This is a genomic window from Reyranella sp. CPCC 100927 (genome assembly GCF_007859315.1).
Taxonomy (GTDB): Bacteria; Pseudomonadota; Alphaproteobacteria; order Reyranellales; family Reyranellaceae; genus Vineibacter.
Window position 1 is genome coordinate 1 of sequence record NZ_VOHA01000003.1, and the last position, 57671, is coordinate 57671.

The following is a 57671-nucleotide window of genomic DNA, read 5'->3' on the forward strand; positions in this document are numbered from 1 at the left end:
TGGTTCTGCCGGCCTTGCCGGTGCAGGTGAACGGGAAGGTGGACCGGCGAGCGCTGCCGGAACCGGAGGCAGGAACGGGAGCGGAGCGTGTCGGTCCGCGCGGCGAGGTCGAGGCGCGGCTGGTGTCGATCTGGCGCACGGTGCTGAAGCGCGACGACGTCGGCGTCACGGACGACTTCTTCGACATCGGCGGCGATTCACTGAGGGCGCTCCGCGTGGCTGCGGCCGCCCGGCAGCAGGGCCTCGCGTCCTTTACGCTCGAGGCGCTGTTCACCCAGCGTACGATCGCTGCGCTCGCGACATATCTCGAGGTCGACGCCGGCCGTCTGCCATCGAACATCCTGCCGCTCAATCGGACGGGACTGCCGAAAACATTGTTCTGCATCCATCCGGGATACGGCTTCGCCGTCGAATATCAGCGGCTCGCCGGCAGTCTCGACGGTGCCGTGACGCTCTATGGCATCCAGTCGCCACTCTATCAGGAGCCGGACTGGCGGGTGCCGACCTTCCGGGCCATGGCGCTCGACTACACGCGCCGCATCCGCCAGGTCCAGCCGGAAGGGCCGTACCATCTCCTCGGATGGTCGTCGGGCGGCTGGGTCGCGGTCGAAATCGCGCATATCCTGGAAGGTGAAGGCCAGGCGGTCGCCTTTATCGGCCTTGTCGACACGCCGGCCGACACAGCTCGAAACGACGGGCCGGTGGATGGCACCAGTGCGTCGAGCACCACCGAACGGGTGGATGCCATCGCCCATCTCCTGCCTCCCGGCATCAATGGGCAAGGCGCCGACCAGCTCGACGCGCGCGACAAGACCGAGGTGGCGGCCATCCTGGACGTCATCGATTACTATGATCGCCTCTCGCATGCGCATTCGCTGCCGCACGTGCACACGGACCTGACCGTGTGGTGGGCAACCCGCACGTCGCAACGATCCAACCAGGATCTCGATTGGGGCCGTTTCACGTCAGGCGTTGCCCGCGTGGTGCGGCGCATCGATGCAACGCATGAAGACATCATCCGCCATCCGGCTCTCGCCGACGACCTGCGCCGCCTGCTGTTCGCGGCGGCAACGCCGCGCGCGGCATCGTCCGACCTCACTTACGCGGAAACGACATGACCCAGCGCCCCGCCAGCCCATTCATTGAGTTCCTCAAGATCCTGCGTCCGTTCTGGTCCCTGATGTCGTTCGCGGCTCTCATGGGTACGCTCAGCGGTTTCGCGACCGCAGCCCTGCTCGCGACGACGAACGATGCCCTGCATGCCGAGCATGGCGCGGCGCGCGGATTGTTGCTGGGCTTCGCCGGTCTGTGCGTCCTGGTGTTGATCGGCGAAATCATCTCGGACACCGGCATCAATATCTCCGGCCAGCGAGTCGTCGCGGCGCTGCGCAAGGATCTCTGCGCCCGCGTGCTGTCGGCGCCGCTGGCACAGCTGGAACAGCTCAAGGCGCACAAGCTGTTGGCGACGCTGAACCAGGACGTCGACGCCATCAGCACGTTCGCGTTCATCGTCTCGAGTCTGTCGATCGCGACTGCCGTCCTGCTGGGCTGCATTGGCTACATGTTTTTTCTGTCGCCGCTGATGTGCGCCGTGACGCTGATCGCGATCGTTGTGGGGGTCGCCGTCTTCAATCTGGCGCGACGCAAAGGCGTGGCGTTCTTCGGCGTGGCCCGCGAGGCGGGTGATGATCTCCAGAGGCACTATCGTGCGCTCACGGAAGGAGCCAAGGAACTGCGCATCAGCCGGCCCCGGCGCGAACGCCTCTTCGGCCATCACCTGACGAGCACCATCGATCGCATCCGCGATTTCCGGATCCGCGGCGCCAACATCTTCGTCAGCGCCAACGCCTTCGGTTCGCTGCTCTACTTCCTGGTGATCGGCCTGCTCCTGCTGATGCACAGCTTCCAGCCGACACAGGATGCCTCGGTCGTCAGTGGCTTCGTGCTGGTGCTGTTGTACATGCGCGGGCCGATCCAGGAGATTGTCGGTGCGTTGCCCATCATCGGCCGGGCCCAGGTTGCGTTCCGCAAGGTATCGGTGCTGTCGAGCGAACTGGCGTGGCGCGATCCGGCCTTGGCAGCGGCCCAGGCTCGGACGGCGCCCGACCAGGCCATCGAGACGATCGAATTGCGCGGTGCGGGCTACCGCTTTCCTGTCGCCGATGGCCAGGCGCCCTTTACGCTGGGTCCCGTCAACCTGACCATCCACCGCGGCGAGATCCTGTTCATCGTCGGCGAGAACGGTTGCGGCAAGACCACGTTGATCAAACTGCTCATGGGCCTCTATAGCCCCAGCGAAGGGCAGGTTGTCCTCGACGGCCGGCCCGTCGACGACACGGGGATGGACGCGTACCGGCAGCTTTTTTCAGCCGTCTTCTTCGATTACTACCTGTTCGACGATCTGGTCCTGCCGGACGGCGTTCTGCCGGAGGAAGCCGGTCGCTATCTCAGGCGTCTTGATTTGGAACACAAGGTTACGATCCGTGACGGTGCATTCTCGACGACCGACCTATCGGCCGGTCAGCGCAAGCGGCTCGCCCTGGTGCAGGTATATCTCGAGGGCCGACCGGTACTGGTCTTCGACGAATGGGCCGCCGAGCAGGATCCGACTTTCCGCCGCATCTTCTATACCGAACTGCTCCCCGAACTGAAACGGCAAGGCAAGACGCTGGTCGTCATCTCCCATGACGATCGCTACTTCCATGTTGCCGACCGGTGTCTCAGGCTTCAGGCTGGGCGGGTTGTCAGCGAGACCAGGAATGACAGGCCGGCGACGGCGCGGCCGGCGGTCGAACCCGTCAGCTGACCGGCGACGGGATACGACGGGCAACCGCCGTGAGGTGCGGACAGTTGCCGCAATAGGGCACGCCGGGCAGAAGGTAGCGGATGCAGCACACGCGCGGCTGGCGCACGACATCGGCGGTGCCATCGGCTTTCAGCACGCGTTCATATCGGATCGGCTGGTACATGGGGTTGCTGCGTCCGTCGGTCCGTCGCGGCTCGGTCAGAATCGACTGGCCGGCGGCCGTCAGTGCCTGCGGAACCAGCCCCGATTGCCGCAGCGCAACCATCAACCGGTCGAAGTAGTCGCCGCCATTGCACCAGAGCACGCGCGGCGAGATCCGGACATGCGCTGCGAGTGCGTCGATGAGAACGGCCATGTTCTTTTCCAGCAGTGCATCAAAGCGCGCGAAGGGATCGACGCACGTTGATGCCATCGCCGTGCCTCCATCGGGCAGCTTGAACGCCTGCGGCAGGCCATCGGGACCGATGATGACGGAGAATTCATCAAGTCCGATCGGCAGGTGCCAGCTGAGCAGGAGATTGGCGGCGGCCACGGGCGGCACCAGGCGCAGGAAATACTCCTTGGACCATAGCGATGCGACGGCCCGGCGGTCGTTGTTCGCGTCCTTCGGTCGAAACCGGCGCATCAGCGTGTCGAGGGTTTCCGGTCGGATAAGCTCGCGTCCCGGCAAGGCGGGCCGAGGATCATCCGCCAGCGTCAGGACGTCACGGTAGAAGGCATAGGGGCCGGCAAGGAGGAACGACAGCCGGGATAAGGCGGGGATCACGGATCTCTAGCTCCGCCGATGGTCATTCGGCGGCGCTCACGAGAACGCCTGCGGTCGGCGCGGTGGCGCGCGATGTGGTCATGCGGCCTGGGGATGGGAGCGAGCGCATCACGGCCCGGGCGATTTCCTCGGCGCGCGGCACCAGTACCGAGAGCAGGGTGTCGCTGAGACCATGTGTCGTCTCGCAGAAGCCCTGAAGGAAGATCGACGGCTGGAAGTTCGCCGGCGTCTGTATGCCGTAGTGCCGGTCGACGACCAGGGTGGAAAATTGATCCCGCAACCCCGCGACGAGGCGGTCGTCGATGTCACGGCTGTATCCGGTCGCGAGAATGACCGCGTCGTAGGTGCGATGGTCCACCAGGCCCGACACGGTGTCCTGGAGCACGAGCGTGACACCAGAGGCGTTCGCCTCCGTGCCGAGAACCTCGCGCGTGGGCAGCAGCGCGTGCCGTGCCGCGCCGAGGATTTTCTGCTGGTAGAGGATGGCGGCGATCCGGCGGATGAGATCGGGATCGGCAACGGAGTAGTTGGTGTTGCTGAACTCGCGCAGCATGTCACGGCGCTGCGCCTCGGATCGATGGAACACCAGATCCGTGAACTGTGGATCGAATATCTGGTTGGCCAGCGGGCTGTCGTCGGCCGGACGCAGGGCGTGCTTGCGGATGATCATGTCGACCGACGTCGTCGAAAAGCGCTCGTGAAGATCGAGGAAGATCTCGGCCGCGCTCTGTCCGCCACCCACGACCGCGATGCGGGACGGAGCGCGTGCACCCAGGTCCAGTCGTCCCAGCGCGTGCAGGTAGGCTGCCGAATGAAAGACGCGGGCATCGCCGCGCCGGGGCTGAAACACGTCGGGCACATGCGGTGAGCCACCGGTCGCGACCACGAGATGGCGCGCCTGGCGCTGCCGTTCGGCACCATCGACGGTGCGCGAGACCACACACAGGTGCGTGACGCTGCCATTGGCCTCGACAGGACGTACGGCGAGGACCTCTTCTCCATAACAGCAGCGATGGTCGAACGCGGCCGCAGCCCATCGAAGGTAGGCATTGAACTCGAGGCGGCTGGGAAAAAAGGTCTTCTGGTTGATGAAGTCGATCAACCGTCCCTGTTTGTGGAGATAGTTGACGAAACTGAAGGGACTGGTCGGGTCGCGTAGCGACACCAGATCCTTGAGGAAGGACACCTGCATGCGGCTGTCCGGCAACAGCATGCCGCCATGCCAACTGAAGGCATTCTGTTTCTCGATAAAGCGAAAGTCGCACGGGCTGCCGGAGCGAACGACGATCTCTTCGAGCGCGATCGCAAGGGCGAGATTGGATGGCCCGAAGCCGACACCGATGACGTCGTGAATCGTGTCGGAGGCAGGCACGGCGCTGTCGACCGGTGATGCGTCCACCGCTAGAGAACCGGGCTGGCGGCTGTCGCGACGGGAATTTGACCATTGGCCAAAGGTTCGACGCGATCGACCGGGCGCGCTGTCGGCGTCTCGAGCGAGGGAACCCAGAGACGGTCGCCGAAGAAGCGTTCCCGCAGCAGCATGACCAGCAGGGCGCGCTTGTGCGGGAAGTCGAAGTTCTTGATCTTCGCAAACCCTGCTTTCTCCAGGTTGCGAATTTGCTGGTGGTGATCCGATTGCGGCTCGCCAACGATGCGCTGCGTGCGGCAGTCGTCGAGAAACAGGTAGTGCATCAACGACGGCAGCCAGGCGGTGATCCAGTCGCGGCCGCGATAGGCGTCCTCGCCGATCACGACGTGCCAGCCTCGGTCATAGTCGTCGGCGTCATAGAAGGGGGCCAGGCGATTTTCCTTGGCCCAGTAGATCTCGAAGTAGCCGAAGGGGACATCGTCGAAGCTGGCGATCAGGGGCAGCATGTGCGGGTCGGCCAGAAGGTCGCCGAGGTAGCGGCGATGCTTCTCCAGATCGCCGTCTTCCTTCCAGAAGGCAGCGACACGCGGATCGTTCATCCAGCGATGGACGAGGGGCAGGTCACGTTCCACGGTTGCCGCACGGAAGGATATGGTCTGCTTCAGCCACGGGATGAAACGTGCGTAGACCTCGCCTTCCGGTTTTGGCCTGCGGCGGGGATGGCGCTTGCCGGCGGTCAGCGTGTAGACCAATGGATAGGGTACGGAAGGAGCGTCGGGAAGCCACAGCGTTCTTGATTGCCACAGGAGATCCGGCAGGACGACCAGCCCCGGCTGCTGGTCGGCGATGGCGATGCCCTGGTCGATCAGGTCGGCCACGTAAGGCGACCACCGAGGGCCGACCAACCGCACGGCGTGAGCGTCGGGATGTGCGGCGGTGATCGCCTCGAGCCCGGCGAGGATCGCGCGCAGCGCCGGGGGCTTCGGGCCATCGACGATGTCGGCCGTCAGCGCGGCGGTTGTCGGTTCCGGCCGGACGCTGATCCGCAGCAACGGGTCGCCGCCCTGGCGCACGACAAACGTATGACCGTCACGGCGAATTTCGATTCGAGGGCCGCCCGCGATGCAGTAGGAGAAGAAAGTCGAGTCGACCGCCGAAGTCGGCTGATCTGGCATGGCCATTCTCCTCCACCGTGATGCGGGTGCTTGATGCGCGACACTGCGCCATGCATGGGTCGCCACCCGACGACGGCCGCTGGCATGACCGCTCTGCCCTTGGCAGAAGACGAATCCCGGTACCTTATTTTCAGGCCGCGATGCCTTTCGCTGATCGATCGGGGCGTTGAGAGGAAATCTCGCTTCGCTCTGAAAAAACTCCCGCCGGTTTCGTCTTATAGCGAAATGCCAATGTTGTGCCGTGCCGCCGAGGGACACGGTCGACGGACCATGTCGTGGGAGTACAGGGATGAAGACGGGGGTGCGGCGTCGGCGGGCAAATCGGGGCAAATTGGATATCAGGGGATGCCGCGGTCTCGCAGTTTCAAGTTGGTCGACGGCCTTGTTGTTGCTGGCCGCCGGTACGGCGATGGCGCAGCAGAAGCCGGATTCGCAAGAGCAGGCCGCGGGGGATGGCCGCGTCCTGGTCGCGCAGGCGGACATGCGGACCTTCAACCTGCCGTCGTTGCCTCTGGCCGAGGCCCTGACGCTGTTCGGCCAGCAGGCGGGGCTTCAGGTCACGTTCAGCGCGGCCATGGACAGGGGACTCCAGTCCCGGGCCGTGTCCGGCACGATGACGCCCGAAAATGCCCTTCGGAGCCTCCTGTCCGGGACCGGCGTCGTCTATCGCTTCACCGACAATCGCACGGTTGCCCTGAGCCGGCCGGGGGTCGGCCTGCCGGGCGACAACCTCCTCGATCCGGTCAGGGTGAGCGACCAGCGCGAAACCGGCAAAGGGCCGGTGCGGGGCTACGTGGCGTCGCGCAGCACGGCGGGTACGAAAACGGACACGCCCATCATCGAAACGCCGCAGGCGATCTCGGTCGTCACGCGCGACCAGATGGATGCACGGGGCGTCCAGACGGTCACCGAAGCCCTGCGCTATACGCCTGGTGTCTTCACGCAGCCCTTCGGCACCGACCGGCGGTACGATCAGGTCTATATTCGGGGCTTCGTTGCCAATGCCACCGGTGACTATCGGGACGGCCTGCGGCAGCCGACAATCACTTTCGCCGGTTTCGGTACTGAGCCCTATGGCCTGGAGCGCATCGAGATTCTGAAAGGGCCGTCGTCGGTACTATATGGGCAAACCCAACCCGGCGGCATCGTCAACCGTGTCAGCAAGCGTCCGACGACCGAGTGGTTCAATGAAGTGCAGGCCGGCGTCGGCACTTTCGGCCGCTCCCAGGCCGCATTCGATTTCGGCGGTCCGATCGACAAGGAAGGCCAGTTCCTGGTCCGGATGACGGGGTTGGCGCGCCAGGGCGATCACCCGTTGTTTCCACGCCTGCCGGACGATCGCATTTATCTTGCCCCGGCCCTGACGTGGCGCCCCAGCAGCGACACCAGCCTGACGTTGCTGGCCACCTTCCAGAAGGACAACACGTTCACATTCAACAACTATACCCAGACCCTGACGGGCGTTCCGGCCAACATCGCATCGATTCTTCAGTCCACATATCTGGGCGAGCCAAAGTGGGACCGCTTCCAGCGGGATCAGGTCACGGTTGGCTACGAGTTCGAGCATCGCTTCAACGACGTTTTCACGTTCAGGCAGAACGCGCGCTACGGCCATATCGATATCGACTTCCGGCAGACCGAAGGTTCGATCACCACCAGTCTCGCGCGGGGACTCCTGCAGCGCAACGCGCGGAACTGGCGGGAGGAACTCACGTTGTGGGTCGTCGACAGCCAGGTGCAGGCGAAGTTTGCCACGGGAGGGTTGACCCACACCCTCCTGGCCGGATTTGACCTGCAGAACATCCAGTGGGAGCAGGTGAACCGGCTGGGTCCTGCGACGCCGATCAGCATCATTACGCCGGCATTCGGTCAATCGTTCAGCCAAGGGCGTATCGTCGCCAGCTCCAAGCAGTCCATTCGCCAGTACGGTCTGTACGCTCAGGATCAGATCAAGCTCGGGGAGCAGTGGGTGCTGACCCTCGGTGGCCGCTTCGATTGGGCGAACTCCGATACGACGAACCGTCTGACACGATCGAGGACGCCAAAGTCGGATAGCGCGTTCAGCTGGCGTGCCGGCCTGACGTACCTGTCCGACATCGGACTCGCGCCATATGTAAGCTACTCGGAGTCGTTCAACCCAACCGCCGGCACAACGGCAGCGGGTGCGCCCTTCGAGCCCACCCGTGGCCGGCAGTACGAGGTCGGTGTCAAGTACCAGCCCAAGGGGTTCAAGAGCTTCTTTACGGCGTCGCTGTTTCACCTGACGCAGCGCAATGCGCTGACGCCGGATCCGGCAAACGTCAGCTTCAACGTTCAGACGGGCGAGATCCGGTCGCGCGGCATCGAACTGGAGGGCGTGGCGAGCCTCGGTCTGGGCCTGAACCTCATCGCATCCTACACGTATGCCGACGTCGAGGTCATGAGGAGCAATGGCGCCGACCGCGGCAAGCGGCCGCTCTTTTCGCCGCGGCACCTGGCATCGGCATGGCTGGATTACACCCAGCCGGAGGGCCCGTTTGCCGGGTTTGGTCTCGGCGCCGGCGTGCGCTATGTCGGCAAGACGTACGCGAACACGACGAACACGCTCAAGAATGAGGCGACGACCCTGCTCGACGCCACCGTTCACTACGACCTGGGGACCGCATTCCCGGGGCTGAAGAACGCGCGGCTGGCCGTGAACTTCAGCAATCTGCTCGACAAGAAATACATCATCTGCAGCACGGGAAGCTGCTACCGGACGGAGGGCCGCACGATCCTGGGTACGCTCACCGTGCGATGGTAGCCGTGCGAAAGGCCGCGCCATCATGACCATTCGCCGCGCGTTTGTCTGGATCCATCGCTGGACCGGACTGGTCATTGCCGCCTTTCTGATCGCTGCCGGCCTCAGCGGCAGCATCCTGGTCTTCCAGTACGAGCTTGACGCCTGGCTCAATCCGACCTTGTTCCGGGCATCGACGCCTGGACCAATGCTCCCGCCGTCGGAACTGGTGGCGCGCGTTCACCAATCCGATCCGCGCGTCTTCGTGAACAATGTGCCCGTGCGCGTCGAACCGGGCGACGCGGCGCAGATCGGTGTCTCGGCCCGGCCCGATCCCGCCACGGGCCGTCGTTACGAGGTCGAATACGATCAGGTCTTCGTCGACCCGGTGAGCGGCAAGATTCTGGGCACACGCGAAGGCGACGATGCGCTCATCCCGCAGATCTGGGAGTTTCACTACACGTTGCTGGCGTCCGACGGTCTGGGCAAGCTCAGCCTCGGCATCGTGGCGATCGTCTGGACGGTGAATTGTTTCATCGGGCTCTACGTGAGCCTGCCGCAGGGACGGCCTTTCTTCGTGAAATGGAAGCCGGCCTGGCTGGTGAAGTACAATGTCGGCTTCTATCGCCTGAACTTCGACCTGCATCGGGCTATCGGCCTGTGGTCGTGGATCGTGATGCTGGCGCTGGCGGTCAGCAGCATCTACATGAACCTGAACTTCGAGGTGTTTCGGCCCACGGTGCGGCTGTTCTCCAACGTGCCGCTGAGCATCTACGAACCGGAGGTCTATGGGCCCCGGATGCGTGCAGTGGCGGGCAGGCCGCCGGGCCCCGCGCTGACGATCGAGCAGGTGACCGCCCTTGCCCGCGCGGAGGCTGCCCGCCTGGGCACGCCGGATCTCATGCCGAGCCACGTTGCCTACTTTGCAGGTCTGCGCGTCTATCGCGTGCTGTTTCGCCAATCGCAGTTCGACCGCGGGTCCGGTCTCGGCCGGCCCATTCTGTACTTTGATGACACCGACGGCGCCGTGGTCAATGCGGACACGCTGCACAATGCCTCGGCCGGTCAGTTCTTCACGCGCCTCCAGTTCCCCCTGCACAGCGGCCGCATTGCCGGCTGGCCCGGGCGTCTGGTCGTTTTCCTCAGCGGCATCCTGATCGCCGTCATGTCGGTGACGGGCATATACGTCTGGTGGAAGAAACGTCGTCTGAGAACGCCCATCAGAAAGCGGGCCATCGAACAGCAGGCCAGGTCGCCATCGCTGTGAGTGCCCGCTGTACGACGGGTCGCGGCGTTCGAAGCACTTGATCGATACATGAAGGGGTGGCAGTTTCCGCGCCCCGTCTTGGGCGGATAGCGACCGTCCTCGACTCCTGCCACTTTTGCCCGGGCCACCGTCAGGCAGTGTTGTTTGGCGCTGCTTGTCGACGGCATTCCGACGGTATCATGATTCGTCTCGATAACATCAGCAAGCAGCACGGCCATCAGATCCTGTTCATCGACGCTTCGATGGGCATTCAGAAGGGAGAGAAGGTGGGACTTGTCGGGCCTAATGGCGCCGGCAAGACGACGCTTTTCCGGATGATCGCAGGCGAGGATCAGCCCGACGATGGCCAGGTGACGGTCGATCCGGGCATGACGATCGGCTATTTCAGCCAGGATGTCGGCGAAATGTCGGGCCGGAGCGCGGTCGCGGCGGTGATGGATGGCGTCGGGCCGGTGAGCGCGCTGGCCGCCGAAATGGCCAGGCTCGAGGCCGCGATGGTCGATCCCGACCAGGCCGGGGACATGGATGCCATCGTCGAGCGTTATGGCGAGGTGCAGGGGCGCTTCGAGGAGCTGGACGGTTATGCCCTGGATGCCCGGGCGCGCGAGGTGCTCGCGGGCTTGAGCTTCAGCCAGGAACGAATGGACGGCGACGTCGGCTTGCTCTCCGGCGGCTGGAAGATGCGCGTGGCGCTCGCCCGCATCCTGCTGATGCGGCCCGACGGCATGTTGCTGGACGAGCCGAGCAACCATCTCGACCTCGAAAGCCTGATTTGGCTGGAGGACTTCCTCAAGAAATATGACGGCGCGTTGCTGATGACGTCGCATGACCGTGAGTTCATGAACCGCATCATCGGCAAGGTCGTGGAGATCGACGGGGGTTCGCTCACCACATACTCGGGCGACTTCGATTTCTACGAGCATCAGCGTGCGCTGGGCGAGAGGCAGCGCCAGGCGCAATTCGAGCGCCAGCAGGCGATGCTCGCCAAGGAGATGAAGTTCATTGAGCGCTTCAAGGCGCGTGCGTCTCATGCGGCCCAGGTCCAGAGCCGGGTGAAGAAGCTCGAGAAGATCGAGCGGGTGGAACCGCCGCGGCGTCGCCAGTCCGTCCAGTTCGAGTTCCGCACCCCGCCACGCTCGGGTGATGACGTGGCGAGCTTCAAGAACGTTCACAAGGGCTATGGCACGCAGCCGATCTATGCCGGGCTCGATTTCCGGATGCGTCGCAAGGAGCGCTGGTGCGTCCTGGGTGCCAACGGCGCGGGGAAATCCACACTGCTGAAGCTGGTGGCCGGCGCCACCGAGCCGGACCAGGGCACCGTGACCCTCGGCAGCAACGTCAGGATGGGCTATTTCGCCCAGCATTCCATGGATCTGCTGGACGGCAACGACACGGTTTTCGAATCGCTGGACGGGTCGTTCCCGCAGGCGGGACAAGGCGCGCTGCGCTCGCTGGCCGGTTGCTTCGGCTTCTCCGGCGACGATATCGAGAAGCCCTGCCGCGTGCTGTCTGGTGGTGAGAGGGCTCGTTTGGTCATGGCCAAGATGCTGTTCGACCCGCCGAACTTCCTGGTTCTCGACGAACCGACCAACCATCTGGACATGGCCACGAAGGAGATGCTGGTCGCGGCCCTGTCGGAGTTCGAGGGCTCCATGCTGTTCGTTTCGCATGATCGCCACTTCCTGTCCGCGCTCTCGAATCGGGTCCTGGAACTGACGCCCGACGGCGTTCATCAGTACGGCGGTGGCTACACGGAATATGTGGCACGGACAGGCCAGGAGGCACCGGGCCTTCATCCCGGCGGGTAGAGTCGTTCAAATCGGGAGCGCCTGCCTGCAGCCTCATCCTGAGGAGCATCGCGAAGCGATGCGTCTCGAAGGCTGAGCTACAGGCACGCGTGCGTTGCCCGGCCAGGCGCGTTCAAGCTCAAGAACAGCACCCATCGGCCTGATAGACCCTGGTTCTGCACATGCAGGATGAGGTGATGGGTACATCGACCTTGGCCAGAGCCGCGGCAAGCTTCGCCTGCAGCGCCGGAAGCTCCGTCGTGTCGCTACGGCGCTGCAGGCATTCAACCAGGCCGTGAAGGGCCCAGACATTGTCGGGATGCTGGGCGCAGCGTTGGATCCCTCCGCTGAGGCCCAGGTCATCGCGATAGATGCTCTCGGCTTCGGCGTGGTGATCCTGTTCCATGAGCAGCGCGGCAAGCGCGTGGCGGGGCGGGTGCATCCAGGCCCACGGTTCGGTGTAGTTGAGGTTGTCGTCGCGGTGCACGGCGTCGCGAAGATGCGCGAAAGCCGCGTCGTGGTTGCCGCGATGGTATTCGACTTCACCGTCCAGCATGGCCCCGGCAACAGCCAACGTTGTCTGTGCGAGGTTGCTGAGAAACTTCAGGTCTGCCGGCAGCCTGGCGACGGCGTCGCGGAACAGCGTTCGTTCGCGGTCGGCGGCTTCGGGATCCTGGAGAGTCGCGTAGGCGATACCGCGCGCATAGTGATGCATGGGAGTAGAAATGCGATAGATCTTGGGATCGCCCGGCGGCGGCTCCCCGATGATCTCGCGCCAGCGCCCGAACCGGACGAGCACGTGCATCTTCATGGCGTAGTAGGCTTCGGTGGTCGTCACGAGCTTCGGGCGATCCTTCATGGTGAGGATGTCCTCGGTCATGATCGCCCGGATCTTGTTTGCTGCCGCCAGTGCCGGGCCGTATTGGCCCAGGAACATGCAGGTGTGCATCATCAGGTGCAGGTCGTGGCCCCGTGCCGTGACGTAGAAATTGTGCGATCCCGCGTAGTCCGCGTACATGTCGTCGGCGCGGACCGCGTGCTCGCTCACGATCCTGGCTTTCTCGTAGTCGCCGCACTGCGCGTAGATGTGGGCGGGCATGTGATTGAGGTGTCCCGCGTCGGGTGCCATCGTCGACAGCAGGTCGGCCGATCGCAGCGCCTGCTCGGGATGGCTCGACATCTCCATAACATGGATGTGCAGGTGCAGGATCGCGAGGTGCGCCCGTTCGCCGGTCTTGTCGGTCATCGCCATCGAGCGCTCGCAGAGGGCGAGCGCCTCCAGCGTATCGGCGTTGCGAGCGGGTAGTCCTGTCTTGAGGTCCCACAGCCGGCGGGGCGTGCGGGTGATCAGCGCTTCGACCAGAAGCGCCATGATGTCGTGGTCATCGGGAAAGGCATGGTGCACGCGGCGCACCGCGGCGGCATAGTCGTCATCCCATTTGTCGAATTGCTCGGGGCTGACGCCGTGCGGCTCCTGGAAGCGCCGGGTCAGTGCCTCGACCAGGTGACGTTCGGCGTCCTCCGTTCTTGAGGCGCTCAGTCGGAGGGCGATCTGGAGATGGTCGAAGGCGATCCTGGTGAAACGATCGGCCTCGGCCTTGCCGTAGTCGCGCCAGGTGAGGTTGTAGAACGGGCCTGACCCGTAGGCGATGCCCCAATGGGCCATCACGCAGTCCGGGTCGAATTCCAGGGCCTTGTGAAAGCACTTCACGCCTTCTTCCTGGTTGAAGCCGAAGCACCAATTCAGGCCGAGATTGAACCAGCGCTGCGCCGCGTCGGATGACGTGCGGATCTTGCGCGTGTGAACACCGAGATCGAAGCGGTCCATCGTGATGGTCATCGTCATAGCCTATTTCAGCCAGCCGCGCTTTTCCGCCGGCACGTTGTCGATGAGCCAGGTCCGGGCGGCATCACGATGGGCCGGGGGCGGCAGTGCCCGCTCGATCCCCTCGATCCGGTCGCCGGCCTTGGCGGTGGCATCGAACCCCGCCTTGGTTACCAGCCCGCCGTCTTCCATCGCCTCGGACCGGTCGGTACCGGCATGCGGCACCAGAAGCAGGTCCCGCTCGAGCTTCATGCGGTTGACGCGGGCCCAGTCGACCGCCACCGGATCCCAGGGATCGATGTCGGCGTCGACCACGGTGACGCGCTTCACGAGGCTGACGGCGGCGAAAGCGGCAAACATCGCGCGCCGCGCCTGGCCGGGCCGCGGCGCCGCGAGTTGCACCACGATGTCGGTGCGGCCGGCGCCCGCTTCGGTGACCGCCACGTCGCGCACGTTCGGAACGACGGCCGCAATCGCGCTGCGCAGACCAGCCGCGATCGGCAGCGCGCCGAGATAGATGTGCTCGCGGTGATAGCCGGGCTCGATCGCCTGGTAGATGGCGTCCCGGGCATGCGTGAGCGCGGAGAAGGTGGCGCGGAAGCCCGGGCCATAATTCTCGTACATGCCGTGGTACTCGGAGACGAAACCCTCTTCGAGCGGCTGACGGGCGTCGATCTCGCCTTCGAGGACGATCTCGGCGTCCGCCGGCACCAGGAGATCGACGGTTTTCGCCGGCACCATACGAACGGGCGCACCGAGCAGGCTGCCGGCGCACTCGATCTCGTCATCGCCCACGCCGAGATAGAGGCATGCCGCCAACTGGATCGCAGGGTGCGCGCCGATGGCGACGGCGATCGGCAGGGCCTTGCCGGCTTCGGCGGCGCGTCGGGCAAAGAGCGCCAGATGGTGGTTCGGCGCGATGCCCACCATGGCGATACGCCCGTCATGGACGGCGAAGCGCGCAAACGAGGCGTTGCCGCGTCCGCTGTCGGGATCGCGCGCCAGGATGACGCCGGCGGTGATGTAGTGCCGCGCCTCGCGTTCGAAGAAGCGGGGCACGGGCAACGCGGCGAGCGGATCGTTCACCACGACAACGTCCTGGACGCGGCCGCTCGCGACCGGCACGGGCTTCACCGGGGCGCGGATCGCCTGGTGGATGCGCGGCACGATGTCGGCAACGTCGATCCCCAGGGCGGCAGCGACGCGGGCGCGGCTGCTCAGCAAATTTCCGGCGACGCGCAGGGATGATCCGTTTACCGTCTCGAACAGGAGCGCCGGGCCGGCGTCGGCGGCCGACAGGAAGGCCGAAAGCTCGAAGGCCGGGTCGACGGGCTTCGCGATGCGCAGGAGTGATCCACTCTGGTCGAGTGCCTCGAGGAAAGGACGAATGGACTGCTGCTCGTTGCTCATGTTGCCCCTGCCACGGCACGCCCGGCGGCGTAGGGCGCCCAGAATGCCGCCATGTTATCGCGGAAATGCCTGTGGCTGTACTCTAGCGAGGACTTAACCAAAATCATGATCGCCAACGCCCGCATGTATTCCGTCACGCCGCCGGTGGCCGCGCTGTGGCGCAGCCTGCTCGCGGCCCTCCTGTCGGATACCGGCGCAGCCATCGAGATCGTGGATCACGCGCCGCCCGCACCGATCGCCGAGCTCTGGCGCCGGCCCGACAAGGCGGCCGTTTTCATGTGCGGCCTGCCGTATAGCCTGGCCGCGCCGCAGCCGGAGGCGGTCGTGGCGCCCGTGCCGTCGCCCGCCGCCTATGGCGGGCGTTCCTGCTACTGGAGTGACATCGTCGTTCACGCCGACAGCCCGTTCGGCACGATCGAGGATACGTTCGGCCATCGCCTCGCCCTGACGACACCCGAATCCCAGTCAGGCTACGCGGCCTTGCTGCATGCCCTGATGTCGTACGCGGCGAGCGCGCCGCTCTATCGCGAGATCATCGAGCCGCGCTTCACGCCGATGGGCGCTTTGACCGCGGTGATCGAAGGAAAAGCCGAGGTTGCCCCCCTCGATTCCTACGCCTTCGCCCTGCTGTCCAGGCATGCGCCGGAGCTGACGGCAAAGGTGCGGATCATCCTGCGCACGGAGCCCACCCCGGCGCCGCTGCTGGTCGCCTCTGCCCCCGCCGCGGCGGTGCGGGACGCGTTCCTGGCGGCGCATGAGACGCCTGATGTGGCGGCATTGATGGACCAGCTCTTGCTTGATCGCTTTGCCGTGCCCGCACGCAGTGCTTATGATGCGCTCAAGGAACGGTTTCTGGCCATGCAGGCGTTCTGGCGTCGCCATCCCTTGGCGAAGACCGCCCATCCGCTGTTTGGTGCCGAACTGAAAACGGGGTGAGGGGAGATTTCATGCGCAAGGGTATCATTGCCGCGACTGTGGCGGCCCTGCTGTTGGGCGGCAGCGCGAGCGCGCAGGTCAAGATCGGCTTTCATGCGCCGCAGTCCGGCCCCGCGGCGGCCGACGGCAAGTCGTCCACGATCGGCGCCGAGATCGCGCGCGACTGGATCAACGCCAAGGGCGGGGTGCTGGGCCAGAAGATCGAGCTGGTGATCTACGACGACCAGAACAAGCCGGATCAGTCGGTGCCGATCGCCAACAAGCTGATCGGCCAGGACAAGGTCGTGGCGGCCGTATCCGGCAGCTATTCGGGTCCGACCCGCGCCGCGGCCGCGGTATTCCAGCAGGCCCGCATCCCCTACATCTCCGCCTATGGCGTGCATCCCGACATCACCAAGGAGGGCAACTGGGCCTTCCGCGGTGTGCAACTCGGGCCGCCGCAGGGCAAGGGCGCTGCCAAATTCATTTTCGACAAGTTCGGCAAGGTGAAGATCACCATGCTGACGATGAACAACGACTTCGGCCAGTCGATCGCCGACGGCTTCAAGGAGGAGGCGCAGAAACTCGGCCTGACCATCGTCAAGGAATACACCTTCGGCCTGGGCGAGCGTCAGTTCGGCCCGATCGTCGCGTCGGCCAGGGCCGACAACGCCGACGTGATTTACGCCATCGGCTACTACTTCGTGGGCGGCCCGCTGGTGGCGCAGGTCCGCGCCGGCGGCCTCAAGCAGCCGATCGTGGCGGCGCAGGCCTTCGACTCCATGAAGTTGATCGAGATCGCCAAGGACGCAACCGAAGGGATCTACATCGTGGGCGGCATGGATCGCGGCCGCACGACGCCGCCGGACTTCCAGCCCTACCTGGCCGAGTTCAAGAAGCGCGCCGGCTACGATGCCGAGGCCGTCTCCGCCAATTGCTACTCCTCGGTCATGCTGATGGCCGATGCCATCAAGCGCGCGGGCAGCACCGATCCGGCGAAGATTCGCGATGCCCTGGCCGCAACCAAGGACTTCCCGCTGCTGACCGGGCGGCTGGGCTACTTCAGCGCGGTGGGCGAGCTCTATTCGCCGCTCGAGGTGACGCAGGTGAAGAACGGCGCATTCGTGGGCGTCACGGTCATCGACGACCAGTCCCTCCTGGCGCCGCCGAAGTAGGCGCATGCCGCGGTCATAGGCGATGCTGTTCGTCGAGCTGATCGTCAAGGGGCTGGTCTACGGCTGCATGTACGCGATGATGGCCGTGGGCCTGACACTGGTCTACGGTCTCCTGCGCATCCTGCACATCGCCCATGCCGGCGTCTTCGCACTCGGCGCCTACATGGCGGTCACCGTCACCAACGCAACCGGCAGCCTGGCGCTCGGCTTCCTGGTCGCGGCGGTGGTGAGCGCGGTGGCGGGTACCGTCATCTATCGGCTGGCCTACCAGCCCATCCTGCATCATCAGGCCTTCGTGCCGATGGTCGTCTCGATCGGCCTCTTCATCGTGATGCAGGAGGCCTTCCGGATGATCTTCGGCGCCTACGGCATCGCCTTCGACAACAACCCCTGGTACGTCGCCAACATCAGTCTGGGCGGCATCAACCTGACCTATGTCGAGATCGCCATGGTGATCACGTCGGTCACGCTGCTGGTGGGCTTCGGGCTGTTCGCAGGGCTGACGCGCGCCGGGATCGGCTGGCGGGCCACGGTGAGCGACCCGCAGATGGCGACGAGCTTCGGCGTCGACGCGGTGCGGGTGCGCTACATCAATTTTCTGTTCGGTTCGGCGCTGGCCGGCATCGCGGGCGGCCTCGTCGGCCTTCTCAACAACTATGTCGAGCCCACGATGGGCGGCGCGGTCAGCTACAAGGCGCTCGCCATCATCGTGCTGGGCGGGCTGGGCAGCGTGCGCGGCACGCTGGTCGCCAGCCTCGTGCTGGGCGTGGTCGAGGCATTCGGTGCGATCTACCTGGCCGACATCTTCGACCGCGATGCGATCGGCTTCCTGTTCTTGATCATCGTGCTGATGGTGCGCCCGCAGGGCCTGCTGGGGCGGAGCAGCGGCTGATGAGCGCTTATATCGCAAGCCTGGTCAGTGTCATCGGCATCAACCTGATCCTGGCCCTCAGCCTCAACATCATCACCGGGTTCTGCGGTCAGGTGAGCCTCGGCCATGCCGCTTTCTATGGCATCGGCGCCTATACGGCCGCCTACCTCGCCAAGCTCGGCGCGCCGCTGCCGCTCACCCTCCTGGCGGGGGCCGCGATGGCGGGTGCGATCGGCATCGTGGTCGGATTGACGTCGCTGCGCGTCCGTCATGACTTCCTCGCCGTGACCACCATGGGCATCGGCTTCGTCTTCCTGGGTTTCGTGCGCAAGCAGAAGTGGCTCGGCGGCGAACTCGGCATCTCGGGCATCCCGGGCTCGGGCCTCGATCCCGTGTCCTATGCCGTGCTGATCGTGGCCTTCGCCGCGGCGGTGATGGGCTTCTGTCTCTGGATCAAGCACAGCTGGATGGGCTTTACCTTCGACGCCGTGGCCGACGACGAAGATGCGGCGCGCACCGTCGGAGTCAATGTCTCGACCTACAAACTCGTCGCTTTCGGCATCGGCACGGCGCTCGCCGGACTGGCGGGCGGGCTGTACGTCTATTTCGCCCGCATCATCCTGCCCGATACGTTCGATTTCGTGCAATCGATCGCGATCCTGACCATGGTGGTGATCGGTGGCACCGGCTCGGTCTGGGGCGTTTTTGCCGCGACCATTGCGCTGACCCTCCTGCCGGAGGTGTCGCGCGCGGCGGCGGACTACCGGCTGCTGATTTTCGGCGCCATGCTGATCCTGGTGATGCGGTTCAGTCCGGGCGGCCTCGCGAGCCTCGTGCGACGGAAGCCGGCATGAACACGCTCGCCCGCGTCGAGGACCTGCACATCAGCTTCGGCGGCGTGGCGGCCGCCAGCGGCATCAGCCTGACGGTCGAGCAGGGCGAGTTCCTGGCGCTGATCGGTCCCAACGGCGCCGGCAAGACGACGGCGCTGCGGATGGTGGCGGGCCTCCTGCGGCCCGATCGCGGCCGCGTCTTCTTCGGCGAGCGTGACGTCACCAACCTGCCCGCGCATGCCCGCGTGCGGCTGGGGCTGGGCTTCACGCACCAGATCGTGCGGCCCTTCTACGGCTTCACCACCGTCGAGAACGTCATGCTGGCCGCGGGTCACCACCAGACGGAAAGCCCGTGGCGCGCGCTCGCCAGCCGCTCGCGGGCGGCGGCGCGCGAGAAGGCGCAGGCGATCCTCGAACGCATCGGGCTTGGGGCACAGGCCGGCCAGTCGCCGCGCGCCCTGCCGCTCGGCCAACGCAAGCGGCTCGAGGTGGCGCGCGCGCTCGCGCTCGATCCCAAGCTGCTGCTGCTCGACGAGCCCCTGGCCGGCCTCAGCAGCCATGAGGCCACGACCATGGCCGACCTGGTCCGCGCCTTGTCGGGGCAGGGCATCACCGTCGTGTTGGTCGAGCACAATCTCGGCGAAGTGTTGCGTGTCGCGGACCGTCTCGTGGTGCTGGATGCCGGCAAGGTGCTGGCCGAAGGCCTGCCGAAAGACGTCATGGCCCGCCCCGACGTCCGCCAGGCTTACACCGGCGTCATCTAGAGCGGTCATCATTTGATGGAAGCGCTGCTCCCGTCGTCCTGACAGCCTGTGATTTCATGGGCCCACGCTGTCATTCCGAGCGTAGCGAGGAATCTTTTCCGGCCGTGAACGGCCCAGAAACTGCCGAAAGATTCCTCGCTACGCTCGGAATGACAGCGCGAAGCGATAAAAATCACATCCTCTGAACGCAGCGCAGGGCCTTGCGGTGGATCGTTCAGAGAATGCCGGCTCCGGTGATCGTCCGTCCCGACAGCGGCCTGTGTGAACGTCTGACTGACGGGTGATTTCACCTGAGTCCAAGCCGGTTCTCCAGGCTCCAAGCCGGATCGATGCCTGCCCGGTAGTCTCCTTCTTCCGCGCCAGGACGAGGCGCTGGCCTGATGCGTTGGCGCAGGTTTGACCATGGCGAACGCTCGGCAGAAGCAGAATCTGGAGGTCTCATGAAAGAGCAGAATGCAACGCGCCGTCGGGCCGTCTGGCTGGCGCGTGCCGCAGGCGTCGCGGTGATCCTGTTCGCCGCCACGTCGCAGGCGAGCGCGCAGGCCGTGAAGTCGTGTGAGGCGCTCGGCGGCAAGCCACCGCCGCACAAGCCGAACGCCTGCTACCTCAACCCGGGTCCCGCGCCGTTTGACGTCAGCTTCACAGGCCGTTTCGGAAAGACAGACGCGTTTCCCGGGCTGGGGGCGGTGTTCAAGATCACAAGTCGTTTCGACCGACCGGTTAAATTCCTGCGCGTGCAAGGCTACGCGTACGACAAGGATGGGAAGCAGGTCGACTTCACGTTCTTGAGCCAGAAAAAGAAGTTCACGGGCCACGAAGGGCTCACGCTGAAGTTCGAGATTGCGCCCGGCGAAACGAAAGAGTTCGTGCTCAACGTCAACCGCGAAAGCATCGACCCTGGCATGGACACGATGGAGATCGAGATCCTCTGGTGGAGCACACTGGATGGCACGACGGAGTTTGCACGGTGGTCCGATCAAGTGTCGACGCGTCCCAGGGGTGGCATGAAGCGGGGCTCGTGACGCAAGGGGCCGGGACAATCGCTGTGAGACCCGGCACCCGATGGCGCCGGGCCTCGGTTTTCTCCGCAGGCCCTGGCCTGCGCGGGGAGAAGGGGGCTTCCTAAGAGGCCGCGCCCGTATAGGAATGCAGCAGGTCGACATCGCGCCGTGCCGCTTCGGCGGGGCCGGCGAAGACGCTGCGGCCCGAGGCGAGCACGCAGACCTGTTGCGCGACATTGAGGGCGCGCTCGGTGTTCTGCTCGACCAGCACGATCGTGAGGCGTTCGTCCTGGTTGAGCCGGCGCAAGGCGTCGAGGCAGAGATCGACCATCTTGGGCATCAGGCCGAGCGACAGCTCGTCGACCAGCAGCAGCCGCGGCGCCGACATCAATGCGCGGCCGATCGCCAGCATCTGCTGTTCGCCGCCTGACAGTGAGGCGGCAAGCTGGCCACGCCGTTCGGCCAGGCGCGGGAAGAGATCGAACACGCGCGCAAGGTTACGCTTCTCGTCGGCACGCGGCCGGCTGTAGCCGCCGACCACCAGGTTCTCGACCACCGTGAGGTCGGAGAAGAGGCGGCGGCCCTCGGGCACCACGGCCAAGCCCAGCTCCGTGCGCTGCAACGCCGGCAGGCGCGTGACGTCGCGGCCGTCGACCGACAGCGTGCCGGCCTTGATCTGCACATGCCCCATGATGGCGAGGATGGTCGAGGTCTTGCCCGCCCCATTGGGACCGAGCAGCGCCAGGATGTCTCCGGTCTCGACGGTGAACGAAAGCCCGCTGACGGCGACCATCTCACCGTAGCCGCAAGAGAAATTCTGCAGTTCAAGCAACGCCATGGCCGATTGTCGGGCAGATCGCCGCGCCTGTACAGGTGGCGGATGAGGGGTATTGGCCACCGCCAGGCCAGGTCGCGTGCGGTGGCCGGGGAGCCGGGTGCGCCGCCTGTCGTCAAATCGTAGTACTCCATTATTAACCTAAGCCATGCGTCGCCCCGATCGTACCAACTGTGTTGGCGCCGCACCGGCCGTTCGGCGATCGTCGCATTGGATCTGTGCACTGGTCTTCGCGGGCATGGTTGCGGCGATCAACGTGGTCGCTGCTCAAACAAATCCGAGAGGCGCGCCGAGCGAATTCCATATCCCGTCGCAGCCGCTGGGCGCCGCCCTCAGCCGCTATGGCGATCTGACGGGACGCGAGGGCCTCTACGACGCGAGCCTGACAGTCGGGCGACTGTCCGGGGACGTTCATGGCGTGCTTTTACCGGACGAGGCGCTGCGAAGGCTCCTGTCCGGCACGGGTTTGGCCGCCGAGTTCGCCGACGAAGCAACATTCGTGCTGGTGCCCGCGCCAGTGTCGGCCGGTCGGCAGGCCAACCGTCCAGCGCGACCGCCGGACCATCAGCGCTACCTCGGGCGCGTCCAGGCAAGCCTCCTGGACGCTTTCTGCCGGTCGCACGCCGTACGTCCGGGCGGCTATCGCTTCGCGGCCGTGTTCTGGATCGCGCCCGACGGCGCCGTCGAAAGGTCCCAACGGATCGGTTCCACGGGCACGCTCGAAGCCGACCAGCAGATCGATGCGACGCTGCGCAGCGTGCGGGTTGACGAGCCGCCCCCGCCGCGTTTCGCACAACCGATCCTGATGTTGATTGTGCCGCACCAGTCGCTGGTGAACGGCTGCGACAAGGTCGACGCCAGGATCCAGCCGCTGGGTAGGCGATGACGGATCAAGCGTTATCCGCCATCCGTCGCGCCTTTCTCGATCGCTATGACGATCTCAAAGCGCGATTGACCCAACGACTGGGCTCGGCCGAACTCGCCGGCGATGCGATGCAGGACACGTGGTTGCGCTTGTCGCGCGCCGAGTCGATCGGCATCGTCCAAAGTCCGCGCAGTTATCTGTTCCGGATTGCCCTGAATGTGGCGATAGATCGCCACCGGTTTGAGCAGCGCCGCCCCGTATCGACAGTCGACCTGGAAAATCTGCTTGAAGTGCCGGACGATGCGCCGACGCCGGAACAAGCGATACTGGCGCGGTCGGACCTCGAAGCATTCAAGGCGATCGTCGACGAACTTCCGGCGCGGCGCCGCGCCATCTTTCTGGCGGCACGGTTCGGCGGGGCTTCCCGACAGGAAATCGCGGATCGGATGGGCGTTTCCGTGCGCCTCGTTGCGAAAGAGCTTCAGTTGGCTCTCGAACATTGCGTCGCGCGCGCCGGAGGATTGAGAGGTTGAGCGTGCGCTTTGGGCCATGGCGAAGGATGCAACGTTGAGATGAACAAGGGACATCCTGACCTGGACCGAGTGGAGCGGGAGGCCGTCGGCTGGGTGCGAAAGCTCATATCCCGGGAGATGACGCCGCAGGACATGGAAGCGCTGACGGCCTGGCGCGCCCGTACGCCTCGGCATGAAGCCGCGTTTGTCGCGACCAGGCGCGTGTGGCGCCAGGTCGGCGCCGCTGGCGGCGCACTCTTCCAGCCGGACCAGGACTTTACCGGCCCACTCGATGCGTTCGGACAGCGCCGCAGGATGACGCGTCGCGCGGTGTTCGCTGGTGGCGTCGCGGCAGTTGCCGCCACGTCGGTCTACGGCATGCTCAATCCGCCACTCGGACTTTGGCCATCCTTCTCCGAGCTGAATGCAGACTACCGCACCGGCACCGGCGAACAGCGTAGCGTTACGTTCGCCGGTGATGTGGCGATCAGCCTCAATACGCAGACGAGTCTTGCCGTCCGCGCCCCGGAAGGTACCGAGGACCGGATCGAACTGATCACCGGCGAAGCATCGTTCGCAACGCCGACGCGGGCGGCACGCGCGCTCGTGGTGCTGGCCGCGGACGGCAGGACGATCGCGGAATCCGGCTCTTTCGATGTTCGCTACACGGCCAGTAGCGGGCCGTCCCCGGTCAGCGTCACCTGTTTCAAGGGCGCTGTGCGGATCGAGCGCGGCAGCGAGGTCGCCGATCTCCGGGCTGGGCAGCGCGTGCGCTACGATCGCACGGGTCTGGGCCAGGTTGCCGCGGTCGATCCGCAGGTCGCATCGGAGTGGCGGCGCGGCATCATCGAGTTTCGCAACACCCCGATCGTGGACGCTATTGAGGAAATCAACCGCTATCGGCCCGGCCGGATCATTTTGACGAGTGCCGCGCTGAGCCAGAAGCAGATCAGCGGACGCTTCCGAATCGATCAGATGAACCAGGTCCTGTGGCAGTTGGAACGCGCGTTCAGTGCGAGAATCCAGCGTCTGCCGGGAGGAATCGTGCTGCTGAGCTGAGGCGTCCGGAAGAAAAGCAGCTTCTCGAAAAACTTTTCCCAAAGCGTGCACGCCTGGCCTCCGGGATTCGGTCTTAGCGGTGAGATCTCTCAATCCCCCGAGGCGGCGGCGACATCTGGCTGCAGCGTCGGGGGTATACCGTTGTCTGAAGGAGCCGCCCCCAATGCGCGCCCGCCCGTTCTCGTCTGCTGTCGGCGCCGCCAGCGCCAATGCCGCCCGCCGCGCTGCCTTGCTCGTCGGTGTCAGTGCGGTGGCACTGATCATGGCTTCCTGGGACGCAACGGCTCGCCCGGTCGGCGGGTCTCGGCCAGCGCCGTCCGCGGCGGCGATTGCGGCGGCGCAGTCGGCTTCACAGGAGGCCGCGCGTACGGCAAGGGCTGCGCAGAATTCGCTGCAGCGCGCGACGAGGGCAATCCAGGCGCAAAGAGCCAGCCAGCAAGGCGCGCGCGACGCGGCGCGGACGGCTTTGCAGATCATGCCGAGCGGCACGCCCAACGGCCTGCGGCCGGGCGGATTGCGGGTGGCGCCCGGCGCGGCACCGGGATCGGATCTGTGGCAGGGGGCGAACCTGCCGACCGAAATCAGCGATGGCGATCGCGTCAAGGTCACGGTCGAGCAGACCCAGCGAAAAGCACTGCTGACATGGCAGAGTTTCAACATTGGCGAGCGGACCGATCTGCGCTTCGACCAGCGGGGCAATCGCGACTGGGTGGCGCTCAACCGGGTGCTCGACAACACGGCGCCGAGCAAGATCCTCGGCAGCATCAGAGCTGACGGCTCAGTCTATGTCATCAATCAGAACGGTATCATCTTCGGCGGCACCAGCCAGGTGAATGTCGGTGCGCTCATCGCCTCGACCGCGACCATCACCAACGCTCAATTCCTCAATACCGGCATCTACTCCCGGCAGGAAGACGGTCGGTACGTGCCGAGCTTTACCGGCGCCGGCGGCGTCATAAGGGTCGAACCGGGCGCGCTGATCGAGACACATGCGCCGGCAGCGGTGACGTCTGGCGGTGGTTCTGTCCTGCTGATGGGCCGCCAGGTCGTGAATGCCGGCACGATCACGACGCCAAAGGGGCAGACCCAGCTGGCCGCAGGCGACGATTTCGTGCTGCGCCGTGGCTACGCGACCGATCAAAACGTCTCCTCGACGACGCGCGGCACTGAGATTGCGCCGTTGTTCACCGTGAACAGCGTGGCCGGTCTCGTGCGCAACGACGGCATGATCTCAAGCCCGCAGGGTGACATCACACTCGCTGGCCGGACGATCGAACAGAACGGCGTTCTGATCGCATCGACGTCGGTCAACGCGCGCGGCACCATCCATCTCCTGGGCGCCGCGACCGACACGCTCGGCAGCATCACCTTTGGCGCCGACAGCGTCACCACCATCGTTCCGGAGCTCGAGAGCCAGGACACCGCGCTGAACGCGCAGCGCGATGGGCTGATCGCGGCTTCCGCGACGGCGAACCAGGGGCGTGCAAGCAGCGCGGTCGGCGTGTTCGATAACCTCTCTCTGTTGGCGGATCGCCTCGATCAGTCGCGCATCGAGATCGTCACGGGCGGCACCGTCGTGTTCAAAGGGGGTGCGGGGGCTGATACCGGTTCGCTGACCATTGCCCAAGGCGGCCAGGTCGCCGTCAGTGCCGCCGGCAGCATCCTCGTCGAACGTCGCGCGACCATCGATGTGTCCGGCGTGCGCGATGTTGTGCTGGCGATGTCGGCGAACAACCTGATGGTCAATATCCAGGGCAACGAATTGCGCGACAGCCCGATCAATCGCGATAACGGCTATCTCCGCAATGCCAATGTCTGGGTGGATATTCGCGACCTGACCTACGTGCCGCCGGGCACGGGTGGCTATAGCGGCGATCGCTACTATACGCGCGGCGGTCTGCTCGAGATCGGCGGCTATCTCGCCAACACCAAGCACAAGATCGGTGAATGGGCTGCGGTGGGCGGCACCATAACGCTCGCTGCGGCGACAGTGACGGCGCGGCCGGGCTCGGTCTTCGATATCTCCGGCGGTTCGATCCGCTATGAGGGCGGCTATATCCGCACCACCAACTTTCTCGGGTCCGACGGGCGGCCTTACACCATCGATAGCGCCCGCGGCGACATGATGTTTTTCGGTCTGGGTCACGGGTTCATCCGCAAGCACGGGCGCTGGGGCGTCACCGAGGTCTGGACGGGCCCGTTCGGGCGCGGCCGGGAAAGCGTGCGCTGGGAGGACGGCTACACCGTCGGCCGCGACGCGGGACAGGTGGTCCTGTCGACTCCGACCGCGATCTTCGAAGGCAGCATTGTCGCGGCCGTCGTCCAGGGCGACCGCCAGGTCAACGCGCGTCCGTCCGCAATCAGTGACGGCTACAAGGCGGCGCAGAACGTCGTTGCACAAGCCGGCACACTGATGCTCGGGCAGTTCGATGCCCGCGGCCGCGTCGGTACATACGACACGGACGTTCTCATCGGCGACCTGACATCGCGGTCGATTCCGGAGGACCGCACCAACACGGCCTGGTTCGATGCCGGCCATCTGAACGCGCAAGGACTCGGCGTCGTCGATTTTGCGACCAGCGGCACGATCACTGTCGATGCCCCCTTGTCGGTCGTCGACGGTGGGTCTGTTTCTCTGGTCGCCGCAACGGTCGACATCAAGGCTGACATCACCGCGCGCAGCGGGCGTATCACCGCGACCAACCATTTCAAGGGATTCCTGAACCCCATCAGCCTTGGAACGGGGACGATCACCGTGGCATCGGGTGTTATGCTGGATGCCCGTGGGCTGTGGGTGAATGCGCGGGCCGATGCCGCAGGCCACAACAAGCTGGCCTTCATCGATGGCGGCGATGTTCGCCTGGTCTCGTCTGGTGACGTGATCGTCAGCGCCGGCAGCGTGATTGATGTCTCCTCGGGTGGTGGATTCCTCGCTGGCGGCGCGTCAGCCGGTGGCCGCGGCGGCAATGTCACGCTCAAGGCGTCAGCCACGGCCAATGCAACGCCCTCGACGACTGGCCGGCTGACACTGGACGGCATCGTGCGCGGCTATGGCGTCAGCGGCGGCGGAACGCTCGCCATGGCGTCCGGCGGGACGATCGTTCTGGGCGGCAGGATCCTCGAGACGAACGGCGTCCTGGGCGTCGGCGAAAAGGCACCCACCGACCTGATCGCCGCGGAGGGGTTTACGGTCGCCGCCGGCCAGATCCTGCCGGCCAATTTTGTCTATCCCATTACTGTGCGTCCGGCCGGACAGCCCATCGGGGCCGAGCCCAACATCACATCAATCACGCTGGAGGCCGACTGGACACCGCCGCGGCCATCGATTCCCTCGCAGTACTACATCGTCTACGTCGGCGACACTCAATACGCGATCTACGGCTATGACAGCATGCCCCTGCCGACGATCCCGAAGGGCTCGGTTGTCACGGCCATCATGGGCGCCGGGGGCTTTCCGAAAGACTACGTGATCCCCGCGGACGTATTTCCCAACGGCATCCCGATCCCCCCGACGCTGGTCACGGCGCTTGCCGGGAGCCCGGCGCCGGTCAATGCCAGCTTCGCTGCCGGCACGGTCATCCGCTCAGGTTCGGTGCTTGCGACCTCGGTCGCAGTGCGGCCGCTGGAGTATCAACGCCCCGACCTGCTGCAAAGCGGGTTCTCGCAGTACGACATCACCGGAACCGCCGGCGTGGTCGTGGCGCCGGGAACCCGGCTCGACGTGGCCATGCCGGTGTATCGCCTGGGCGCGGCCGGCTTCACCGTGGCGACGGGTGCAGATCCGCGGACCGCTCTGGAGCTGTGGAGCCCGCCGCACGATCTCGACAACCCGGCCAAGAGCCAGATCACGCAGCGCGCCGGTGCGAACCTGTCGCTCGGATCCGCCGGCAACATCACGCTCGCATCCGGTTCGGCGATTGACGTGGACGATGGCCGTTCCGTGACGGTGAGCGCATTGGGACAGATTACCATCGACGGTTCGATCACCGCGCGCAGCGGCACCATTACGATCGCCAGCGATTTGGAAAACGTCGTTTCAGTGCCGGCAGTCGGTCAATCGATTTGGATCGGCGAGCATGCGGTCCTCGATGTTGCCGCGCGGGCGATCACAGGTACCGACGCGCAAGGACGGCACTATGCGGTCATCCGGGATGGCGGCACCATCAACATCGGCATGACCGCGTTCACGCCTGTCGAAAAGGGCGTCCTGCCCGCGACCAGATCGCTGGTCATCATTCGGCCCGGCGCATTGCTCAACGCCTCCGGGACCAGCGGCGTCGTCGACCTGCTGCCCGGCGCCGCGAACATGAATGTTGCACCGCAGCCGGTTACGGTGGCGAGCAATGGCGGTTCCATCGTCATCGGATCGCAGGGCGGACTCTATCTCGATGGTGAGATGCGGGCGGCTGCGGGCGGCGCCGGTGCCGCGGGCGGCCACCTGGTGGTCGCGCTCGAAACGCCCATGGGCTCTACGCCGACCATCGTCGACAGGCCACGCACAGTCACGATCACGCAGGAGCGCCAGACCAGCCTCACACCTGGCCTGGCGCCGGGCGCCGGGGATCCGTCCCTGCGCTATGGAGAAGGCTATCTCAGCGCGTCGCAGGTGGCGGAGGGCGGTTTCGGCAGCCTATCGCTCTGGAGCCGCGACATCTTCCAGTTCAAGGGAAACGTAAATCTCGCGACGAGCCAGTCGCTGGCGCTCTATCGCGGCGTCCTGTCCGCGGCCACGGGTACGTCGGTCGCCAACGTCTCGCTGGCGGCACCCTATGTGCTTCTCGATGGCGCGGTGCAGATCGAAATCTCGGCCGGGGCGATCTATCCGGGGCTCTATTTGAATAGCTACCGGCCATCGCCGATCAACGAGGGCCGTCTGGCGGTCACTGCCGATCTCATTGATGTGCGTAACCGCGTCCTGTCCGGTGCTTCGGCAAGCTACGATTTCTCGACGCCCTTTGGCGACAGGCAGAATCGCATCGAACCCGCGGGCTTTGCTGAGATGGCGCTCGTCAGCCGCGGCGACGTCCGTCTCGGGGCCGGGGCACTCGTGAGCGGCGGCAACATCGCCATCGAGGCCGCCCAGCTCTATCCGACGACCGGCGCGGTGACGCAGATCGTTGCCGGAGTCGTCGCGCACATCTCCGACGGGATCTTTTTTGGCAATAGTGTCAGGAAGGATGGGACCCTGACCATCCGGGGCAACGGCAGCACGCCAGCCGTGCCGGGATCCGTCTTCGGAACACTGAGCCTTCTGGCGGGGACGATCGAGCAGCAAGGCATCGTCCGAGCGCCACTGGGCAGCCTGGTGATGGGCGCGACCGCCACGGGCAATTACATCACATTCCCCCAAGTTGGCATCGCTCTTCCGCCCATCACGACGGTACTCCGTGGCGGCAGCATCACCTCGACCAGCGCGGCGGGGCTCGTCATGCCCTACGGCGGGACCGTCGATGGCCTGTCCTATCTGTATGCCGGGGCACAACCGAATTTTTATGACCTCGCTTCGCTGGGCGTGAACACGATCGGCGTCAGTCTGTCGGGCAGCCGTGTGGTGACAGAACCTGGCTCGGTCATTGACCTCGGCGGCGGCGGAGACCTGCTCGGCGCCGCGTTCATCAGCGGCCGCGGCGGTTCGGTGGACGTGCTGAGGACGGCGCTTGTCAACGCCAATCCGGCTCTCGGCTACAGCAGCGCGTCGAACCGTGTCTATGCACTGGTGCCGGGTTATGCCGGCAGCTACGCGCCGATCTCGCCGGAGAAGGGTGCCGGTGATCCGCGAGTCGGACAGCAGATGACGCTGACACAACCGGCAGGCGGACTGCCGGCCGGCACCTACACGCTGCTGCCCTCGACCTATGCCTTGCTGCCGGGCGCGTATCGCGTCGAGCTGGGCGGGGCCACGACGAGCGTTGCCCACCCCGCCGCTCTCGCCAACGGCTCCCATGTGACGGCGGGCACGCTTGGTATCGCCAATACGAGCATCCGTTCTGCTCTGCCAACCCGGGTTATCCTGACACCGGGGCACGTCGTGCGCAGCCACGCGCACTACAATGAAATGGGTTACAGCCAGTTCGCTGTAACCAACGCCGCCCGGTTCGGGTTATTGCGGCCGCGCCTGCCGGTGGATGCGCAAACCCTCTCCTTGGACTTTGGCACCAATGTCGGTGATGTCCTCTCGTTCGACGGCACCGTGTTGATGAAGGCTGGAAAAGGCGGTTACGCGGGTAATCTGGTCGTGGGCGCCTGGGGCGGCCTTGAGGTCAAGCCGTCCGGCAGTGCCGCGAGCCCGGGCATGGCTTCCGTCGATGCCGAGGATCTCTCGCGCGTCGGTGCCGGAACGCTGATGATCGGCGGCTACGCTGCCTATTGGTCGGGTCGGGGCGATCTGGGGGCCACCAGCGCGCACATCTACTTCGGCGCGCAATCGAGCAGCGTCGTTGTCCGCAGCGGCAGCGTTCTCGAAGCGGGCCAGATATTCGCCGTGGCAAATAACTCAGTCCATGTCGAGAAGGGCGCCGTCTTCGATACGACGCGATCGAGCACGACTATCTTCGATTCGAGCGCAGGCTATGTCTTCTGGAATTCGGCCGGCGGCTACGGTCCCAGCGCCGGTGCCATCCTCACGGTTTCCAACGGCTGGCTGAATTTCCTGCCGGCAATTGCCGGCCCCAGCGGCACGGTCACGATCGAAGACGGCGCGGCTCTGCGCACCCGCGGCACGATCGCGTTCGCGGCAAGCCAGGCGCTCGATATCGGATCCAGCGTGGCGCTCAATGCGCGCTACCTCGCGGTCAGCCTGCCGGAGATCAATGTCGGCACCGATGCGTCATTTGCGGCGGCGCGTGACGCCGGCGCGCTCGGCTCGGGCTGGCTGCTGACGCAATCGGTCCTGGATCGGCTCCTTGCGCCTGCCGACCCGTCACTCGCCCGCGTTGAACGCCTCACGCTTACGGTCGGCTCATCGCTCAATTTCTTCGGCAGTGTTGCGCTGGATCTGCGCGGTGCCGGCGGGCATGGCACGGGGCTGGTCATCAATACGCCGGCCATCTACGGCTGGGGTGGGGCAGGGGATGTTGCCGCTTTATCCGCCGACACGGTGTTCTGGAACGGCGTGTCAAGCGGACGCGGCACGAAGGACAGCCCCTATGTCAGCCTCCCGCCGGGGGCAGTGCGATCGGGCGGTCCCGGCACCGGCAGCGGCACGCTCACCATCGATGCCCGCGAGATCGTGTTCGGCTACGATCCCTTCAGCCGGACACAGAACGAAGCCACGCTGGAGCGCCTTGCGCTCGGCTTCTCCACGGTGAACCTGAAGGCGTCCGACAGGATCACGGCCAACAACCGCGGGGCGTTGTCGGTCTATCGCAGTGGCACGAGCGCATCGACCTATGCCGGCGGCGATCTCAATATCACGACGCCGCTGCTGACGACGGCGGCTGGTGGCTTCCTGTCGGTGACGGCGGGCGGCGCGATTGCGGCGCGGGCCGTTTCAGGCGCACCGGCGAACACGGCGTCGGTCAGCCAGCTTGGCGGCGAACTCCGCATCAAGGGCAGCACGGTCACAATCGATACCGCGATCGCGCTGCCGAGCGGTCGGCTTGAAGTGCAGGCGGCTGGCGGCATCATGCTCACCGATCGCGCTGTGCTCGACCTGTCGGCCCGGTCCACCACCTTCTTCGACGTGACCCGACACAGCTGGGGTGGCGATGTCGTGATGGTGAGCGCCGGCGGTACCATCACGCAGCAGGCAGGGTCGACCATCGACGTGTCGGCCGCCCACAACAGCGCCGGCTCGATCAGCGCCACAGCTGTGGGAGCGGACGGGCGCGTTGCATTCGATGGCGCCCTGCGCGGCGCGGCCGCGGACGGTTTCGAAGCCGGCGGCATCGACATCAGATCCTTCACGCTGGCGGACTTCGCGGGCTTGAACACCAGGCTGAATGAGGATGGCTTCTTCGGCACGCGCAGTTTCGTCATCAAGACCGGCGATCTCGTCATCGGCGACGAGGTCCGCGCGCATCAGGTGAACATCTCGGTCGATGGCGGCAGTCTGACCGTCCAGGGACGGATCGATGCCAGCGGCGCCAAACCCGGCACGATTCGTTTGGCGGCGCGCGACGACCTGACGCTTGCGTCTACAGCGATCCTCGATGCACGTTCTACTGTGCTCCAGGTGGACAGCCGCGGCGCGCCGATCGAGGCGTCGAACCGCAGCTATGTCGAGCTCACGTCGGCACAAGGGATCGTCAGGCTCGCCAGTGGCGCGACCATCGACCTGCGCTCGGCCGACGCCGTCGCGCGCGGCAGGATCGAGATCAACGCGCGGCGGCGCGGTGGTGCCGACGGCACCGGCGCCGGTGCCGACGATATCGCGATCGAGGCTGCGGGTCCGCTCGACATCCGGGGTGCGGCCAGCATCGCGGTCAACGGCTTCCGCCGCTACGAGCCGGCAGGCGGCAAGATCAATCAGAGCTTGCTCGACGCGATCCACGGCGACAGCACGGCCTTTATCAATGCCGCATCGGCCAACGGCGCCCTGCGGAACCGGTTGGCCAGCTTGAGCGCATACACGGACGCGTTCCATCTGCGCCCCGGCGTCGAGCTCTGGAGCAGCGGCGATCTCGTGACCGAAGGCGACCTCGATCTCTCAGGCTATCGCTATGGCCCGAGGGCCAATCCCGCCGTGCGCGGCTCCGGCGAACCGGGCGTCATCGTTGGGCGCGCAGGCGGTCACTTTACGATCAACGGCAGCATCAGCGATGGTTTTTCACCGCCGCCGGCGACGCCCGATGATACGTCGTGGGCCAATCGGCCACGGGTGGTGGATGAGGTCGCCGTGCCCTCGTATGTGGCGACCGACAACGTGCAGCCGCGCGACAACTTCACGCTCGCGGAAGATTGGTGGGTCCCCTACGGTCTCGGGTATTCCTACGTCATGAGCGTCACCTACCCGTCCGATAACCGGTTCTGGATGCCAGGTGACATGATCCCGGCGGGAAGCACGATCGACGTGACAGGTATCGGATCTTATCCGTTCTACTGGTTTGCCGGCATGACAGTTCCTGCGACCGTGATCCAGACGGTCCGACCGCAAGGTCAGATGTGGGCGATTGCGCCGATGCTGGCACCGGGCGTGCAGTCATGGTCGATGCGTTACGTGGCAGGCGCCGATCTCGGCGCTGCCGACAGCCGCATCGCCCGTCAGGGCGGCGGCAATCTCGTGCTCGATGACCTGCATTTCACCGGGCTGGACAAAACCCAACCGGCGATCAGCGTGGTGCGCACCGGGACCGGCTATCTGGATCTCGTTGCTGGCGGCAACTATCGCCAGAACACCTTGTTTGGCGTCTACACGGCCGGCACCGCGAGCGGCGGCCTTGCGCGCCAGGTCCGCAGCGACGGCACGGTCCTCGGCGAGGGCTATTCTGGCTATGAACCGGCGGTCAATCCGGTCGGCATGTACTTTACGGCACACGGCGGAGATGTGCTGTTGACTGTGGGCGGAAACCTCGAAGGCTACGCGGTTTCCGCGCAAAGCGGCTGGTACTCCAATGTCTCGTCGCAGCCCGACAACTGGTTGTGGCAGCAGCAGGGAAGCTGGGGGATCAACTTCGGGACCTACGACACCAGCAAGGGCGCGCTCTTCCTGCGCGGCTTCGCGGGTATTGGCGCACTTGGCGGCGGCAATGTCGTGATCAAAGCGGGTGGCGATGCCGGGGAAACGGGAACCGGCGGCACGAGTAGCCACGCGGTGACGGCAGCGATCGGCAGCAGCGGCGATGCAAGCGGCGGCGCTGGGATCGTCCGCAGTGGCGGTGGCACACTGCGCATCAATGTTGCCGGCCAGCTCAATCCCGGCCTGACCGACGGCGCACCCGGCGATCTGTCCAATCTACGCGGCAACATCGACCTGCGCTCGGCGTCGGTTGGTCGCGTCATGCCGACACGATTCGGCGTGCCGATCGCTGACGACCCGCGCCTGCTCGATCCGCTCACCCCGAACGCGGCCCTGGAAATGGGAAGGGTGAATTTCGGTCTCGGCGACGGCGCCCTCACGGTGAAAAGCCGCGGCGACATCGTCGCCACGGTCAATGCGATCGACAATTTGTGGACGGATACGACGGCGGCGGCGCTCTTCTCGGTCGGTGGCGATATCAATCCGCAGGGAACCGTACCCTCGCTCTCGGCGATCGCGGCGCAGGGGAGCATCTACGGCATGTTGCCGCTCAAGCTCCTGCCGTCGCCGGTCGGGCACCTGGAACTGCTGGCTTGGAACGCGATCAACGGCTTCAGCGTCACCGGTGCTACCTCTCCTGTCGGTCTGAGTGCGGGTCTGCCCATCAGCAATCTGCACATGGATGATCCGGAGCCGGTCCGCATCTATGCCGTGACCGGCGACATCATCGACCTGCGGCTCGGCAGCAGCGCGCGAGACCCGATGACAGGTATTTGGACCCATGATCCCATCGCCAAGGTCACGTGGATGCGTGCCGGCAGGGATATCGTGAAGAGTGGCCTCACGGTGCTCAACAATCGCACCACCGACGTCTCGATCGTATCCGCCGGCCGCGACATCATCCTGTCCGAGCTGGTCAACCACAACTATCAGGTCGCAGGCCCTGGCACCCTGGACGTTGCGGCCGGCCGGAACATCTTTCAGGCTGACCCCGGTACGCAGGTCAACGGTCCGTTCATCAGCGTCGGCCCGCTGGTCGCAGGGGATCTGCGTCCTGGTGCGGAGATCGTCCTGCAGGCCGGCGTCGGATCGAGCGGGCCGGCCTATGCGGCGCTTGCCGCGCGCTATCTCAATCCGGCGAACCGCGCGCGGCCCGGCGTTCCGCTGGCCGACCAGGCGGGCAAGGTCGCCAAGACCTACGAGGCCGAATTGAGCACGTGGCTCAAGGGCCGGTTCGGCTTCGAGGGCACCGTCGAACAGGCGATCGCCTATTTCGATGCGCTCCCGATCGAGCAACGCGCCATCTTCATGCGCCAGGTCTACTTCGCCGAGCTCAAGGCCGGTGGCCGGGAGTACAACGATCCGGCCAGCCCGCGCTTCAATTCTTATCTGCGTGGCCGCCAGATGATCGCCACGCTGTTCCCCGAACCGGCCGCCCACGGCAATTCGGCCGAGCGCAAAGGCGACATCACCCTCTTCGGCGGATCGGGTATCCACACCGACTTCGGCGGCGGTATCCAGATGCTGGCGCCGAACGGTCAGATCGTCATCGGCCTCGAAGGCGCGGTGCCGCCGGCGAGCGCGGGTGTCGTCACCCAGGGCGCGGGCGACATTCAGATGTATTCCAGAGGCAGCGTGCTGCTCGGCCTGTCGCGCATCATGACGACGTTCGGCGGCGATATCCTGATCTGGTCTGCCGAGGGCGACATCAACGCCGGCCGTGGCGCCAAGGGCACGATCGTCTACGCGCCCGCGAAACGCGTCTACGACGATTTTGGCGGCGTGACGCTGTCGCCGAACGTGCCGTCTACGGGCGCCGGGATCGCCACGCTCAATCCCATCCCGGGCGTTGCACCGGGTGACGTCGATCTGATCGCGCCGCTGGGCACGATCGATGCGGGCGAAGCCGGCATTCGCGCGGGCAACGTCAACGTCGCGGCCTTGCAGATTCTCAATGCCGCCAATATCCAGGCGCAGGGTACGACGACGGGCGTGCCGACTGCCCAGGCGCCCAATATCGCCAGCCTGACCGAAGCATCGAGTGTTGCCGGCGCAGCGGCTCAGCAGGCGGCGACAACCCCAAAACAGGCCAACGCGGCGGCACTACCCTCGATCATCATCGTCGAGGTTCTCGGTTATGGTGGGGCAGGTAGTGAAGGAGGCCAACCCAACGACCGGGAACGCCAGACTCCGGATAGACGAGCCAGCAATGGTTACGACCCCAACAGCGTGATCCGTCTCCTGGGCAACGGCACGTTCACGGCGGATGAGACACAGCAGTTGACGGCAGTAGAGCGCGATATGCTGGCGAAACAGGTCGCGGCGCCGGGCAGCCCGTAAGGGTGGAAAGTGCCTGTCATCCCGAGCGCAGCGAGGGATCTTGTGCGAGCGACGCGGGGTGCGCCATGCGCACAAGATCCCTCGCTGCGCTCGGGATGACAGCCCGGTCCGCATCACCCGGCGGTGATTCCGGGTGCGGGCGGCGTGTACGGTGGTGTCGATGCGCCGCCGCCCTGAAGGATATTTGAGATGCCGTGTCGGGTTGGCCCGGCCTCGTTCGTCCTTGGGGGGCAAATCGCTTTTCACGGAGTCAATGACCATGCCCAACACCATCCGCCTGCACCGTGTTCTGACAACCAACCCGCAGAAAGTCTATCGCGCCTTCATCGAAGCGGACGCGCTGGCGAAGTGGCTTCCGCCCAACGGCTTTACCTGCACCGTGCACCACCTGGAGCCGAAAGTCGGCGGCACGCACAGAATGTCCTTCCGCAACTTCACGACCGGCGACAGCCATTCGTTTGGCGGCGACTATGTCGAGCTCGTCCCGGGTGAACGCCTGCGCTACACGGACAAGTTCGACGACCCCAACCTGCCCGGCGAGATGCAGGTGACCGTGACCTTGAAGAAGGTGTCGGTCGGCACGGAGGTGGAGATCGAGCAGGCCGGCGTGCCGGACGTCATTCCACCGGAGGCTTGCTATCTCGGCTGGCAGGAGTCGTTGCGAAACCTGGCAAAGCTCGTCGAGCCCGAGATCAAGCAATAGCGCCTTCCCACGGATGAACGACGCGCCCGCCGGCCGCACCGGCGGGCGTTTTGTTTGGTACTATGCGTCCATGGTGCTGACGTTCAGAACGGCGATGCTTTCGGAGGGCGAAGAGGTCGGGCGCGTCATACGCGCAGCCTTCACGCCCTATATCCGCGCTTTGGGACGCGAGATTCCAGCCGACGGATCTGCTCAGCTTGCCGAGGAGCTGCAGCGATTTGTGGCGGAACTCGAGCGCGGCGACGTCTACGTCGCGTTGGATGGCGGGCGCATCGTCGGTGCCGCCAGGACGAAACCGCAGGAGAAAGACCTCTGCATCTACCAGATTGCTGTCGATCCGGCGAGACAGGGCACCGGCGTCGGGAGCTGGCTGTTGCAGCGGATCGACGAGGTGGCGCGAGCGCGCGGCTTTGGTGGCCTGTCGCTTGAGACCGCCGAGATGGCAGTGGCCAACATTCGCCTCTACCAGCGGCACGGCTTCGAGATCGCGAACAGCGGGCTGCCCGACCACGGGCTCGACTCTCATATCAGGGTCTACATGGTGAAGTCGTTTTAGGTCATGTCGTCCAGAGCGAAGCGAAGGGGACATGCCTGATGCAAGCGGCGACCTCCGGCGTAGAGAGCGCATCGATTTCGTCGCGCCGCCCCGGAAGCGCTGTGCGAAGCTCGGCCAACGGCCCCATCCGCCGCCAGGAAGGCACGCCATGCATGTCGGTCGCCGCGCCATGCGTTGGTGACGCGTGCGGGCGCACTGGCGAACACCACATCAGAGGCTCTGGATGTATGCTCGCGGTGCGACGCCCAGGAGGCGCTTGAACATCGTCGTAAATGCCGCGGGGTTCTCATATCCGAGATCCAGTGCGACAGTTGTGATCGACTCCTGGGCGAGCAGGCGGGGTAGCGCCGTCATAAGACAGGCCTGTTGCCGCCATTCGACAAAGCTCAGACCAGTCTCTCGGCGAAAGCCGCGGGTGAAAGCCCGTCGGCTCATTCCAAGCTCTCCAGCCCAGCGGTCGATCGTGTCCGTTGCGTTCGGTTTCAACAGAAATGCCCGGCACGCGTCAGCCAGGGCTCTGCTCATCGGCAACGGCAGAGAGAGCGGCAACTCCGGCAGCCGCTGCAACTCGTACCGGAGCAACATCATCAATGCACCCGCGTGACTGTTGGCCTCGTAGTCCAGCGGCAGGTCGAGCGCCTTGTCGATGAGGCCGCGCACGAAGGGTGAGATACCGACGACCTGGCAGTTGCGCGGCATCTCGAGCGCCATCTCCGGACGAAGATACACGCTCTGCGTCGTCACAGCGCCGACCATTTGAACCTCGTGAAGAGTGTGGGGCGGAATCCACATGCCCTGTTGAGGCGGCATGACCCACCTGCCTTTGGGGGTCGTGAGCACGAGGAAGCCGGTGGCGCCGAAGATCAGCTGACCGCGGCGATGCCGGTGCGACCTTACGAGGGTGCCGTCGAGATACTCGTGCGCGATCACGATGAGTGCGCGGTCGGCCGCATCGACCGAAGCGAGCGCGACATTCCTCGGCATTGGCCCACTCTCACAAGAACTGGGCCTGACGTAGGTGGCGGGCCCAGGGGTGATCCCATACGCTCGGCCAACGTACTGCGCAACCGATGTGCTTCATCGGCTGGTCGCGAGGCTCTCGGAGGGTCGGCGACAGTGTGCAGAAAGAGATCAATCAGTTTGCCGGCGCCGCAGCCGCGGCGAAAGGAACAGGATCATGGCGGACATTGCCGACAAGCCGCAGAACGTTCATTTCGCACCCCGCCGCCTCGCGCATGCGAACATCTTCGTCCGCGATCTCAAGGAGTCGTTAGCGTTCTACAGCGCCGTGTGCGGCCTGACCGAGGTCTTCGCGGAACCGGCCGTGGATATGGTCTTCCTCTCGAATGGATCCTCGCACCATGACGTGGCTCTCATGCAGATCGCCAGGAAAGACCGGGGAGGGCGCGACGGGCGCGTTGCAACGACTCGCGGGAGCGAACCCGGTCTCAATCACCTGGGCTGGGAGATGGAAAACGAGAAGGTGCTCGTCGATGCGTACAAGCGGGCGGTGGGTCTCGACGTAGACGTCAAGCGTACGACCGACCATGGCATGTCGCACAGCGTCTATTTGTTTGATCCGGAGCGGAACTTCCAGGAGTTCTATTCGGACCAGTTGGCTGACTGGAGAGAATTCTACAGGAACAACGTTGGACAGGCCATCTCGGGGAGCTGGGATCCGTTGGCGTCGGCGCCGTCCACGGCGGCGAACTACGATGCGAACTTCTCTCCTGAATACGTGAAGTCGGCACCGGTCCAGCCCCGCGAGATCTCGCGGGCTGGGATCATCGCAGAAGATTTCGACAAGATGCTGAGGTTCTACCGGGACGTCGGCGGTTTGAGCCTCGCCCATCTCGATGAGGCAGTCGGTGTCGCCGTCCTCATGGGCACCACTGGAAAGCCTGCGCTCTCGCTCTTCGCGCAGAGAGATGGCGAGCAGACTGGGCTCCACCACATCGGCTTCGAGGTCGTCAACGAGATCGAACTGGAGAAGCTGCACGGCGATCTGCGTCGGATCAATGACGCCGCTCCGGTCGAGATCACGGACGGCCGTGGAAAGAAGGGTGTCGTTCTGAAGAGTCCGGACGGGATACTGCTGGAATTCTTCCTGCCGACGCCCGGCCGCGCGTGGTCCGCCGAGGACGCTCGCGCGCCGAGGGACCTCTTCATCGCATAGCAAGGCCGGCGATCTATCGCTCAACCAGCGTCCATGAACATCGAAAGCACGCGCACCGACATCACGAGGAAACCGCCGGGACGATGATCGAGCGGGAGAAAGTAGGATGCTTTCTGGAGCAAAGACAGCGCGATAGCTCCGCTACCTCCGGGCTCCTGGTGGGTATTGCAGCTGCGCAACGATTCCAGCCATTTCTCGTCAGGTGAGGGCGCAATCGCCGGATCGGATAGCACATTGAGTTGGTCACTAGAGTACATGCCGTAGCGATATCCTGCGGCCCAAGTATGGGAACCGCGACGTTGAAGAGGGTATCAATCGGCACGGAAGTGGATATCGTGCGGGCCGGCGTGCCGGACGCCATTCCCCTTGGAGGCTTGCTTTCTCGGTTGGCAGGAGTCGCCGCGAAACCCGGCAAATCTCGTTGAGCCCGAGATCAACCAATAGCGCATCGTGGAGCCGGGACACCGATATGTCTCCGTGTGGACGGATAGGCCGTAGGCGTCGCGCGGATCAGGGCTCTGCAGTCGAGGCCCGCGGGCGAGGTTGCGCCGTTCATGACCATTACTATCCCCTCGGCATCGGCTGCAGGTCCTCGGGTAGGCCTATCAAGAGGCAGCGATAGCGAGCCGGCACGAGTCTTCGCGCGCTTTTGCCGTGCTGCCCCACCGCGCCGGGCAGGACTATGATGCCGACGACGATGTTCGTCTTTTTCACCCGTCTCACCGCTATCTCATTGCTCACATACCAATCAGCCCGGCCCCGGGGCTTCCGCGATCAGCAATGACGTACCTGGCGAAAATGCGCCATGATCGGTGGCAGTGCCACGTTCTGCTAGGTAAGATGAGTGTTGGGGGGAATGAATGGAGCACTTGCGGCCCGTCGAATTGAAGGTGATCGACGAACTGTTCGGGATGAGCTCTGGCTATGTGCTCGATTTCACTAACAGAACGTTCGCCGATTTTTTTTACCGTGAAGTCGGGGTCGACATTTACGATGACGCCTATGCGATCTATGGCAGCAGCAAAGGGAAGCACCTTAGAGCCTTCCTAACGATTGGTCAGCCTCGAGCCATTGCCCGAGCCTTGGCAGCCCTTTGGGAATACCGTGAGGAGAGCAGGCTGGGTCAGGCGCAAGCCGAGACCGTTGCCAATGCGCGCCAGAGGTTAAGCGTTATTGTTGAGAGGCTCGGAGGCACTCCACTTTCGTCTTTCGATACAGCAGCTACCGAGTCGAAAGAGGAAACCAAACCGCGCATCTTCCGGGTCAACGAAGCGACACTTCGGCACCTTGAGGAGCGGTTCCTCGCACTTCATCAGATGTCTGATGAGCCGCAAATGCGCGGTTATCACTTTGAGAAGTTGTTGACTGAATTGTTCAACGCATGGGGGATGGACGCGCGTGGTGGCTTCCGTGTGGTTGGAGAACAGATCGATGGCTCGTTTCAACTCGATGGAGACATCTACCTCCTTGAAGCGAAATGGCAGCGAGCGAAGACCGATGCCAATGCGCTGCATGCGTTCCAGGGCAAAGTCAGCGAACGTCCCGAATGGACTCGCGGGCTATTCGTTGGATTCGCTGGGTTTACGGACGTCGGTCTCCGGGCTTTTACAGCGAGGAAGATCATTCTCGCGGATGGGCTGGACATCTACGACGCTTTGGCGCGGCGTCTCTCATTTGCCGACATCATCGCCGCAAAGGTTCGTTACGCTTCGGAATATCGAAATCCTTTTCAGCGAGTAAGAAGTCTCTTCCCCCTATGAAAGTTGTTGAGTCTTCTGTCGCGAACATCATTTAGATCGGAGTGCAAGAATAGGATGACAGATGATCAAACATACTCAATTGTGGGAGACCGTGCACTTAGCTTCGGCGATCTCGATAGGCTTGGATTTCGCGAAGTTGCCAGGCAGATCGCTACTTCGCTTATAGATCGCGCATCCGAAGATGGCTTGGTTATTGGGATCGAAGGGGCTTGGGGCTCGGGAAAGTCAAGTCTCTTGTTTCTGATTCGGGATGAGCTTGGAAAACTCCCAGGAGGGCGAGAGCCGACTGTTATTAATTTCCGACCATGGCTTATTGGCAATCGAGATGCGCTGATCATCAGTCTATTCGGTGAGCTATCCAAGGAGCTTGATCAAGTTACCCTAAAGGCAGGTGACGCAACTCGCATATCTGTCGCCAAAGCCAAGGAGGCGGGGGAAGCGCTCCGGCGGTTCATGGGCGCCTTAAGCAGGACTGGGACCATGATCGAGGTTGCCGGCGACGCCTCAGGATTTGGGCCAGTTAAGTGGCTGGGAAAGGCTCTCAAGGCGGCGGGGGATATTGTGGTCAAAAAGCCAACCGATCCGCAGCTCTCTGAGCTAAAGGACAAGTTGGCGAGATCGCTTCGTGAACTCGGTCATCGGTTCGTTGTTACCGTGGATGATGTAGATCGCCTGGAGCCTGCGGAGATCATCGAGATCTTGAGGCTCGTGCGTTCGGTCGTCGACCTTCCAAACGTGATCTATTTGCTCTGTTACGATAGCCAGATCCTAGCAAATAGCATCGAGAAAGCAGCGGGCCTAGAGAGGGGGCAGTCATATCTGGAGAAGATCGTTCAGCTCACTGTGATGGTTCCTAAGCCTGAACCGTTTCAGCTCCGCCAGTGGTTTGCCGACGAACTGTATCTAATCGCTTCGACGAAGGATGAAGATGAACTTTCAAGGTTAAAGCTTGTTGTAGATCAAGAAGGTGGTCGACAGCTGAGAACACCAAGGTCAGTTGTACGCGCACTGGATGCGGTTCGGTTTTTCTGGCCGCAACTGCGGGAGGCGAAAGCGGATCTAGCTGATCTTGTGTGGCTGCAACTTATCAAGGATGGAAATCCGGAACTCTACCGCTGGATCGAAAAATACTGCGCTACAGCCGCAGCAATTTCGTTGGGAACTGGACGCGTCGAAGAAACGGAAGTGGCGAGAGAATGTACCTTGCTGCGCGCTGCGGTGGCAGATGGTCACTTTGATGACTTGGCTTATGGACATAATTTTGCAGGCCAGCTCCCAGGTGTTGAAGTCGACTACTCTAAAGAAGGAAACGGCCTGAAAATATTTCAGCATGTCAGCGAACGGAAGCGAGACGAGGCCATTTGGAAAAGACGCCTCGCTAGCCCTGATCACTACCGGATCTATTTTGCGTTGGCTGGTCCGTCTCACGCGCTTACCCAAGAGAACTTTGCGTCAATATGGGCCGCAGCTGAGGCTGGTGCGGATCAAGCGGGAGTGGCGCTGCTGCACCTTCACGGCGAACGCGTGGCGGGGTCGCTCACTAAAACCGACCTCTTGCTGGAGCGCATTAAAGGTGGAACGTTCAAGGTTTTGGCGCCAAGGCAATGCGAGAACTTGCTCATTGCCTTTTCGCAAATGATGGACGAAGCGTATCGGCGCCGCTCGTTTGACCAGTTTTTGATCAGTTCGTCGTGGGATAGAGGGCAAGCACTGATACCACTTCTCCTCACTCGTCTTGAGCCAGTACGCCGCGCCGTTGTGATCGCGGTGATGTTTGGTGAGGGTGCGGCAATCAGCTGGCTGACATCGCTATTCCGGCACGAGACATTCGCACATGGTCGCTATGGCGATCGGCAGCGTCCGGAAGGTGAGTGGTTATTTACGAACGCCGAGTTGGACAAGATCACCGAACTGATTCTCGATCGTTATCGAGCGATGTCGGCAAATGATGTGCTTGGTTGCGCTAGTCCACTTGGCCTCCTCTTCGCTTGGCAACAGGGAGGAGATGAACATGGGCCACGCCGACTTATTGAAGCGAGCATCGCTTCAGATGAAGGCCTTGTCGAGGCGCTAGAACATTTAACAAGCCCGATAGTAAGCAGCGACAGTGGAAAGATAGACGTCTTGAGGAAGGATAATCTTGCTCCTTTTATGGATTGGCAAAGCATTACACAAAGACTTCATGCTCTGAAAAAGCATGAAGATCTCGGTGCGCGAGCTACGCGGCTTGTAATTGCTCTTGAAGACGGCACTAAGTACTAGTCCGTTGTGATGTCCGGCTCTTTTATCTTTGTTTAACCTAAGTACCTATGCCAGGGACGATCGTCCGTGGGGCGGACCAGCGTCACCAGGCGTGGTCTACATCTACGCCCTCGACCGCAAGGCCGAGGGCGCATCTCGCCGGCTTCAAGGGCACACTGCAGGTCGACGGCTATGCTGGCTACCGCGCGCTCGCTGAGACGGGCACGGTGGAACTGGCTTTCTGCTGGAGTCACGTGCGCCGGCGCTTCTACGAGATCGCCGCGGCTGGACCGGCGCCCATCGCCAGCCAGGCGCTGACCCGCATCGCCGAGCTCTACGCTGTCTAGGCCGACATCCGCGGTCGCGATGCTGATGCCCGTCGTGCCGTGCGCCAGGACAGGACAAAGCCGATTCTCGACAGCTTCAAGAGCTGGCTGGGAGCCCAACTCACCGCTGTCTCGCAGAAGGCGGCGATCGCCGGTGCGATCCGCTATACGCTCTGGCGCTGGGCAGGGGTGATCTGCTTCCTCGACGACAGCCGCATCGAACTCGACTCCATCACCGTCGAGCGTGCCATCCGTCCCATTGTGCTCAATCGCAAGAACGCCCTCTTCGCCGGCTCCGATGGCGTTGGCGAGCACTGGACGATCCTCGCATCACTTATCGAGACCTGCAAACTCAACGGCCTCGATCCTCAGGCTTGGCTCACTGACGTCTTCGGCCGTCTTGTCAGTGGCCACCCGATCAATCGCCTCGATGAACTGCTGCCCTGGGCATCCGACGCGCAAAGGGCCTAACAACAGCGCTTATAGTAGACTCATGCGTTCCAGGAAGAAGTCATTGCAAAGCACCCGCAAGCCAGGCCCGAAATTCCCGGCGCCGCTTGTCGTCGAACGACTCCGCCACGGCGGCGGCGTTCATGTCGGCCACCGTCACGCCCGCGAGGGATTGTCGCCAGGCATCCTCTGCCGCCAGGAAGGCACGCGCGATCGGGCAGGCCTTCCGGCAGGCCCATGGCGGCGTCGGGCAGGGGCCGCGCTGGCGGATTTCGGTGCAGCGGAAGGCGGGCTGCGGGCCCTCGATGGCCAGCACGATATCGAGCAGTGAGATCTTGGCGGCTGCGCGTCCCAGCCGGTAGCCGCCCTTCACGCCGCGGTCGGCCGTCACGATGCCGGCGCGCGAGAGCGCCTGCAGGTGCTTGGCCAGGTAGGCCGGCGGCAGCTCATGAAACTCGGCCAGCTTGGCGCCCGGCACGCTGCGCCCCTCGGGCACTGCCGCCAGCACACCGCACACATGAATGGCCCACTCGACGCCGTCGCTGATTCTCATTGCGGATAATCTATATCCGTATTAAAGCGGATACAAATTGTCCGTAATGGAGGATGCCGTGCGCATGGTCGACGTTGTCGTGGTCGGCGGGGGCATCGCGGGACTGGTCGCGGCCGCTGTCGCGGCGAAGGCCGGGGCCAACGTGATCCTCCTGGAGGCGACACCGGCGTTGGGCGGGCGCGCCAGCACGCGGATCGTCTCGGGATACCACTTCAATCAGGGCGCCCACGCGCTCTATCGAGACGGGTTCCTCGACAGGGCGCTGCAGGATCTCGGTGTCGACGTCGCGGGCAAAGTACCCATGCTCGCCGATGGTTTCTTCGCCGACGACAAGGCGCTTCACCAGGCTCCGTTCAGTGCCGCCGGGCTGGCGGCGACGACGTTGCTGTCCGAGGCGGAGAAGGGCGAGATGGCCGCACTCATCCGCCGCCTGATCCAGGGATCGACGGAAACGCCGCCCGGGGCATCCGTGGACGAGGCCCTGGCGGCACTGTCGCCGTCGTCAAGGGTCCGCTCCGTGCTCGCGGCGATGGTGCGGCTGACCAGCATCGTGCATGCGCCGACGGTGGCCGACGGCGCGGCGCTTCTCGATCAGCTCCTGGGTGGATTGACGCGCACCGTTCTCTATCTGGACGGCGGCTGGGGGACGATGATCGATGGTTTGCGGTCGGCCTGCGCCGCGCACGGCGCCGGCCTGCGTCCTGGCGCCCGGGTTGAACGGGTCGAGCCCGGCCCGCCGTGGCGCGCGACGCTCGCCGATGGCACCGTCGTGACGGCGCGCGCGGCCATCCTGGCGGTGATGCCGACACAGGCGGCCATGCTCCATCCCGCCCTCAAAGAAGTGTGCGGCACGGCCGATGCGGTACCGGCGAGAGTCGCCTGCCTGGACGTTGGTCTGGCCAGTCTGCCGCGCGCCGATGTCCGGTTTGTGCTCGGTGTCGACCGGCCGTTCTACTTCTCGGTCCACAGTGCGGCGGCGCGCCTCGCGCCTGAGGGGGCCGCTCTCGTGCACACCATGCGCTACCTCGAACCGGGCGAGAAGCCCGACCGCCACCAGTTGGTTGCCGAACTCGAGGCGGTCATGGACCTGGCGCAGCCGGGCTGGCGCACGCTCGAGCGCGCGCGGCAGTTCCTGCCGGCCATGCCGGTGATCGCCGCGATCCCGTTCGCGGCGCGCGGCGGCCTGAAGGGACGCCCTGGTGTCGTGGTGCCGGCGGCCGAGGGCCTCTTCATCTGCGGCGACTGGGTCGGCCCGGTCGGCCTGCTGTCCGATGCCGCGGCCATCAGCGGCCGTACTGCAGGTGAGGCCGCGGCCGCGCTCGCGCGGCGTTAGCGCGGACCTGGGAGCGCGGGCAGCCTGCCCTGAGCTTGCCGAAGGGTCCCGCCCGCTCATGTCAGGCGACAGCGTTACGCTCGCCTTGATGCGGGCGGGACGCCCGCGCTCCCGGGAGGGCTCGATTGCTTTCCCAGCCTCATTGATGATCGAATGGGACGGAGAGGCAAGGGGAGTGCATCCTTGAAGACGAGATGTTTCGGTGCGTTGTTGTTGGCAGTGGTCCTGGCGGGGCCTGCGTATGGTCAAACCAAGAATGGCGGGGCTCCCACCACGCCGCCGCCCCCGGGTGCGTTGACCTGCGGGGCCCTGAAGGCCGAGTCCGCGCGCGCCGGCTCGGGCTTCCAGTGGACGATCGCAGGGCCCGCAGGCAGGACCACGGAAACCGGTGCTCTTAAAGGCGGCCCGCGCTTCGACTGTGTCGACGGCGCCATCCTGGTCGTCGAGTTCACGTCGACGGCGGGGCATTCGTTCTTCGATGCCTACTTCCCTGACGGCAACAACATCGGCTACGGCCGGCAGCAGATCGAGCGTCGCGGCGGTCGCTTCGTCCTGCCCATCCAGGCCAAGGCGCGCATCGCCCCGCCGTTCCGGGCCGCGTTCGACTATCACTGCCGGCTCAACATGCCGGCCGATCCCATCCCGGCGGCGGCCCGAGCGGATTGCATCTTCTAGCGCGGTTCATTTGTTTGATGGCATTGCCGCTCCCGTCGTCCTGACAGCCGGTGATTCTATGAGCCCACGCTGTCATTCCGAGCGTAGCGAGGAATCTTTCGGCGGTGTCTTGTCCGTCCATCGCCGGAAAGATCCCTCGCTGCGCTCGGGATGACAGGCGTGCGCTCATGATGGTCCGCAACCCGATAGGCTAACCGCAGCGCCGTTTCGGAACCGACGACACCAACACCGCCGTCGGCGCCAAGCCGGGGCTGCAATTCGGGCCGTGATGCGCGATGATCGGCCAGACCTCAGCCCCCCATGGCACCCATGAGCTTCGTCGTCGGCACCGCTTCGTGGACGGACAAGACCCTCATCGACTGCGGGCGCTTCTACCCGGCCGATTGCAAGACGCCGGAGGCACGGCTGCGCTACTATGCGTCGATCTTTCCCCTGGTCGAGGTCGATACCAGCTACTACGCCATCCCGGCGCCGGCGATGGCGCAGCAGTGGGCCGAGCGCACGCCCGATCATTTCGTGTTCAACGTGAAGGCGTTCCGGCTGTTCACCGGGCACATGACCGAGACGAAGGTGCTGCCGAGGGACATCCAGCAGGCGCTGGGAACGCGCCGGCGGCTTCACCACAAGACCGTGCCGGAGGACATCCGCACCGAACTGTGGAAGCGTTTCGCCGAGGCGCTCGAGCCCCTGCGGCGCGCCGGCAAGCTCGGCCTCGTCCATTTTCAGTTCCCGCCAACAGTCCAGTACGGCAACGAAGCGATGGCGCGGGTAGAGGCGTGCCGGGCACAGCTGCCGCAGCATACGCTCAGCATCGAGTTCCGGCACAAATCCTGGTGGGACGGGCCGGCACGCGTTGCCAGCACGCTGGATTTCCTGCGAATCCACCGCCTGGTCCACACCGTCGTCGATGGACCGCAGGGCGCCGACAACAGCGTGCCGGCCGTGTGGGAGACCACCCATGCCGACTGGCTGCTGCTGCGCCTGCATGGACGCAACATCGAGTCCTATAACGCGCCGGCGCGGACGGCGGCCGAGCGCTTCGACTACGACTATCCCGATCAGGAGCTTGCCGGGCTCGCGGACGACCTGGTGCGTATGGCGCCGACGGCACGCAACAAGCATGTCGTCTTCAACAACTGCGACGAGGACAAGGGACAGCGCAACGGCATCGCATTCATGAAGCTGCTCTCGGCCCGCAGCTAGGTTCTGTAGTCGCTGATGCTGCTGTCGTCCCGAGCGAAGCGAAGGATCTCGTGGTGCGCCAACCGCACCGGCTCACATGTGCGGAACGAAGAATGCACCACAGAGGCACAGAGAACACAGAGAACAATCTTCGCGCGCGCCGAAGGTGCGCCAGGGCCTTATCTCTGTGTGCCTCTGTGTCCTCTGTGCCTGAAAGGAAACAGAAACTCAGGCGGCGTCGGGAATGGGCGTAATGTCGACATGATAACCGAGTTTGTGAGCTGTTTGACGAGGTGGTTGGTCGTGCTCTGTTTGGAGCGGCGAGAGAAGTAGTCGGCTCCCAGGTCGTGGTGGAGGGTGCCGTCTTTGAGCATGTGATAGATGGCAGTGAGCATCGAAGCAGCGACGGCGCAGATCGCCTTTTTACGCTCCATCCGCGCGGCGAGACGATAGAACTGGGATCGGTAGTAGGTTCCCTTGGTGCGCACGGCGGCCCAGGCGCTTGGATCAGGGTCTCCTTGAGCCAGCGCGACCCTTTGCGCAGCCGTGCACGACGGCGCTTGTCGGCGCTCTGGTTGTTGGAGGGGCACAGGCCAGCAGGTGTTTGGCCGTAGGGAAGAGGCTCATGTCGGCGCCAATCTCCGCCAGGATGGCCGGTGCCGCGACCGCACGCACGCCGGGCACTGTGCTCACCTGATCGAGGGCGGCGCGAAAGGGATGCAGGTGAGCCACAACCTTGTCATCGATCGCCGCGATCAGGGTCGCCAGCCCATCGATCTGCCGCAAATGGACATCCAACAAGAAGCGATGGGTGTCGGTGATCCGGCCATGCAAGGCGGACCGCAGTTCCTCCTGCGACGCCTTGACCCGACGATGGGCCAAAGCCGCCAGCTTGGCGGGATCGGTCTCGCCCGCGATCAACGCTTCGATCATCCGCCGGCCGCTGACGCCAAGAATATCGGTGATCTCCGAGTCGAGTTTGATGTTGGCATCCTCCAGCGTCTTCTGCAGGCGCTGCGTATGGCTGGTCTGTTCTCGCACCAGCTGCTTGCGGGTGCGCATCAGCACCCGAAGCTCCTGGATCGCCTCCTGCGGCACAAAGCTGGCCCGGATCAGGCCATGCGCCAGCAACTCGGCGATCCACGTCGCATCGTTCACGTCGGTCTTGCGGCCAGGCACGTTCTTGATGTGCGCGGCGTTGGCCAGCACCAGCTCGAACTCGCCATCGCTGAGGATGTGCCATACCGGCTTCCAGTACACACCCGTCGCTTCCATCGCGATATGCGTCACGCCGTTCTCAGCCAGCCATGCCGACAACGCCAGCAACTCCGACGTTGCCGTTCCAAACGTCCGTATCTCGCGGTGGATCTCGCCATTCACCACCCGGCGCACGCACGCAACCACCGTCTTCTTGTGCACGTCCAGACCGGCGCAGCATCAGCCGCACGATGGAACCGGAATCGGAATAGAAAAGACGTTGTTTACGCTTCGATGAGTCGGTTAATCATTGCTTCGCACTGGGAGTTTTCAAATAATAAGTTCGGCAAGATAAATTGTACATTTCCATTGTTGATTCACCGAAGGGTTCTCGTAGGGCAAATATTCCTGGCTCTGGCCGATATGGGTTCCTGTCATCAGAACTCATCGTGCCTCACACCGTGAGCATTTGCAGCGTAAGGTCGTGGCGAGGCAACGCTGCCGCTCGACCTGTCCAGTCGGGTCCCCTGCTGCTTGGCCGTTCGCCCGCTTTAGTCGCTCGCCCTTAGCGGCCGACCAGCCTTTTACTTGGTGGCCCGGCGTCCATACTGACGGCCGTCAATCGCCTGAAGAGGGGGATGGCGGGTCGCTCGGGCATCAGAACGGGAGAATCACGCTATGGGATGGACAGTCCAGGAAAAGGCAGGCCGCACGTTTGACGTTCTCATCCAGGACCAGGAGGCCGACTGCGGCCTATGCTGCGTCGCGATGGTCGTGAACCAAATCGTCGGTGGCAAGCCAACATCCTCGATGGTGAAGAACAATCTTCCGAAGAAGGCCTACTCACCCTCCACAAAGGATCGCGCCGGCTTCGCGCCGTCGCTGCTGACTAGCGTCGCCGCTACTAACTCATACCATTCCCAAGGCACCTACCTGAAGGACCTGCAGGGCGCCTTGGCGACGTGGAGGATCACCAGCGAGTATTGCAGTCCGGCCGCGAACGTGCAGCAGGCGATCTTCGACGCAACGGCCGGGAAACCGATTATCTGCCACGTGACATGGGCCGGAGCAGGAGGAGGCCACTGGGTGGTCATCACCCATTCGATGGGGAATTCGCACTATATCCTAGACCCCTGTTATGGACTTCAGATCAACAGCAGCACGACGAGATACGTCGGTCTCGAGCGATCGCTACCTAGTGCTGGCTCGGTGACAGCGGTGGAGTACGGAACGTGGACTGGTGAATGGCTGAAGATCACCGGTATCCGCTGACCACGGGGCGTCGCGACAGCACTATTCGGATCTGGTAATTCGGCCGATCCTGGCGCGGCAACGGTTCTGGTGCCGGACCTGCTGGACGAGCGGGAGTGGAAGGCAGCGGTCCGTCGGGTGCGCTGAACTTCAGAATGCTGGCGGGGCGGTTGATAATGAAGAAATCGGACTTGCCGCATATGAAGGCAGCTTGTTCGCGGGGTGACGATGGCATGCTGCTGGCTCGACCATGGGGGCATCGGCTGATGTTCCTCTCCGAGCGACTCGATGCCCGCCGTTGCGAAGCGCTGGGCCTGATCAACCATCGTTACGCTCCATAACGTTGCCGCAGCACGCTCACCCATCTTCGCCAGACAACCACCATCAACACCGGCGACGGAGTGATCCATCCGGTCCAACTAAGCGGCATCCTTGGCGCTTACCTCTTGACTCCCTAACGCCCATATAAGGACGACGGTAATGGCGATCTCATCACGCGATGAATCGCTGTAGTACCTGTGGTCGTTGGTCGCTGACACTCCTGTCATCCCGAGCGTAGCGAGGGATCTAGGGGCGGCGCCTGGATCCCTCGCTACGCTCGGGATGACAGTCCCAGCCTTCTTGTTGCGAGGCGTGCGGCCTGCACGCCCGTCGTCGAGGCGGAGCGAACCGGCCGCCGGTGCTTTTACTGTTCAGGTCTTCTTCTGCACCTGGATGATCGCCCGGCGGTGGGTGCCGTCGCCGACCTGCTTGTTCTCGTCCCGTGCCTCGATCTTGAAGCGGAGCTTGCGGCCGTCAATCTCCAGGAGTTCGGCTCTGACGACGACCTTCTGGCCCTTGGGCGTGACGCCGAAATGCTTGACGTTGACCTCGAAGCCGACGGTCGTCTGATCTTCGGGAAGATGGGCCTGCACGGCCTGAATGGCCGCGCGTTCCATCAGCCCGATCATCGATGGCGTCGACAGCACACCGTCGCCACCCATGTGCCTGACCACCAACGTGTCGTCGACCGTCGTCGTGATCTCCGCCGTCAGGCCCGGGGTCAGCGGTTCGCTCGCCATGATGAAGTCTCCTCTGCTGGGTCTACGGTGACCTAAGCAGAGTTTCTCGACGCCGCCAACGCTCCGTCACCGCGGGCGGTGCTCCGTTCCCAGGCCTGCCGTGATGAAGAGCGCCGTGGCGTGGCCGGCGACATCCGCCGTATGCCAGACGCCGTTCGGGTTGATCGCGTAGTCGCCTGGGCGCAGCGCGACCTTCTGGATTCCGTCGGGCAGTTCCTGGATCAGCGTGATCTCGCCCGCGATGCAGATCACGGCCTCGTCGCCCACGGGGTGCCGCTCCCAGCTCGTCCAGTTCTCGCTGAAGCTGTACTGCGAGACCAGCCGTCCTTCGTTGCCATCGGCAGCGTTGCGTTCGGCATAGGCGGCAAACCATTCCATGCCGGTGAATTCGGGCTGCGGCGCCGCCTTGGCGCCGAGGCCGAGATGGAGCGGGAACCGCTCCAGCGATTGTGGTTTCATCATGCCGTGACCTCCGCAAGGGGAGCCTGTCGCGTTGCGCTGGCATCCTGCGCCTTCAGGAAGTCCGTCATTCGGTCCGGATAGGGCTGGATGCCGTTCTTCTGTAGCAGAAGCGCGACCTGGCCGCGATGGCCGGCGGCATGCATCGCGACGTGCAGAAGCATCTCGCCGCGCGTCATGCGCGCGGGCTCGCCGTTGGCGAAGGAAAAGGCGATCGTCTCATCCACCTCTTCCGGCGCCAGGGTATCGGCGTAGTCGGCATACCAGTCGCCGGTCGCGCCGGCCTTGCGGGCCAGCGTGTCGAAGGACGGCAACTCGGCCGAGCGTGCGGCCTGATAACCGTGCGGCCGCGCTTCGAGATTGTGACTGAAGATCTCGTCGACGGCCTGGATGTGGTCGAGCAGCCGCAGCACCAGAACCTGTTCGTCGGCAGGCATGCGGCCCAGGGTCTCGGCGATGACCCCGTTCAGGCCGTTGGTCGCCCAGCGCTTGTAGTGAATCAGGGTGCGATAGGGGAGGGTGAGCATCGCGTTGCCTTTCGCTTGTATCTTCGGATAGAATGCGAGCCATAGCTCACATTGTCTACTCGCGTACCGGAGTACCTGGCATGGCCCGCAGGCCGCTCACGAATCCCAGAAAAAACGCCATCCAGGAGCGATCACGCGCGACCGTCGATGCCCTGGTCGAGGCGACCGCTCGCATTCTGGTCAGGGACGGATTCGACAAGGCGAGTACCAACCGGATCGCCGAGAAGGCCGGCGTCAGCATCGGCTCGCTCTATCAGTATTACCCGAGCAAGGAAGCGCTGGTTGCCGCGGTTGTCGATCGTCACCAGCAGGACCTGATGCAGATCGTCCGCGAGGCGTTGGCCGGCGTGGCCGCGCTGCCGCTCAAGGACGCCGTGCGCCGGCTGGTCACCGTGGCGATCGAGTCGCATCGCCTTGATCCCAAGCTCCATCGCGTCGTTGCCGAGCAGATCCCGCGCACGGGACGGCTGGAGCATGTCGGTGCCGCCAATCGCGAGACCTACGCCCTCTTCAGGGCCTATCTCGAGGACCACAGGGACGAGATCCGGCCCGTCGACCTCGACCTGGCGGCTTTCGTGTGCGTGACCTCGATCGAGGCGCTGACCCACACGGCGGTCCTGCATCGTTCCGACATCCTCTCGGACGCGGTATCCGGAACCCTCGTCGACGAGGCCACCCACCTGGTGGTGGGCTATCTTCAACCGGCCCGGAAGAGGAAGTCGTGACTGTCATCCCGAACGCTGTGAAGGATCCTGCGGTGCGCCGACCGCACCGGCTGACATGTGCGGAATGAAGAATTCACCACAGAGGCACAGCGCAGCTGTTGGCCGCAAACAAAGCACGGTGAAACGAGTGCGTGATGGCGCTGGTGACGGGTCGGACCGCGTCGCTCCAGCGACGCCCCGACGCGCAGCGGCGGATCATGAGCGCCGCTGGAGCGGCGCGGTCCCAGCCGTCGCCAGAACGGCCTTCGCTGGCCGAACCACCGCAAGAAGAATCATCGCAGCGCCATGGCGCACCTGAAAGGAAATGGCCAAGGCGGCTCGATCACACGCTGGGGGCGCGCCACTCCGTGGCGCGTGCCCTTATGGTCGGCGTAGCCGGTGGGGAACTCTGTGGTGAATTCTCCTCATAACCGCGCGTTCGTGCGGGTCGATGCGCCGCAGGGTCCTTCGCTGTGTTCAGGACGGCGGCTGGCTGTTTCCATCACCGCATGAACCGCTCTGGTACCCGCTATCGCTCGAGCGTCATTCGGGACTGTCATCCCGAGCGCAGCGAGGGATCTTTCGATGCAGGCGCACCCGTGCGTCACTTGCAGAAGATCCTTCGCTGCGCTCGGGATGACAGCGTGGATCGCATTCGAACGAAACTGGCCCGCCAGACGCTAATCGGCGACGGCGCCTGAATCCTTGACGGCCGTGCCCCATTTGGGAACGTCGCGTTTCAGCACCTCGGCAAGGCCTTCCGGCGGCGAGGCCGCCACCACCAGGCCGATCTTGGCCAGGCGTTCTCGCGTCTCGGGCTCGCGCAGCGCGGCGGCGATCTCCTGGTTGAGCTTGGCCGTGACATCGGCCGGGATGCCCGGCGGGCCCATGATAGCGAGCCAGCTGTCGCCATCGAACGCAATGCCGTTCTCGGCAAAGGTCGGCACCTCGGGCAGCGCCGGCGAACGCTTCGACGACGCCACCCCGAGCGCGCGCACCTTGCCGGCCTGGATGTGCGGCAGCGCCGTGTTGACGCTCACGGCCGTCAACTGCACCTCGCCGGCCAGCAATGCCTGGATCGCCGGCGCGCCGCCCTTGTAGGGCACGTGCACCATCTCGAGCCCGCCCGCCGCGGCCCGGAACAACTCCACGGTCAGGTGCGAACCGTTGCCCGTACCCGCCGACGAGTAGGTCAGCTTGCCAGGCTGGCTCTTGGCCAGCGCCACGAAGGCCGGTGCGGTCTGCGCCGGGACCGATGGGTGGATCATGATCACGGTCGCGAAGGTGGCGGCCAGCGTGATGGGCGTGAAGTCCTTGAAGACATCGTAGGCGAGCTTGGCGCCGTACAACGTGGGCGCGATGGCGTGCGTGCCGTTGTCGGCCACGACCAAGGTGTAGCCGTCGGGCGCCGACTTGGCGACCAGCGCGCTGGCCAAGGTGCCGCCGGCACCCGCGCGATTCTCCACCACGACCTGCTGGTTGAGTCGTTCCGACAGCTTCTGCGCCAGGATGCGGCCGAACGTATCCGAGTTGCCGCCCGGCGCATGCGGCACGATCAGCTTGATGGGCCGCGACGGAAACGCTGTCTGCGCCAGGGCGGGAAGGGCGCTGGTGGCAGCCAGAGCGCCGACAAACCCGAATACCTGGCGACGCGGCATCCGGACCATGACGCCTCCCTGAGCGGATGTCGTGAACCCAGTCGACAAGGCACGGTAGGCGTGTTGCCCGGATGCGCCAAGCGCTGAATGCGGTTGCCAGGGCACGTGCCGCGCGCCGTTGACGGACGGTTGCCGCGTCCCCACGATCATCGGCGTCGGTGCGATCGGTGCGCCACGACGAACACTGCCGACGCCTCCAGGCCAGGTCATGACGATGAGCGAGATCAGACTTGTCAATGTCTTCACCCACAAGGGGCGCGGCGGCAATCCTTGTCCCATCGTCATCGATGGTGCGGCGCTTCAGGCGGAAGACATGCAGGCAGTGGCCAGACGCTTCGGCCACGAATCCGGCTTCGTCCTGCCGGCTTCCGGCGCGGACAGCGACTACACGTTTCGCTTCTGGGTCCCGCGCCATGAAATGGAGATGTGCGGGCACGCAACGATTGGCGCTCTGTGGTGCCTGGCGACCACCGGTCGCTTGCGTGCCGATCAGGTCCGTGTCGGGACCCGCAGCGGGCCCGTAACGGGTTACGTCGATCGTCCGGGATCACCCGATCCCGCCGTCGAGATCAGCCAGCCGGCGGGCAAGGTCGTCGACGTGTCCCGGCAGGACGAGGAAGACGTTCTCGCGGCGCTCGCCGTGACGCGCGGCGATCTGCTCGATCTTCCCATTCAGAACGCCGTGACGTCGCGCGTGAAGTCACTGATACCGATGAAGAGCGTCGAGCACCTCCATGGCCTCGTCTCGGACATGGCGCGGACAGAACAGTGCTGCGAGCGGATTGGATCGACGGGGCTCTACCCTTACGCGATCGACGATCAGGGCGCTCGGCGCTTCGAGGCCAGGCAGTTCCCCAAATCGTCGGGCTACCCCGAGGATGCGGCGACAGGCATTGCGGCCGCGGCGCTCGCGTTCGGCTTGCTCAAGAACGGGCTCGTCGCGCGCGACAGCCGACGGATCACGATCCTGCAGGGACGCGCGATGGGATCCCTGTCCGAGATCGGCGTCCGCCTGGGATTTGCCGACGACAGGCCGGTCGGCTGCCTCCTCGGCGGCGCCGTGATGCTGATGGACACGCACGTGTTTCCAGACTGAAGGCCACGTGCGATGTCTCTTGTAGTTGCCTGTTTGTTCTTGATTTTTGATCTTCTTTAGAGTATAAAGAAGACTGATGCCTCCGTCCGTGCGGAAGGCTCAGCACCGAGGGCGCGATGACGGTACCAGCACTGGTTGCGATAGACTTTCTGGCCGTTTCTGGCCGCATCTGACCATCACCTGGCCATCCAAGCCGGGGGTGTGCATGTATCTGAAACCACAGGGAAAACAGACTTTCTGGCCGTATCTGCCCTTTCTGCCGCGCGATGGCGGGCCTGGGCCAATCCGCACCCTCTGATCCTCGCAATCCTTGGAGAGTCTTGTGAACGCATGGGAACAGTCACCGGTCGGCGCTGCGGTCGGGCGCTTTGAGCGCGCGCGGTTCTTGCCCTGGGCGACACCGCTGGAGCACCAGCCCCGGCTCAGTCAGACTCTCGGCATCGACCTGCGGGTCAAACGGGACGACCTCACCGGACTGGCGTTCGGCGGCAACAAGGTGCGCAAGCTCGAGTTCTATTTCGGCAAGGCGCTCGCGGCCGGGGCCGACACGGTGCTGATCACCGGTGCCGTCCAATCCAACTACACCCGGGTGGTGGCCGCCTGCGCCGCGCGTCTGGGCATGGACTGCCACATCCAGCTCGAGGAGCGCGTGCCTGACGTCGATGATGTCTACCGGACGTCGGGCAACGTCCTGCTGGATGAACTGCTGGGCGCCACCCTGCACGCCTATCCCGTTGGCGAGGACGAGGAGGGAGCGGACCAGCGCTTGCGGGAGATCGCGGCCGGGCTGTCCGCCCGGGGACGCCGCCCGTATGTGATCCCGCTGGGCGCCGGCAATCCGCCGCTGGGGGCGCTGGGCTACGTCAGGTGCGCGGCGGAGCTGCTCGAGCAGGCCGGCGCGATGGATCATGTCGTCCTCGCATCCGGCAGCGGCCAGACACACGCCGGATTGCTGTTCGGCCTGCGTGCGCTGGGGTGGAGCGGTGAGGTCATCGGGATCTGCGTGCGCCGCGCCGCATCGCTGCAGAAGCCCCGGGTCGAAGGACACTGCGGCCGGATCGCCGAGCTGCTGGGGATCGTCAACCCGGTGCGATCGCAGGACGTCGTCCTGTATGACGATGTTCTCGCGCCCGGCTACGGCGTCATGAACGACGCGGTCGCATCGGCGATCCGCGATTGCGCGCATCGCGACGGTCTCCTCGTGGAGCCCGTCTATACCGGCCGCGCCATGGCAGGCCTGTTCGCGCGCGTGCGCGAGGGTCGATTGCCGCCGGGCGCCCGCGTCGTGTTCATCCACACCGGCGGCCTGCCGGCCCTGTTCGGCTACGCCACCGATCTGCGCCGCACCGTCGTTCGCCGGGAGATCACCGCTCCATGATCCGTCCCGTGACGTCGATGAGCAACGACACGTCGCGTCCGTCCTTGACCGCCTTGGCGATGACGCCGGCCTTGGTCGTTCGCACCTCGATGACCCGGTAACCGGCGCGTTGCAGGGCTGCCAGCGCGTCCTTCTCCGCCTGCGTCCTGGTTTCGACCGCAATGGTGTTCGGTGCGTTCTGGGCAAGTGCCGCCGGGAACCGCGTTCCGAACAAGGACGCCACCGCGAGGCATGCGGCCAACACGATCTGCCGGTGAGTCACGCAAGACATGAGCTTGGCTCCGGTTGCCCTGATCATCAGGGGCCATCGGCATCATGTCTGCGGCCGGCGCGGCGTGGCAGCCTTGCAGATGGTCCGCGCCGGGGCTCCGGCTTG

41 protein-coding genes and 3 pseudogenes are annotated in these 57671 nt (G+C 64.5%); 29 read left to right on the top strand and 15 right to left on the bottom strand.

Annotation, left to right across the window (positions count from 1 at the left end; all coding sequences use genetic code 11):
• Together FQU96_RS09625 and FQU96_RS09630 are read left to right on the top strand one after the other, a co-directional pair.
• Positions 1 to 1118, top strand: a 1118-nt coding sequence (locus FQU96_RS09625; RefSeq protein WP_255467934.1) for a thioesterase domain-containing protein, incomplete at its 5' end; no start/stop codon positions are given.
• On the top strand, positions 1115 to 2806 hold the full coding sequence (locus FQU96_RS09630; protein ID WP_146540694.1) for a cyclic peptide export ABC transporter: 1692 nt from the start codon (positions 1115 to 1117) through the stop codon (positions 2804 to 2806). The genes FQU96_RS09625 and FQU96_RS09630, both read left to right, overlap by 4 nt.
• On the opposite strand, the gene fhuF is transcribed toward FQU96_RS09630, so the two are convergent.
• The 3 genes from fhuF to FQU96_RS09645 are packed head-to-tail and all read right to left on the bottom strand — an operon-like array spanning position 2799 to position 6374.
• Positions 2799 to 3572, bottom strand: coding sequence for a siderophore-iron reductase FhuF (fhuF, locus tag FQU96_RS09635; protein WP_146540695.1), 774 nt, complete (start codon positions 3570 to 3572; stop codon positions 2799 to 2801). The two genes, FQU96_RS09630 and fhuF, sit on opposite strands and share 8 nt — an antisense overlap.
• Positions 3573 to 3594: 22 nt before the next feature.
• Positions 3595 to 4944 carry a lysine N(6)-hydroxylase/L-ornithine N(5)-oxygenase family protein gene (locus tag FQU96_RS09640; protein WP_146540696.1) on the bottom strand — a complete coding sequence of 450 codons (1350 nt, stop codon included), beginning with the start codon at positions 4942 to 4944 and terminating at the stop codon, positions 3595 to 3597.
• A gap of 29 nt (positions 4945 to 4973) precedes the next feature.
• Positions 4974 to 6374 carry a GNAT family N-acetyltransferase gene (locus tag FQU96_RS09645; protein ID WP_255467935.1) on the bottom strand — a complete coding sequence of 467 codons (1401 nt, stop codon included), beginning with the start codon at positions 6372 to 6374 and terminating at the stop codon, positions 4974 to 4976.
• Between the two features lie 124 nt (positions 6375 to 6498).
• Between FQU96_RS09645 and FQU96_RS09650 the strand changes: the two genes are divergently transcribed.
• From FQU96_RS09650 to FQU96_RS09660, 3 genes are all read left to right on the top strand, one after another.
• Positions 6499 to 8898: a TonB-dependent siderophore receptor gene (locus FQU96_RS09650; protein WP_178130416.1), complete on the top strand. Its 2400-nt coding sequence runs from the start codon at positions 6499 to 6501 to the stop codon at positions 8896 to 8898.
• Positions 8899 to 8920: 22 nt separating this feature from the next.
• Positions 8921 to 10141, top strand: a complete 1221-nt coding sequence (locus tag FQU96_RS09655) for a PepSY domain-containing protein (protein ID WP_146540698.1) — start codon at positions 8921 to 8923, stop codon at positions 10139 to 10141.
• Positions 10142 to 10320: 179 nt separating this feature from the next.
• Complete coding sequence (locus FQU96_RS09660) at positions 10321 to 11949, top strand: ABC-F family ATP-binding cassette domain-containing protein (RefSeq protein WP_146540699.1); 1629 nt, start codon at positions 10321 to 10323, stop codon at positions 11947 to 11949.
• 118 nt (positions 11950 to 12067) lie between these two features.
• Here FQU96_RS09660 and FQU96_RS09665 read toward each other — a convergent pair whose 3' ends face one another.
• Entirely contained in the window at positions 12068 to 13768 is a 1701-nt protein-coding gene (locus FQU96_RS09665) for a tetratricopeptide repeat protein (protein WP_370461359.1), read from the bottom strand.
• Between the two features lie 9 nt (positions 13769 to 13777).
• Positions 13778 to 15163, bottom strand: a complete 1386-nt coding sequence (locus FQU96_RS09670) for a UbiD family decarboxylase (protein WP_146540700.1) — start codon at positions 15161 to 15163, stop codon at positions 13778 to 13780.
• 105 nt (positions 15164 to 15268) lie between these two features.
• On the opposite strand from FQU96_RS09670, the gene FQU96_RS09675 reads away from it, so the two are divergent.
• The 6 genes from FQU96_RS09675 to FQU96_RS09700 all read left to right on the top strand — a co-directional run bounded on the left by FQU96_RS09675 (position 15269) and on the right by FQU96_RS09700 (position 20743).
• The gene (locus tag FQU96_RS09675) at positions 15269 to 16099 is read left to right on the top strand and encodes a phosphate/phosphite/phosphonate ABC transporter substrate-binding protein (protein ID WP_178130417.1); all 831 of its coding nucleotides are present in this window, start codon (positions 15269 to 15271) and stop codon (positions 16097 to 16099) included.
• An 11-nt stretch (positions 16100 to 16110) separates the two neighbouring features.
• Positions 16111 to 17253 (top strand): ABC transporter substrate-binding protein, encoded by a 1143-nt coding sequence (locus tag FQU96_RS09680; RefSeq protein ID WP_146540702.1) that lies wholly within the window; start codon positions 16111 to 16113, stop codon positions 17251 to 17253.
• Positions 17254 to 17275: 22 nt separating this feature from the next.
• Positions 17276 to 18145 (top strand): branched-chain amino acid ABC transporter permease, encoded by an 870-nt coding sequence (locus FQU96_RS09685; protein ID WP_146540703.1) that lies wholly within the window; start codon positions 17276 to 17278, stop codon positions 18143 to 18145.
• Positions 18145 to 18978 carry a branched-chain amino acid ABC transporter permease gene (locus tag FQU96_RS09690; RefSeq protein ID WP_146540704.1) on the top strand — a complete coding sequence of 278 codons (834 nt, stop codon included), beginning with the start codon at positions 18145 to 18147 and terminating at the stop codon, positions 18976 to 18978. Before FQU96_RS09685 ends, FQU96_RS09690 begins: the two co-directional genes overlap by 1 nt.
• On the top strand, positions 18975 to 19721 hold the full coding sequence (locus FQU96_RS09695) for an ABC transporter ATP-binding protein (protein ID WP_146540705.1): 747 nt from the start codon (positions 18975 to 18977) through the stop codon (positions 19719 to 19721). The genes FQU96_RS09690 and FQU96_RS09695 overlap by 4 nt, the downstream gene beginning before the upstream one ends.
• 440 nt (positions 19722 to 20161) lie before the next feature.
• Positions 20162 to 20743: a hypothetical protein gene (locus FQU96_RS09700; protein WP_146540706.1), complete on the top strand. Its 582-nt coding sequence runs from the start codon at positions 20162 to 20164 to the stop codon at positions 20741 to 20743.
• 100 nt (positions 20744 to 20843) lie between these two features.
• Here the strand turns inward: FQU96_RS09700 and FQU96_RS09705 are convergent, their stop codons facing one another.
• On the bottom strand, positions 20844 to 21560 hold the full coding sequence (locus FQU96_RS09705; RefSeq protein WP_218574669.1) for an ABC transporter ATP-binding protein: 717 nt from the start codon (positions 21558 to 21560) through the stop codon (positions 20844 to 20846).
• 235 nt (positions 21561 to 21795) lie between these two features.
• On the opposite strand from FQU96_RS09705, the gene FQU96_RS09710 reads away from it, so the two are divergent.
• From FQU96_RS09710 to FQU96_RS09735, 6 genes are all read left to right on the top strand, one after another.
• Positions 21796 to 22443, top strand: coding sequence for an STN domain-containing protein (locus FQU96_RS09710; protein WP_146540707.1), 648 nt, complete (start codon positions 21796 to 21798; stop codon positions 22441 to 22443).
• Positions 22440 to 22955: an RNA polymerase sigma factor gene (locus FQU96_RS09715; protein ID WP_146540708.1), complete on the top strand. Its 516-nt coding sequence runs from the start codon at positions 22440 to 22442 to the stop codon at positions 22953 to 22955. Before FQU96_RS09710 ends, FQU96_RS09715 begins: the two co-directional genes overlap by 4 nt.
• A gap of 39 nt (positions 22956 to 22994) precedes the next feature.
• On the top strand, positions 22995 to 23993 hold the full coding sequence (locus tag FQU96_RS09720) for a FecR domain-containing protein (protein WP_146540709.1): 999 nt from the start codon (positions 22995 to 22997) through the stop codon (positions 23991 to 23993).
• A gap of 163 nt (positions 23994 to 24156) precedes the next feature.
• Positions 24157 to 36009, top strand: a complete 11853-nt coding sequence (locus FQU96_RS09725; RefSeq protein WP_146540710.1) for a filamentous haemagglutinin family protein — start codon at positions 24157 to 24159, stop codon at positions 36007 to 36009.
• 259 nt (positions 36010 to 36268) lie between these two features.
• Entirely contained in the window at positions 36269 to 36712 is a 444-nt protein-coding gene (locus FQU96_RS09730) for an SRPBCC family protein (RefSeq protein ID WP_178130418.1), read from the top strand.
• Positions 36713 to 36725: 13 nt separating this feature from the next.
• Positions 36726 to 37268 carry a GNAT family N-acetyltransferase gene (locus tag FQU96_RS09735; protein ID WP_146540712.1) on the top strand — a complete coding sequence of 181 codons (543 nt, stop codon included), beginning with the start codon at positions 36726 to 36728 and terminating at the stop codon, positions 37266 to 37268.
• A 210-nt stretch (positions 37269 to 37478) separates the two neighbouring features.
• Here the strand turns inward: FQU96_RS09735 and FQU96_RS09740 are convergent, their stop codons facing one another.
• A complete protein-coding gene (locus FQU96_RS09740) occupies positions 37479 to 38252 on the bottom strand; it encodes a helix-turn-helix domain-containing protein (RefSeq protein WP_146540713.1) in 774 nt (257 codons plus the stop codon).
• Between the two features lie 193 nt (positions 38253 to 38445).
• Here FQU96_RS09740 and FQU96_RS09745 point away from each other — a divergent pair, with 193 nt between their 5' ends.
• The gene (locus FQU96_RS09745; protein WP_146540714.1) at positions 38446 to 39444 is read left to right on the top strand and encodes a VOC family protein; all 999 of its coding nucleotides are present in this window, start codon (positions 38446 to 38448) and stop codon (positions 39442 to 39444) included.
• A gap of 20 nt (positions 39445 to 39464) precedes the next feature.
• Here the strand turns inward: FQU96_RS09745 and FQU96_RS42150 are convergent, their stop codons facing one another.
• Entirely contained in the window at positions 39465 to 39701 is a 237-nt protein-coding gene (locus FQU96_RS42150) for a hypothetical protein (RefSeq protein ID WP_178130419.1), read from the bottom strand.
• Between the two features lie 33 nt (positions 39702 to 39734).
• Between FQU96_RS42150 and FQU96_RS42610 the strand changes: the two are divergent.
• The 4 genes and pseudogenes from FQU96_RS42610 to FQU96_RS42615 all read left to right on the top strand — a co-directional run.
• Positions 39735 to 39888: pseudogene (locus FQU96_RS42610) on the top strand (toxin); the annotation flags it as partial.
• A 446-nt stretch (positions 39889 to 40334) separates the two neighbouring features.
• Positions 40335 to 41204 (top strand): restriction endonuclease, encoded by an 870-nt coding sequence (locus tag FQU96_RS09755; RefSeq protein ID WP_255467936.1) that lies wholly within the window; start codon positions 40335 to 40337, stop codon positions 41202 to 41204.
• A 54-nt stretch (positions 41205 to 41258) separates the two neighbouring features.
• The gene (locus tag FQU96_RS09760) at positions 41259 to 43466 is read left to right on the top strand and encodes a P-loop NTPase fold protein (protein WP_146540716.1); all 2208 of its coding nucleotides are present in this window, start codon (positions 41259 to 41261) and stop codon (positions 43464 to 43466) included.
• A 37-nt stretch (positions 43467 to 43503) separates the two neighbouring features.
• Positions 43504 to 44242 (top strand): annotated as a pseudogene (locus FQU96_RS42615) (IS66 family transposase); the annotation flags it as partial.
• 40 nt (positions 44243 to 44282) lie between these two features.
• On the opposite strand, the gene FQU96_RS09775 reads toward FQU96_RS42615, so the two are convergent.
• Complete coding sequence (locus FQU96_RS09775; protein ID WP_146540719.1) at positions 44283 to 44774, bottom strand: Rrf2 family transcriptional regulator; 492 nt, start codon at positions 44772 to 44774, stop codon at positions 44283 to 44285.
• A gap of 64 nt (positions 44775 to 44838) precedes the next feature.
• Here FQU96_RS09775 and FQU96_RS09780 point away from each other — a divergent pair, with 64 nt between their 5' ends.
• From FQU96_RS09780 to FQU96_RS09790, 3 genes are all read left to right on the top strand, one after another.
• The gene (locus FQU96_RS09780; RefSeq protein WP_146540720.1) at positions 44839 to 46107 is read left to right on the top strand and encodes an FAD-dependent oxidoreductase; all 1269 of its coding nucleotides are present in this window, start codon (positions 44839 to 44841) and stop codon (positions 46105 to 46107) included.
• 183 nt (positions 46108 to 46290) lie between these two features.
• Positions 46291 to 46782, top strand: a complete 492-nt coding sequence (locus tag FQU96_RS09785) for a hypothetical protein (protein ID WP_146540721.1) — start codon at positions 46291 to 46293, stop codon at positions 46780 to 46782.
• Positions 46783 to 47082: 300 nt separating this feature from the next.
• Positions 47083 to 47985 (top strand): DUF72 domain-containing protein, encoded by a 903-nt coding sequence (locus FQU96_RS09790; protein WP_218574670.1) that lies wholly within the window; start codon positions 47083 to 47085, stop codon positions 47983 to 47985.
• Positions 47986 to 48192: 207 nt separating this feature from the next.
• Here FQU96_RS09790 and FQU96_RS09795 read toward each other — a convergent pair.
• Positions 48193 to 49389 (bottom strand): annotated as a pseudogene (locus tag FQU96_RS09795) (IS110 family transposase).
• 450 nt (positions 49390 to 49839) lie between these two features.
• On the opposite strand from FQU96_RS09795, the gene FQU96_RS09800 reads away from it, so the two are divergent.
• Positions 49840 to 50433, top strand: a complete 594-nt coding sequence (locus FQU96_RS09800; RefSeq protein ID WP_146540722.1) for a papain-like cysteine protease family protein — start codon at positions 49840 to 49842, stop codon at positions 50431 to 50433.
• Positions 50434 to 51104: 671 nt separating this feature from the next.
• Here the strand turns inward: FQU96_RS09800 and FQU96_RS09805 are convergent.
• The 3 genes from FQU96_RS09805 to FQU96_RS09815 form a co-directional block, all read right to left on the bottom strand.
• Positions 51105 to 51473, bottom strand: a complete 369-nt coding sequence (locus FQU96_RS09805; RefSeq protein WP_146540723.1) for a thioesterase family protein — start codon at positions 51471 to 51473, stop codon at positions 51105 to 51107.
• 66 nt (positions 51474 to 51539) lie between these two features.
• Positions 51540 to 51935 carry a cupin domain-containing protein gene (locus FQU96_RS09810; RefSeq protein ID WP_146540724.1) on the bottom strand — a complete coding sequence of 132 codons (396 nt, stop codon included), beginning with the start codon at positions 51933 to 51935 and terminating at the stop codon, positions 51540 to 51542.
• Positions 51932 to 52459 carry a DinB family protein gene (locus FQU96_RS09815; protein ID WP_146540725.1) on the bottom strand — a complete coding sequence of 176 codons (528 nt, stop codon included), beginning with the start codon at positions 52457 to 52459 and terminating at the stop codon, positions 51932 to 51934. The genes FQU96_RS09810 and FQU96_RS09815 overlap by 4 nt, the downstream gene beginning before the upstream one ends.
• Before the next feature lie 80 nt (positions 52460 to 52539).
• Here FQU96_RS09815 and FQU96_RS09820 point away from each other — a divergent pair, with 80 nt between their 5' ends.
• Positions 52540 to 53184, top strand: a complete 645-nt coding sequence (locus FQU96_RS09820) for a TetR/AcrR family transcriptional regulator (RefSeq protein ID WP_146540726.1) — start codon at positions 52540 to 52542, stop codon at positions 53182 to 53184.
• Positions 53185 to 53843: 659 nt separating this feature from the next.
• Here the strand turns inward: FQU96_RS09820 and FQU96_RS09825 are convergent.
• Positions 53844 to 54830 carry a tripartite tricarboxylate transporter substrate binding protein gene (locus FQU96_RS09825; RefSeq protein ID WP_178130421.1) on the bottom strand — a complete coding sequence of 329 codons (987 nt, stop codon included), beginning with the start codon at positions 54828 to 54830 and terminating at the stop codon, positions 53844 to 53846.
• Between the two features lie 199 nt (positions 54831 to 55029).
• Here FQU96_RS09825 and FQU96_RS09830 point away from each other — a divergent pair, with 199 nt between their 5' ends.
• Together FQU96_RS09830 and FQU96_RS09835 are read left to right on the top strand one after the other, a co-directional pair.
• A complete protein-coding gene (locus FQU96_RS09830; protein WP_370461360.1) occupies positions 55030 to 55917 on the top strand; it encodes a PhzF family phenazine biosynthesis protein in 888 nt (295 codons plus the stop codon).
• Between the two features lie 322 nt (positions 55918 to 56239).
• Positions 56240 to 57295, top strand: a complete 1056-nt coding sequence (locus FQU96_RS09835; protein WP_146540728.1) for a D-cysteine desulfhydrase family protein — start codon at positions 56240 to 56242, stop codon at positions 57293 to 57295.
• Here FQU96_RS09835 and FQU96_RS09840 read toward each other — a convergent pair.
• Positions 57282 to 57566 (bottom strand): hypothetical protein, encoded by a 285-nt coding sequence (locus FQU96_RS09840; RefSeq protein ID WP_146540729.1) that lies wholly within the window; start codon positions 57564 to 57566, stop codon positions 57282 to 57284. The two genes, FQU96_RS09835 and FQU96_RS09840, sit on opposite strands and share 14 nt — an antisense overlap.
• Positions 57567 to 57671 lie beyond the last annotated feature (105 nt).

Coding starts and splice junctions, on each gene's coding strand:
- FQU96_RS09680 (WP_146540702.1), top strand. CDS start 16,111: ATGCGCAAGGGTATCATTGCCGCGACTGTGGCGGCCCTGCTGTTGGGC.
- FQU96_RS09690 (WP_146540704.1), top strand. CDS start 18,145: ATGAGCGCTTATATCGCAAGCCTGGTCAGTGTCATCGGCATCAACCTG.
- FQU96_RS09715 (WP_146540708.1), top strand. CDS start 22,440: ATGACGGATCAAGCGTTATCCGCCATCCGTCGCGCCTTTCTCGATCGC.
- FQU96_RS09655 (WP_146540698.1), top strand. CDS start 8,921: ATGACCATTCGCCGCGCGTTTGTCTGGATCCATCGCTGGACCGGACTG.
- FQU96_RS09730 (WP_178130418.1), top strand. CDS start 36,269: ATGCCCAACACCATCCGCCTGCACCGTGTTCTGACAACCAACCCGCAG.
- FQU96_RS09735 (WP_146540712.1), top strand. CDS start 36,726: ATGAACGACGCGCCCGCCGGCCGCACCGGCGGGCGTTTTGTTTGGTAC.
- FQU96_RS09815 (WP_146540725.1), bottom strand. CDS start 52,459: ATGCTCACCCTCCCCTATCGCACCCTGATTCACTACAAGCGCTGGGCG.
- FQU96_RS42150 (WP_178130419.1), bottom strand. CDS start 39,701: ATGTACTCTAGTGACCAACTCAATGTGCTATCCGATCCGGCGATTGCG.
- FQU96_RS09780 (WP_146540720.1), top strand. CDS start 44,839: ATGGTCGACGTTGTCGTGGTCGGCGGGGGCATCGCGGGACTGGTCGCG.
- FQU96_RS09830 (WP_370461360.1), top strand. CDS start 55,030: ATGACGATGAGCGAGATCAGACTTGTCAATGTCTTCACCCACAAGGGG.
- FQU96_RS09775 (WP_146540719.1), bottom strand. CDS start 44,774: ATGAGAATCAGCGACGGCGTCGAGTGGGCCATTCATGTGTGCGGTGTG.
- FQU96_RS09740 (WP_146540713.1), bottom strand. CDS start 38,252: ATGCCGAGGAATGTCGCGCTCGCTTCGGTCGATGCGGCCGACCGCGCA.
- FQU96_RS09720 (WP_146540709.1), top strand. CDS start 22,995: ATGAACAAGGGACATCCTGACCTGGACCGAGTGGAGCGGGAGGCCGTC.
- FQU96_RS09725 (WP_146540710.1), top strand. CDS start 24,157: ATGCGCGCCCGCCCGTTCTCGTCTGCTGTCGGCGCCGCCAGCGCCAAT.
- FQU96_RS09800 (WP_146540722.1), top strand. CDS start 49,840: ATGGGATGGACAGTCCAGGAAAAGGCAGGCCGCACGTTTGACGTTCTC.
- FQU96_RS09760 (WP_146540716.1), top strand. CDS start 41,259: ATGACAGATGATCAAACATACTCAATTGTGGGAGACCGTGCACTTAGC.
- FQU96_RS09630 (WP_146540694.1), top strand. CDS start 1,115: ATGACCCAGCGCCCCGCCAGCCCATTCATTGAGTTCCTCAAGATCCTG.
- FQU96_RS09820 (WP_146540726.1), top strand. CDS start 52,540: ATGGCCCGCAGGCCGCTCACGAATCCCAGAAAAAACGCCATCCAGGAG.
- FQU96_RS09745 (WP_146540714.1), top strand. CDS start 38,446: ATGGCGGACATTGCCGACAAGCCGCAGAACGTTCATTTCGCACCCCGC.
- FQU96_RS09675 (WP_178130417.1), top strand. CDS start 15,269: ATGATCGCCAACGCCCGCATGTATTCCGTCACGCCGCCGGTGGCCGCG.
- FQU96_RS09790 (WP_218574670.1), top strand. CDS start 47,083: ATGGCACCCATGAGCTTCGTCGTCGGCACCGCTTCGTGGACGGACAAG.
- FQU96_RS09710 (WP_146540707.1), top strand. CDS start 21,796: ATGGTTGCGGCGATCAACGTGGTCGCTGCTCAAACAAATCCGAGAGGC.
- FQU96_RS09660 (WP_146540699.1), top strand. CDS start 10,321: ATGATTCGTCTCGATAACATCAGCAAGCAGCACGGCCATCAGATCCTG.
- FQU96_RS09840 (WP_146540729.1), bottom strand. CDS start 57,566: ATGTCTTGCGTGACTCACCGGCAGATCGTGTTGGCCGCATGCCTCGCG.
- FQU96_RS09825 (WP_178130421.1), bottom strand. CDS start 54,830: ATGGTCCGGATGCCGCGTCGCCAGGTATTCGGGTTTGTCGGCGCTCTG.
- FQU96_RS09685 (WP_146540703.1), top strand. CDS start 17,276: ATGCTGTTCGTCGAGCTGATCGTCAAGGGGCTGGTCTACGGCTGCATG.
- FQU96_RS09705 (WP_218574669.1), bottom strand. CDS start 21,560: ATGGCGTTGCTTGAACTGCAGAATTTCTCTTGCGGCTACGGTGAGATG.
- FQU96_RS09670 (WP_146540700.1), bottom strand. CDS start 15,163: ATGAGCAACGAGCAGCAGTCCATTCGTCCTTTCCTCGAGGCACTCGAC.
- FQU96_RS09805 (WP_146540723.1), bottom strand. CDS start 51,473: ATGGCGAGCGAACCGCTGACCCCGGGCCTGACGGCGGAGATCACGACG.
- FQU96_RS09810 (WP_146540724.1), bottom strand. CDS start 51,935: ATGATGAAACCACAATCGCTGGAGCGGTTCCCGCTCCATCTCGGCCTC.
- FQU96_RS09695 (WP_146540705.1), top strand. CDS start 18,975: ATGAACACGCTCGCCCGCGTCGAGGACCTGCACATCAGCTTCGGCGGC.
- FQU96_RS09665 (WP_370461359.1), bottom strand. CDS start 13,768: ATGACCATCACGATGGACCGCTTCGATCTCGGTGTTCACACGCGCAAG.
- FQU96_RS09700 (WP_146540706.1), top strand. CDS start 20,162: ATGAAAGAGCAGAATGCAACGCGCCGTCGGGCCGTCTGGCTGGCGCGT.